The 52,693-nt window shown below is 62.4% G+C and carries 51 protein-coding genes and 1 tRNA gene (1 of these 52 running past the window's edge); 18 read left to right on the plus strand and 34 right to left on the minus strand.

Annotated features, from left to right (window positions below; translation table 11 throughout):
* The 5 genes in view from BJQ17_RS11670 to BJQ17_RS11690 are tightly spaced (at most 1 nt apart) and all read left to right on the plus strand, a layout consistent with a single transcriptional unit that may run on beyond the window.
* Positions 1-1,137, plus strand: the 3' portion of a protein-coding gene (locus BJQ17_RS11670; protein WP_060538820.1) for an SfnB family sulfur acquisition oxidoreductase. 45 nt of this gene lie to the left of the window's left edge; only the last 1,137 of its 1,182 coding nucleotides appear in the window; its start codon lies beyond the left edge, outside the window; its stop codon occupies positions 1,135-1,137.
* Entirely contained in the window at positions 1,137-2,522 is a 1,386-nt protein-coding gene (locus BJQ17_RS11675; RefSeq protein ID WP_070096096.1) for an LLM class flavin-dependent oxidoreductase, read from the plus strand. Before BJQ17_RS11670 ends, BJQ17_RS11675 begins: the two co-directional genes overlap by 1 nt.
* Positions 2,515-3,315 carry a MetQ/NlpA family ABC transporter substrate-binding protein gene (locus BJQ17_RS11680; RefSeq protein WP_070096097.1) on the plus strand — a complete coding sequence of 267 codons (801 nt, stop codon included), beginning with the start codon at positions 2,515-2,517 and terminating at the stop codon, positions 3,313-3,315. The genes BJQ17_RS11675 and BJQ17_RS11680 overlap by 8 nt, the downstream gene beginning before the upstream one ends.
* 1 nt (position 3,316) lies before the next feature.
* Entirely contained in the window at positions 3,317-4,426 is a 1,110-nt protein-coding gene (locus BJQ17_RS11685) for a methionine ABC transporter ATP-binding protein (protein ID WP_070096098.1), read from the plus strand.
* On the plus strand, positions 4,416-5,060 hold the full coding sequence (locus tag BJQ17_RS11690; RefSeq protein ID WP_003255861.1) for a methionine ABC transporter permease: 645 nt from the start codon (positions 4,416-4,418) through the stop codon (positions 5,058-5,060). The genes BJQ17_RS11685 and BJQ17_RS11690 overlap by 11 nt, the downstream gene beginning before the upstream one ends.
* A 28-nt stretch (positions 5,061-5,088) precedes the next feature.
* On the opposite strand, the gene dibA is transcribed toward BJQ17_RS11690, so the two are convergent.
* On the minus strand, positions 5,089-6,984 hold the full coding sequence (gene dibA, locus BJQ17_RS11695; RefSeq protein WP_033726065.1) for a phosphodiesterase DibA: 1,896 nt from the start codon (positions 6,982-6,984) through the stop codon (positions 5,089-5,091).
* A 146-nt stretch (positions 6,985-7,130) separates the two neighbouring features.
* Here dibA and desA point away from each other — a divergent pair, with 146 nt between their 5' ends.
* Positions 7,131-8,315: a delta-9 fatty acid desaturase DesA gene (gene desA / locus BJQ17_RS11700; protein ID WP_004576383.1), complete on the plus strand. Its 1,185-nt coding sequence runs from the start codon at positions 7,131-7,133 to the stop codon at positions 8,313-8,315.
* Between the two features lie 99 nt (positions 8,316-8,414).
* Positions 8,415-9,443 (plus strand): sensor domain-containing diguanylate cyclase, encoded by a 1,029-nt coding sequence (locus BJQ17_RS11705; RefSeq protein ID WP_003255864.1) that lies wholly within the window; start codon positions 8,415-8,417, stop codon positions 9,441-9,443.
* A 102-nt stretch (positions 9,444-9,545) separates the two neighbouring features.
* Here BJQ17_RS11705 and BJQ17_RS11710 read toward each other — a convergent pair whose 3' ends face one another.
* The 4 genes from BJQ17_RS11710 to BJQ17_RS29950 form a co-directional block, all read right to left on the minus strand.
* Positions 9,546-10,805 carry a response regulator gene (locus BJQ17_RS11710; RefSeq protein ID WP_070096099.1) on the minus strand — a complete coding sequence of 420 codons (1,260 nt, stop codon included), beginning with the start codon at positions 10,803-10,805 and terminating at the stop codon, positions 9,546-9,548.
* 137 nt (positions 10,806-10,942) lie between these two features.
* Entirely contained in the window at positions 10,943-12,220 is a 1,278-nt protein-coding gene (gene gabT, locus BJQ17_RS11715) for a 4-aminobutyrate--2-oxoglutarate transaminase (protein ID WP_003255866.1), read from the minus strand.
* Between the two features lie 182 nt (positions 12,221-12,402).
* A complete protein-coding gene (gene gabD, locus BJQ17_RS11720; RefSeq protein WP_003255867.1) occupies positions 12,403-13,845 on the minus strand; it encodes an NADP-dependent succinate-semialdehyde dehydrogenase in 1,443 nt (480 codons plus the stop codon).
* A 219-nt stretch (positions 13,846-14,064) separates the two neighbouring features.
* Entirely contained in the window at positions 14,065-14,283 is a 219-nt protein-coding gene (locus BJQ17_RS29950; protein WP_083285055.1) for an aryl-sulfate sulfotransferase, read from the minus strand.
* A 30-nt stretch (positions 14,284-14,313) separates the two neighbouring features.
* Here BJQ17_RS29950 and BJQ17_RS11725 point away from each other — a divergent pair.
* The 3 genes from BJQ17_RS11725 (at position 14,314) to BJQ17_RS11735 (ending at position 16,891) form a co-directional block, all read left to right on the plus strand.
* Positions 14,314-14,390 (plus strand) — tRNA-Arg (locus BJQ17_RS11725).
* 162 nt (positions 14,391-14,552) lie between these two features.
* Entirely contained in the window at positions 14,553-16,283 is a 1,731-nt protein-coding gene (locus BJQ17_RS11730; protein ID WP_070096100.1) for a dipeptidase, read from the plus strand.
* A 170-nt stretch (positions 16,284-16,453) separates the two neighbouring features.
* Positions 16,454-16,891: a CBS domain-containing protein gene (locus BJQ17_RS11735; RefSeq protein ID WP_010951586.1), complete on the plus strand. Its 438-nt coding sequence runs from the start codon at positions 16,454-16,456 to the stop codon at positions 16,889-16,891.
* Between the two features lie 6 nt (positions 16,892-16,897).
* Here BJQ17_RS11735 and BJQ17_RS11740 read toward each other — a convergent pair whose 3' ends face one another.
* The 3 genes from BJQ17_RS11740 to BJQ17_RS11750 all read right to left on the minus strand — a co-directional run bounded on the left by BJQ17_RS11740 (position 16,898) and on the right by BJQ17_RS11750 (position 18,368).
* Complete coding sequence (locus tag BJQ17_RS11740) at positions 16,898-17,536, minus strand: hypothetical protein (protein ID WP_019750176.1); 639 nt, start codon at positions 17,534-17,536, stop codon at positions 16,898-16,900.
* A gap of 69 nt (positions 17,537-17,605) precedes the next feature.
* Positions 17,606-17,848: a DUF2789 domain-containing protein gene (locus tag BJQ17_RS11745; protein WP_003255873.1), complete on the minus strand. Its 243-nt coding sequence runs from the start codon at positions 17,846-17,848 to the stop codon at positions 17,606-17,608.
* A 61-nt stretch (positions 17,849-17,909) separates the two neighbouring features.
* The gene (locus BJQ17_RS11750) at positions 17,910-18,368 is read right to left on the minus strand and encodes an aminoacyl-tRNA deacylase (RefSeq protein WP_003255874.1); all 459 of its coding nucleotides are present in this window, start codon (positions 18,366-18,368) and stop codon (positions 17,910-17,912) included.
* 98 nt (positions 18,369-18,466) lie between these two features.
* Here BJQ17_RS11750 and BJQ17_RS11755 point away from each other — a divergent pair, with 98 nt between their 5' ends.
* Complete coding sequence (locus BJQ17_RS11755; protein ID WP_003255875.1) at positions 18,467-19,813, plus strand: nodulation protein NfeD; 1,347 nt, start codon at positions 18,467-18,469, stop codon at positions 19,811-19,813.
* Between the two features lie 2 nt (positions 19,814-19,815).
* The gene (locus BJQ17_RS11760; protein ID WP_070096101.1) at positions 19,816-20,571 is read left to right on the plus strand and encodes a slipin family protein; all 756 of its coding nucleotides are present in this window, start codon (positions 19,816-19,818) and stop codon (positions 20,569-20,571) included.
* 45 nt (positions 20,572-20,616) lie between these two features.
* Here the strand turns inward: BJQ17_RS11760 and BJQ17_RS11765 are convergent, their stop codons facing one another.
* From BJQ17_RS11765 to BJQ17_RS11775, 3 genes are all read right to left on the minus strand, one after another.
* Entirely contained in the window at positions 20,617-21,249 is a 633-nt protein-coding gene (locus tag BJQ17_RS11765; protein ID WP_003255879.1) for a LysE family transporter, read from the minus strand.
* A gap of 198 nt (positions 21,250-21,447) precedes the next feature.
* Positions 21,448-22,035: a mechanosensitive ion channel family protein gene (locus tag BJQ17_RS11770; protein WP_003255880.1), complete on the minus strand. Its 588-nt coding sequence runs from the start codon at positions 22,033-22,035 to the stop codon at positions 21,448-21,450.
* Positions 22,035-23,945, minus strand: a complete 1,911-nt coding sequence (locus BJQ17_RS11775) for an ATP-binding cassette domain-containing protein (RefSeq protein WP_003255882.1) — start codon at positions 23,943-23,945, stop codon at positions 22,035-22,037. The genes BJQ17_RS11770 and BJQ17_RS11775 overlap by 1 nt, the downstream gene beginning before the upstream one ends.
* Positions 23,946-23,995: 50 nt before the next feature.
* On the opposite strand from BJQ17_RS11775, the gene BJQ17_RS11780 reads away from it, so the two are divergent.
* Complete coding sequence (locus BJQ17_RS11780) at positions 23,996-24,475, plus strand: TIGR02444 family protein (protein ID WP_070096102.1); 480 nt, start codon at positions 23,996-23,998, stop codon at positions 24,473-24,475.
* Here the strand turns inward: BJQ17_RS11780 and BJQ17_RS11785 are convergent.
* Complete coding sequence (locus BJQ17_RS11785) at positions 24,454-25,482, minus strand: AlgP family protein (RefSeq protein ID WP_070096103.1); 1,029 nt, start codon at positions 25,480-25,482, stop codon at positions 24,454-24,456. The two genes, BJQ17_RS11780 and BJQ17_RS11785, sit on opposite strands and share 22 nt — an antisense overlap.
* Positions 25,483-25,660: 178 nt before the next feature.
* Between BJQ17_RS11785 and BJQ17_RS11790 the strand changes: the two genes are divergently transcribed.
* Positions 25,661-26,299, plus strand: coding sequence for an FKBP-type peptidyl-prolyl cis-trans isomerase (locus tag BJQ17_RS11790; RefSeq protein ID WP_054889029.1), 639 nt, complete (start codon positions 25,661-25,663; stop codon positions 26,297-26,299).
* A gap of 8 nt (positions 26,300-26,307) precedes the next feature.
* Here the strand turns inward: BJQ17_RS11790 and BJQ17_RS11795 are convergent, their stop codons facing one another.
* The 8 genes from BJQ17_RS11795 to BJQ17_RS31645 form a co-directional block, all read right to left on the minus strand.
* Entirely contained in the window at positions 26,308-26,778 is a 471-nt protein-coding gene (locus BJQ17_RS11795) for an Rsd/AlgQ family anti-sigma factor (protein WP_003255887.1), read from the minus strand.
* A gap of 231 nt (positions 26,779-27,009) precedes the next feature.
* The gene (locus BJQ17_RS11800) at positions 27,010-27,516 is read right to left on the minus strand and encodes a disulfide bond formation protein B (protein WP_004576400.1); all 507 of its coding nucleotides are present in this window, start codon (positions 27,514-27,516) and stop codon (positions 27,010-27,012) included.
* 222 nt (positions 27,517-27,738) lie between these two features.
* The gene (locus tag BJQ17_RS11805) at positions 27,739-28,977 is read right to left on the minus strand and encodes a heme biosynthesis protein HemY (RefSeq protein ID WP_003255891.1); all 1,239 of its coding nucleotides are present in this window, start codon (positions 28,975-28,977) and stop codon (positions 27,739-27,741) included.
* Positions 28,974-30,074 (minus strand): uroporphyrinogen-III C-methyltransferase, encoded by a 1,101-nt coding sequence (locus tag BJQ17_RS32095; RefSeq protein ID WP_004576401.1) that lies wholly within the window; start codon positions 30,072-30,074, stop codon positions 28,974-28,976. The genes BJQ17_RS11805 and BJQ17_RS32095 overlap by 4 nt, the downstream gene beginning before the upstream one ends.
* A gap of 45 nt (positions 30,075-30,119) precedes the next feature.
* Positions 30,120-30,887, minus strand: coding sequence for a uroporphyrinogen-III synthase (locus BJQ17_RS32100; RefSeq protein WP_070096104.1), 768 nt, complete (start codon positions 30,885-30,887; stop codon positions 30,120-30,122).
* The gene (hemC, locus tag BJQ17_RS11820; RefSeq protein WP_003255895.1) at positions 30,884-31,825 is read right to left on the minus strand and encodes a hydroxymethylbilane synthase; all 942 of its coding nucleotides are present in this window, start codon (positions 31,823-31,825) and stop codon (positions 30,884-30,886) included. The genes BJQ17_RS32100 and hemC overlap by 4 nt, the downstream gene beginning before the upstream one ends.
* Before the next feature lie 118 nt (positions 31,826-31,943).
* On the minus strand, positions 31,944-32,687 hold the full coding sequence (locus BJQ17_RS11825) for a LytTR family DNA-binding domain-containing protein (RefSeq protein ID WP_003255896.1): 744 nt from the start codon (positions 32,685-32,687) through the stop codon (positions 31,944-31,946).
* A gap of 122 nt (positions 32,688-32,809) precedes the next feature.
* The gene (locus BJQ17_RS31645) at positions 32,810-32,986 is read right to left on the minus strand and encodes a hypothetical protein (RefSeq protein WP_156336278.1); all 177 of its coding nucleotides are present in this window, start codon (positions 32,984-32,986) and stop codon (positions 32,810-32,812) included.
* Between BJQ17_RS31645 and argH the strand changes: the two genes are divergently transcribed.
* Entirely contained in the window at positions 32,985-34,379 is a 1,395-nt protein-coding gene (gene argH, locus BJQ17_RS11830) for an argininosuccinate lyase (RefSeq protein ID WP_014861057.1), read from the plus strand. The genes BJQ17_RS31645 and argH overlap by 2 nt on opposite strands.
* A gap of 106 nt (positions 34,380-34,485) precedes the next feature.
* Here argH and BJQ17_RS11835 read toward each other — a convergent pair whose 3' ends face one another.
* Entirely contained in the window at positions 34,486-35,148 is a 663-nt protein-coding gene (locus BJQ17_RS11835) for a glutathione S-transferase (protein WP_003255898.1), read from the minus strand.
* A 148-nt stretch (positions 35,149-35,296) separates the two neighbouring features.
* On the opposite strand from BJQ17_RS11835, the gene BJQ17_RS11840 reads away from it, so the two are divergent.
* Both BJQ17_RS11840 and BJQ17_RS11845 read left to right on the plus strand, forming a co-directional pair.
* Complete coding sequence (locus BJQ17_RS11840) at positions 35,297-35,599, plus strand: hypothetical protein (protein ID WP_003255899.1); 303 nt, start codon at positions 35,297-35,299, stop codon at positions 35,597-35,599.
* A 69-nt stretch (positions 35,600-35,668) separates the two neighbouring features.
* Entirely contained in the window at positions 35,669-35,914 is a 246-nt protein-coding gene (locus BJQ17_RS11845) for a TIGR02647 family protein (protein ID WP_003255900.1), read from the plus strand.
* Positions 35,915-35,976: 62 nt separating this feature from the next.
* On the opposite strand, the gene BJQ17_RS11850 is transcribed toward BJQ17_RS11845, so the two are convergent.
* The 7 genes from BJQ17_RS11850 to BJQ17_RS11880 all read right to left on the minus strand — a co-directional run bounded on the left by BJQ17_RS11850 (position 35,977) and on the right by BJQ17_RS11880 (position 44,065).
* Complete coding sequence (locus BJQ17_RS11850) at positions 35,977-37,920, minus strand: FTR1 family protein (protein ID WP_070096105.1); 1,944 nt, start codon at positions 37,918-37,920, stop codon at positions 35,977-35,979.
* 110 nt (positions 37,921-38,030) lie between these two features.
* The gene (locus BJQ17_RS11855; RefSeq protein WP_047603250.1) at positions 38,031-39,449 is read right to left on the minus strand and encodes an efflux transporter outer membrane subunit; all 1,419 of its coding nucleotides are present in this window, start codon (positions 39,447-39,449) and stop codon (positions 38,031-38,033) included.
* Positions 39,446-40,321: an HlyD family secretion protein gene (locus BJQ17_RS11860; RefSeq protein ID WP_003255903.1), complete on the minus strand. Its 876-nt coding sequence runs from the start codon at positions 40,319-40,321 to the stop codon at positions 39,446-39,448. The genes BJQ17_RS11855 and BJQ17_RS11860 overlap by 4 nt, the downstream gene beginning before the upstream one ends.
* Entirely contained in the window at positions 40,318-40,530 is a 213-nt protein-coding gene (locus tag BJQ17_RS11865) for a DUF1656 domain-containing protein (RefSeq protein WP_003255905.1), read from the minus strand. The genes BJQ17_RS11860 and BJQ17_RS11865 overlap by 4 nt, the downstream gene beginning before the upstream one ends.
* Positions 40,527-42,614, minus strand: coding sequence for an FUSC family protein (locus BJQ17_RS11870; protein ID WP_004576404.1), 2,088 nt, complete (start codon positions 42,612-42,614; stop codon positions 40,527-40,529). Before BJQ17_RS11870 ends, BJQ17_RS11865 begins: the two co-directional genes overlap by 4 nt.
* Positions 42,611-43,063: a MarR family winged helix-turn-helix transcriptional regulator gene (locus BJQ17_RS11875; RefSeq protein WP_003255908.1), complete on the minus strand. Its 453-nt coding sequence runs from the start codon at positions 43,061-43,063 to the stop codon at positions 42,611-42,613. The genes BJQ17_RS11870 and BJQ17_RS11875 overlap by 4 nt, the downstream gene beginning before the upstream one ends.
* Before the next feature lie 207 nt (positions 43,064-43,270).
* Complete coding sequence (locus BJQ17_RS11880; protein WP_003255910.1) at positions 43,271-44,065, minus strand: tetratricopeptide repeat protein; 795 nt, start codon at positions 44,063-44,065, stop codon at positions 43,271-43,273.
* 207 nt (positions 44,066-44,272) lie between these two features.
* Between BJQ17_RS11880 and BJQ17_RS11885 the strand changes: the two genes are divergently transcribed.
* Positions 44,273-44,833, plus strand: a complete 561-nt coding sequence (locus BJQ17_RS11885) for a WYL domain-containing protein (protein WP_070096106.1) — start codon at positions 44,273-44,275, stop codon at positions 44,831-44,833.
* Positions 44,834-44,950: 117 nt separating this feature from the next.
* On the opposite strand, the gene BJQ17_RS11890 is transcribed toward BJQ17_RS11885, so the two are convergent.
* From BJQ17_RS11890 to BJQ17_RS11915, 6 genes are all read right to left on the minus strand, one after another.
* A complete protein-coding gene (locus BJQ17_RS11890) occupies positions 44,951-45,814 on the minus strand; it encodes an ABC transporter permease (protein WP_003255914.1) in 864 nt (287 codons plus the stop codon).
* Positions 45,815-45,828: 14 nt separating this feature from the next.
* Positions 45,829-46,692, minus strand: a complete 864-nt coding sequence (locus BJQ17_RS11895; protein WP_003255915.1) for an ABC transporter ATP-binding protein — start codon at positions 46,690-46,692, stop codon at positions 45,829-45,831.
* A 6-nt stretch (positions 46,693-46,698) separates the two neighbouring features.
* On the minus strand, positions 46,699-47,718 hold the full coding sequence (locus BJQ17_RS11900) for an ABC transporter substrate-binding protein (RefSeq protein WP_004576406.1): 1,020 nt from the start codon (positions 47,716-47,718) through the stop codon (positions 46,699-46,701).
* Positions 47,719-47,735: 17 nt separating this feature from the next.
* Positions 47,736-48,635, minus strand: coding sequence for a TauD/TfdA family dioxygenase (locus BJQ17_RS11905; RefSeq protein ID WP_003255919.1), 900 nt, complete (start codon positions 48,633-48,635; stop codon positions 47,736-47,738).
* Positions 48,636-48,833: 198 nt separating this feature from the next.
* The gene (locus tag BJQ17_RS11910) at positions 48,834-49,175 is read right to left on the minus strand and encodes a hypothetical protein (protein WP_003255921.1); all 342 of its coding nucleotides are present in this window, start codon (positions 49,173-49,175) and stop codon (positions 48,834-48,836) included.
* A gap of 145 nt (positions 49,176-49,320) precedes the next feature.
* On the minus strand, positions 49,321-52,693 hold a 3,373-nt coding region (locus tag BJQ17_RS11915; protein WP_139139774.1), incomplete at its 5' end, for a type I secretion C-terminal target domain-containing protein.

Here is a 52,693-nt window from a genome sequence, read left to right on the forward strand (position 1 = left end):
GCCGAAGACATCGCCCAGCAACTGCGCCGCGACAGCGCCTTGCGCGACCGCGAGCGCCGCCTGCCGCTGGCCGAACTCGAGCTGTTCACCCGCTCCGGCCTGTGGGCCATCAGCGTGCCCAAAGCCTTCGGCGGTGCCGGCGTATCCAACGTCACCCTGGCCAAGGTCATCGCCCGTATCGCGCAGGCCGACGGTTCGCTGGGGCAGATTCCGCAGAATCATTTCTACGGTCTGGAAGTGCTGCGGGTAAACGGCAGCCCCGAACAGCAACAGCGCCTGTACACCGAGGTACTGGCCGGCCGCCGTTTCGGCAATGCCCTGGCCGAGCTGGGCACCAAGACCGCCCACGAGCGCACCACCCGCCTGAGCCGTGACGGCGACGGTTTCCGCATCAACGGGCGCAAGTTCTATTCCACAGGCGCCATCTATGCCCAACGCATTCCAACCTCGGTCGTGGATGAACAAGGCATACAACAGTTGGCCTTCGTCCCGGCCGACAGCCAAGGGCTGCAGGTGATCGACGACTGGAGCGGCTTCGGCCAGCGCACCACCGGCAGCGGTTCGGTGGTGTTCGATAACGTGTACGTCAGCGCAGCCGACGTGGTGCCGTTCCAAAGCGCCTTCGAGCGCCCTACCCCGGTCGGCCCGCTGGCGCAGATCCTCCATGCCGCCATCGACACCGGCATTGCCCGCGCCGCCTATGAAGACGCCCTGCACTTCGTGCGCACCCGCAGCCGTCCGTGGGTCGACTCCGGCCTGGACAAGGCCACGGATGACCCGCTGACGCTGAAAAGCTTCGGCCATCTGGCGATCCGCTTGCATGCGGCCGAAGCCCTGCTGGAGCGCGCAGGCGAATACCTCGACCGCGCCCGCGACGACAGCACTGCCGACAACGTGGCCGCCGCCTCCATTGCCGTGGCCGAAGCACGCGCCATCAGCACCGAAATTTCCCTCACCGCCGGTACCACCCTGTTCGAACTGGGCGGCAGCCAGGCAACATTGGCCGAACACAACCTCGACCGCCACTGGCGCAACGCTCGCGTGCACACCCTGCACGACCCGGTGCGCTGGAAGTACCACGCCATCGGCAACTACTACCTCAACGATGCCAACCCGCCACGCCGGGGGACCATCTGATGGCCAAGCAGATTCTGCTCAATGCCTTCAACATGAACTGCATCGGGCACATCAACCACGGTCTGTGGACCCACCCACGGGACACTTCAACCCAGTACAAGACCCTGGACTACTGGACCAACCTGGCACGCCTGCTGGAGCGGGGTCTGTTCGACGGGCTTTTCATTGCCGACATCGTCGGCACCTACGACATCTACGGCAAGTCTCTGGACGTCACCCTCAAGGAGTCGATCCAGCTGCCTGTCAACGACCCGCTGCTGCTGGTCTCCGCCATGGCTGCAGTCACTCGTCACCTGGGTTTTGGCCTTACCGCCAACCTCACCTACGAGGCGCCGTACCTGTTCGCCCGGCGACTTTCCACACTCGACCACCTGAGCAATGGCCGGGTGGGCTGGAACATTGTCACCGGCTACCTCGACAGCGCTGCCCGGGCCATGGGCCTGGCGCAGCAACCGGCGCATGATCGCCGCTACGACCAGGCCGATGAATACCTGCAGGTGTTGTACAAGCTGCTGGAAGGCAGTTGGGCCGATGACGCAGTGGTCGCCGACCGCGAGCATCGCGTCTATGCCACGCCCGACAAGGTGCGCAAGGTTCAGCACCAGGGCGAGTTCTACAAGGTCGAAGGCTACCACCTGTGCGAGCCCTCACCCCAGCGCACCCCGGTGCTGTTCCAGGCTGGCAGCTCTGCGCGTGGCTTGGCCTTCGCCGGCAACCATGCCGAATGCGTGTTCATCAGTGGCCAAGACAAGGCAGCCACCCGTGCCCAGGTCGACAAGGTTCGCGCGGCCACCCAGGTCGCCGGCCGCGACCCGCAGGCAGTCAAAGTGTTCATGGGCATCACGGTGATCGTCGCGGCCACCGAGCAACTGGCCCAGGCCAAACACGCCGAGTACCTGCGCCACGCCAGCGCCGAAGCGGGCGTCGCGCACTTCGCCGCGTCCACTGGCATCGACTTCGCCGCCTATGAACTGGACCAACCCATTGCCTTCAGCCAGGGCAACGCCATCCAGTCAGCCACGCGCCAGTTGCAAGACAACGCCTGGACCCGCCGGCGCCTGTTGCAGCAACACGCCCTGGGCGGCCGCTACGTAACCCTGGTCGGCGCGCCTGAACAGGTGGCCGAGCAGTTGATCGCGTGGATCGATGAAACCGGCCTGGACGGTTTCAACCTGACCCGCACCGTCACCCCGGAGAGCTTCGAGGACTTCGTCGAGCTGGTCATCCCGCAACTTCAGCTGCGTGGCCGCTACAAGACGGCCTACACCGAAGGCACCCTGCGCGAAAAACTGTTCCAGGCCGACCACCCGCACTTACCCGCCGACCATCCTGGCTCGGCTTACCGCTTTACCCCTGCCCCGACTGGAGCCCTGCACCATGCTTGAGAAACTGTTCCGGCCCGTCGCGGCCATTGCCATCACCCTCGGCCTGTGCGCCGGTGCCCTTGCTGCCGAGCCGTTGAAGATCGGTACCACCTCGGCCTTTGCCATTCCGCTGGAAGCCGCGGTGGAAGAAGCCCACAAGCAAGGCCTGGAAGTGAAGCTGATCGAGTTCAGCGACTGGATTGCGCCCAATGTCAGCCTCAACAGCGGCGACATCGACGCGAACTACTTCCAGCACATCCCTTTCCTGGAAAACGCCAAGGCTGCTGCAGGCTTCAACCTCGTGCCTTACGCCCCGGGCATCATCAACAACGTTGGCCTGTACTCGAAAAAGTACAAAAGCTTTGCCGAGCTGCCTGAAGGCGCCAGCGTGGCCATCGCCAACGACCCGATCAACAGCGGCCGTGGCCTGCTGCTGCTGGCCAAGGCCGGGTTGATCACCCTGAAGCCCGGCGTGGGCTACAAGGCCACCGAGGATGACATCGTCGCCCACCCGAAAAAGCTGAAGATCCTTCAGGTGGAGGCGGTGCAACTGGTACGTGCCTACGACGACGCCGACCTGGTGCAGGGTTACCCGGCCTACATCCGCCTGGCCAACACCTTCGATGCCACCTCGGCGTTGCTGTTCGACGGGCTGGAAAACAAGGAATACGTGATCCAGTTCGTCATTCGCCCGCAAAGCAAGGACGATCCACGCCTGGCCAAGTTCGTCGACATCTACCAGCATTCGCCAGCGGTGCGCGCTGCGTTGAACAAAGCTCACGGCAAGCTCTACCAAGCCGGCTGGGAAGGCTGACATGAGCCAGGCCAGCGCGCTCAGGGCGCCTACACCCCAAGCACTGCCGCCAGCGGCCAGGGAACAGGCCCTGCGCCCCGAGGTCAATGAAGCCCACGTGCGCTTCATCGGCCTGGGCAAGACCTACCCGGGCCAGGCGCAACCGGCCTTGCAAGGCATTGACTTGAACATCCGCCATGGCGAGATCTTCGGCATCATCGGCCGCAGCGGCGCCGGTAAGTCATCACTGCTGCGCACCATCAACCGCCTGGAGCAACCCAGCCAGGGCCGCGTATTGATCGACCAGGTGGATATCGCGCCTTTCAATGAGGACCAGCTTGTGGCCCTGCGCCGGCGCATCGGCATGATCTTCCAGCACTTCAACCTGATGTCGGCCAAGACCGTGTGGCAGAACGTCGAGTTGCCGTTGAAAGTCGCCGGCGTGGCAAAAGCCGAACGCCAGCGCAAGGTGCGCGAATTGCTGGAACTGGTCGGCCTGCAGGAAAAACATCACGTGTACCCGGCGCAACTGTCCGGCGGGCAGAAACAGCGCGTGGGCATTGCCCGGGCACTGGTGCACACCCCCGAGATCCTGCTGTGCGACGAGGCCACCTCGGCGCTGGACCCGGAAACCACCGCCTCGATCCTGGAGCTGCTGCGCGATATCAACCAGCGCCTGGGGCTGACCATCGTGCTGATCACCCACGAAATGGCGGTGATTCGCGACATCTGCCACCGGGTTGTGGTGCTGGAACGCGGCGCAGTGGTCGAGCAGGGCGAGGTCTGGCGGGTGTTTGGTTCACCTCGTCACGAGGTTACCCGCACCCTGCTCGCCCCTTTGCAGGCCAAGCTACCCGCCGCACTGCAAGCCAGCCTCCAGGCCCACCCGGCGAGCGGCAACAGCGCCGTAGTGCTGAAACTGACGGTGCTTGGCGAGCCAGAGCTGTCTGCCCTGTTCAACGACCTGGGCGGGCGTGTGCGTCTGCTGCAGGGCGGCGTGGAAACCATCGGCGAACATGCCTTGGGGCAACTCATCCTCTCGGTGCAACACTCGCCGCACGACACCCATCAATTGCTGGAACGTGCCCGCCGTTGGGCCGAGGACGTGGAGGTATTGGGCCATGTGGTTTGATCGCCTGCTGGAAGGCTTGCTTGATACGCTGCTGATGGTTGGGGTTTCGTCACTGATCGCCCTGCTGGTGGGTGTACCCATGGCGGTGCTGCTGGTCACCAGCGACAAGGGTGGGATCTTCGAGGCGCGGCTGCTGAACCGGGTGCTGGGCGCCTTCGTCAACCTGTTCCGCTCGATTCCGTTTCTGATCCTGATGGTTGCACTGATTCCTTTCACCCGCCTGGTGGTGGGTACCACTTATGGTGTGTGGGCGGCAGTGGTACCGCTGACCATTGCCGCCACACCGTTCTTTGCGCGGATTGCCGAGGTCAGCCTGCGTGAGGTCGACCATGGTCTGGTGGAAGCCGCACAGGCCATGGGCTGCCGGCGCTGGCACATCGTCTGGCATGTACTGTTGCCCGAGGCGCTGCCGGGGATCGTCGGGGGCTTCACCATTACCTTGGTGACCTTGATCAACTCGTCGGCGATGGCCGGGGCGATTGGTGCCGGCGGGCTGGGGGATATCGCCTATCGGTATGGCTACCAGCGTTTCGACAGCCAGATCATGCTGACCGTGATCGCCATGCTGGTAGCGTTAGTGGCGTTGATCCAGCTGGGCGGGGACCGCCTGGCGAAGGGTTTGAACAAGCGTTGAAATCTGAGGGCTGCTTTGCAGCCCGGTCTCAATCCCAGCGAAGATCCGCAGCCGGCACTGGCCGCCCGAACCAGTACCCTTGCCCCAACTGGCACTCCTCCTGCAACAGGAAGCTGGCCTGTTCCGCCTGCTCGATGCCCTCGGCATGCACCTGCATACCCATGCTACGGGCCAAGGCGATGATCACCCGCACAATGGCGATGTCGTCTTCATCCACTGGCAACCCAGCCACAAACCCTTGGTCGATTTTCAGCTTCTGCACCGGCAAACGCTTGAGCCGCAGCAGTGACGAATACCCCGTGCCAAAGTCGTCGATGGCCAGGGTCACCCCCAGTTCGCGCAAGCGGTGCAGTTGCTCCAGCGCCACCTCAGGGTCTTCCATCACCGCGCTTTCGGTCACTTCCAGCTCCAGCAAGGCCGGGGCCAGGCCGGTGTCGTGCAGCACTTCGGCTACCTGCCGATACAGCTCATGCTGGCCAAACAGGCGACTGGAGATGTTCACCCCAACAAATGCCAGCTGCCGGCCTTCAGCCTGCCACTGCACCATTTGCCGACAGGCCTGTTGCAGCACCCAGGTATCGATCTCGGCAATCAGGCCGGTGCGTTCGGCAATCGGGATGAACTCACTCGGCGGTACCAGTCCGCGCCCGGGGTGCTGCCAGCGCACCAACGCCTCGACCCCGACCTGCCGGCCCGTCGCCAAGTCGTGTACCGGCTGAAAGTACACCCGCAGTTCATCCTGCTCCAGGGCCCGACGCAATTCGGCGGCGGTCTCGACCCGATGCTGGGCGTGGGCGGTCAGCTCTTCGGTGTACAGCGCATAACAGGCCCGACCGTTGCTTTTGGCCTTGTACAACGCCGAGTCGGCATTGCGCAGCAACTGCTCGGCACTCAAGGCATCGCTGGGGAACAGGCTGATTCCGACGCTGGCGCTGATGAACAGACGATTGCCCTCGAACTGAAACGGCTCACGCATGCGCTCGATGATGCACTGCGCCAGCTTGCCCGCCTGGCCAACCTGCTGGCAGTTCTCGGCCAGCACGCCGAACTCGTCGCCGCCCAGTCGCGCCAGGGTCATGCCGTTACCCAACACCTCTCCCAGACGCTCGCCTACCAGCTTCAGCAACTGGTCGCCAATGGTATGGCCCAGGCCGTCGTTTATGCTCTGGAAATGATCCAGGTCCAGCAGCAACAGGGCGCAACCGCGCTTGTTGGCCTGCGCCGCCGCCAATGCCTGCTCCACCCGGTCGGTAAACAGCAGGCGGTTGGGCAGGCCGGTCAGCGGGTCGTGGTGGGCGAGGTAGGCAAGCTCTTGTTCCGAATGCTTGATGGCGCTGATGTCACTGAACACCGCCACGTAATGGCTGAGCTCACCTTCGTCATCACGAATGGCGCAAATGGTCTGCCACTGCGGGTAGATTTCCCCGCTTTTGCGCCGGTTCCAGATTTCACCACTCCACTCGCCCTTCTCGGCCAGGGTGGCAAAAATTTCCTGGTAGAAGGCCAGGCCATGGCGGCCCGACTTGAACTTGCTCGGGCGATGGCCGATGACCTCGTCCTGCTGGTAGCCGGTGATGCGCATGAAGGCACGATTGACGTGCACGATCAGGCCTTGGCGGTCGGTCACCAGCACACCCTCGAGGGTACTGTCGAACACCGCGGCAGCCATGCGCAGCCGTTCACGGTCTTCGCAACGCAAACGCGCGCCATGGCCGATGAAATTGAGCAGGCGCACACGCGACACGTAGATCAGCACGGCACTGAGCAGCACCCAGACCACCACGTTGATCTGCCGCCCCACAGTCAATGCCAAGGGGTCGTCAGTCATGCTGTGCAGCATCACCTCTGCCAGCGCAAGCCAGAGGATCGAGAGCACCACATACAGCGCAGCCATGCGCAAGGCGTCGCGAACGGAAACAGACATGTCGGGTGGGAAAGGCCATCAAAAAGGAGCGGGCATTATAAAGGCTGAAACATGTCGTGACCTCCTATCTCAACGGTTGACTGGTTTTATTTCCCCGCCAAGGGATAATCAGCCCTTCCCCCTGCATTTCGAGGGTATTTGCACCTATGTGGTATAACGGCCTGCTCGACCTGTCGGCCTGGCAACTGGTCGGCATCACTCTGTTGATGACCCACGTGACCATTGTCAGCGTCACGGTCTACCTGCATCGCTACTCCGCGCACCGGGCCCTGGAGCTCAACGGCGCGCTCAAGCACTTCTTCCGCTTCTGGCTGTGGCTGACCACGGCGCAGAACACCCGTGAGTGGACCGCCGTCCACCGCAAGCACCACGCCAAGTGCGAAACCCCCGACGACCCGCACAGCCCGGTGTACAAGGGCCTGGGCACGGTGCTGCGCAAAGGTGCCGAGCTGTACCGTGAAGAGGCACGCAACCCCGAAACCCTGCGCATCTATGGCAAGAACTGCCCGGATGACTGGATTGAGCGCAACCTGTACTCGCGTTACAAACTGGGCGGCATCGCACTGATGGCGGTGATCGATCTGCTGCTGTTCGGCACCCTGGGCATCACCATCTGGGCGGTGCAGATGATGTGGATTCCGTTCTGGGCCGCCGGTGTGGTCAACGGCCTGGGCCATGCCCTGGGCTATCGCAACTTCGAATGCCGCGACGCCGCCACCAACCTGGTGCCCTGGGGCATCATCATCGGCGGTGAAGAACTGCACAATAACCACCACACCTACCCCAACTCGGCCAAGCTCTCGGTCAAACGCTGGGAGTTCGACATGGGCTGGGCGTGGATCCGCTTGTTCTGCCTGCTGCGTCTGGCCAAGGTGCAGCGCGTGGCGCCCATCGCCCACCGGGTGGCCGGCAAGGCCAGCCTGGACATGGACACCGCCATGGCCATCCTCAACAACCGCTTCCAGATCATGGCCCAGTACCGCAAGCTGGTGATCGGCCCGCTGGTGAAACAGGAACTGGCCCGTGTCGACGCCTCGGTGCGTTACCGCTTCCGCCGTGCCAAACGGCTGCTCTCGCGCGAAACCAGCCTGCTGGAAGACCGCCACCACGTGCGCATCGAGTCCATGCTCGCGCACAGCCAGGCACTGAAAACCATCTACGAAAAACGCCTGGCCCTGCAGCAGATCTGGGCGCGCACCAGTGCCAACGGCCACGACATGCTGGCTGCCATGAAAGACTGGGTACACGAGGCCGAAACCAGCGGCATCCAGGCACTGCGCGACTTCGCAGCACAACTCAAGACTTACTCGCTGCGCCCGACCGGCGCCTGACCGCCGTTGATCGGCACGCCCCGCAACGGGGCGTGCCGTTCGGAACTTCGCCCCCGCCTCTCCACTCGAATCCGGAATATCGCCTGCGTGGCGGGCCGGATGTTGGCCGCACGCTTTCACGTTGAGACCTGCTCCGTGCACATGGCCAAGAACATTCCAACGATTTTCCCCGGCACCCCTCCTCCCGAAGCTGCCCAGACTTTACTGGCGTTGCTCCACGCCCAAGGTGAGGTTGCCCGCCTGAGTGAGCGTGATCAGCTGTTCAGCTCGTTGCTCGACAGCGTCAACGCAGTGCTTTGGGCCTTCGACTGGGAAACCCGCCAGGTGCTGTACGTGAGCCCAGCCTACGAGCGCATCTTCGGCCGCCCGGTCAGCCTGGTGCTGGCTGACTACAACGAATGGCGTGACAGCATCTACCCCGACGACCTCGAGTTCGCCGAACGTAGCCTGGCCCAGGTACTGCTCAAGGGGGCGGTGGAAGACCGCGAGTACCGCATCCTCAATGCCGATGGGCAACTGCGCTGGCTGAGCGACAAGTGCTACATCAACCAGCAGCACGATGGCGACCGGGTAATCATTGTCGGTATCGCCGAAGACATCACCGAGAAGAAGCAGCTTGAAGGCGAACTGCAGCGCCTGGCCACCACCGACGTGCTGACCCAGAGCAGTAACCGCAGGCACTTTTTCGAATGTGCTCAGCAAGCCTTCGACAGTGCACGCGAGGACGGTACACCGCTGGCTTTCCTGCTGTTGGATATCGACGACTTCAAACGCATCAATGACAGCTATGGCCACCAGGAAGGCGACCAGGTGCTGCAACACATCGCCGACAGCGGCAAGGCCGTGCTACGCCGGGGCGACCTGTTCGGACGCATTGGCGGCGAAGAATTTGCGGCGGTGTTTCCGGGCTGCAACGCCCAGGTCGCGGAGCAGATTGCCGAGCGCTTGCAACGGCAGATTCAGCACTTGAGCTTCAGCCATGGCCAGCAGACGTACGGGGTGACGGTGAGCCAGGGGCTGACCGAGCTGACCGATGAGGATGTGGCGCTGGACAGCCTGTATGCGCGGGCCGATGCGGCAATGTACCAGGCCAAGCGGCAGGGCAAGAACCAGATAGTCCGCGGCTGATCAGGCGGCAAGGGCACCGGCTTTGGCCGGTATTCGCGGGCCCGGCGCCACACCTGTGGCAGCGGGCAAGCCCGCGAAGGGCCGCAATGCGGCCCCCGAATCTCAGCTGGAAACCTCGGCCCCAGCCACCGGCGGTTCTTCCTGCGGTTTTACTTCCGGGTTCTCCTCTTTGCGCAACCGCCTCAGCTCCGGCAGGCCAAGCTTGAGCAGGCGCGCCGTCTTGCCGCTGGCCACCTTCTCCAGCCCCTGCCCAGCCGGCAGCCGCGACAACTGCCCAGCCAGGTTCATGGCCAGGATCTCCCGCGAGTAAACGCCACCGCCCAACTGGTAGATCGCAGCGATCAACTCGCGCAGTGCCAGCGGCAAACGCCAGCGGGTACGCAGCGCCGAGCCGAACGCCGCACCAAACGCTTCCAGCGATTGCTGCACATTGCGCTCGTCCAGGTCTCCCCCGGCCAACCGCCACTCTTGCAGGCAGCGCAACACCGCCAGGTCGCCCAGGCAATGCAGCAAGCCCGCGCAATAACAACGGCCCTCGTCCAGTTCGAGCATGCGCGCCAAGGTGCGGCCATATTCGGCAGTGTGCAGTGACAGGTCCCAGTAACGGGCGGCGTGCTCTGCCAACAGTGGGTCGCTGAGGCGTGCGCTGCGCTTGAGGGTCATGCCCAGGATCAGGTTCATGCTTTGGGTACTGCCAAGCTTGTTCAGGGCCTGCAGCAACGTCTGCACCGGGGCTTCACGGTGCAATGCCGCACTATTGGCGGCAGCGATCAGCACCGCCGTCACCTGCGGGTCGTTACGCACCTCCTCTTCGAGCACCCTGAGGTTCAGGCCCTGAGGGTTTAGCGCTCGATTGATCGCTACCTGCACATCGGCCAGCAGCGGCCCGCCATCGGCGGTAGCGCGGCGCTGCTCAAGGTAGGCTGGCAGGCTGGCTCCCGCCTGCAACGCCGGTACCGGGCAGGCAATCTCCTCGCCAACGGCCAGCAGCAACTCTTGCAGGCGCTTGCGCAGGTTATCCAGGTTCAGTGGCTTGCTCAGGTAAGCCGTGGGGTGCAGGGGCAGCGCTTCGCGCACACTGGCGCTGTCATTGCGGTTACTCATGAGAATGAACGGCACCCCTGGCCCTTTGGCGCGCACCTTGCGCAGCAGGTCGAGGCCGTCGACACCGGCCAGCTCGCGGGCAGCGATGATCAGGTCCGGCTTGCTGGACAGGGCACTGAGCGCCTGCGCGCCGTCAGCGCATACCTGCAGGCGGGCGTCACAGCGCACGCTGAGCAGCATCTCGCTGAGCATGTCCCGTACCCAAGGATCGCCTTCTACAATCAGTACGCTTGGTGGGGTGGGGGCTGCAGCGCTCATCACCAACTACTCCTGAATACCCTGACACACAGTCCGTCGCAGCTTCCAAAGCCAATCCTCCGATAACCATAGCGCCACATGGCTTATCTGGGCATAAAAAAACCCGCCGAGGCGGGTTTTTTCTGAAGCGCGTCACATCAGGCGATTTCAGCGAAGCACTCTTCGATGATGGCCAGGCCTTTGTCCAGCAGCGCGTCTTCGGCGGTCAGCGGAACCAGGATACGCAGGACGTTGCCGTAGGTGCCGCAAGACAGCAGGATCAGACCCTTTTCACGAGCCTTGGCGACAACCTGGCCAACAGCAGCAGCGTTCGGGGTGTGAGTGCCTTTCTCGAAGACTTCGACGGCAATCATCGAGCCCAGACCACGGACGTCGCCGATGATCGGGTACTTCTTCTGGATTTCGCGCAGGCCGGCGGTCAGGCGCTCACCCACAGCCTTGCTGCGGTCCAGCAGTTTTTCTTCTTCGAACACTTCGATCACGGCCAGGGCCGCGGCGCAAGCGATCGGCGAACCGGCGTAGGTACCGCCCAGGCCGCCAGGCGCGATGGCGTCCATGTATTCGGCCTTGCCGCACACACCGGCCAGCGGGAAGCCGCCAGCGATGGATTTGGCGAAGGTGGTCAGGTCAGGCGCAACGCCCATCTGTTCCATGGCGAAGAAGGTGCCGGTACGGCCAGCGCCAGTTTGTACTTCGTCGGCGATCAGCAGGATGCCGTGCTGGTCGCACAGGGCGCGCAGGCGTTTCATCAGCTCTTTCGGCGCTGGCAGGAAGCCGCCTTCGCCTTGTACTGGCTCGAGGATGATCGCGGCGATGTCGCGCGGCTCGGCGTCGTTCTTGAAGATGCGCTCGACCGAGGCGATGGCGTCGTCAACGCTGATACCGTGCAGTTCGCTCGGGAACAGGGCGCGGAAGATGCCGCCTGGCATCAGGCCCATGCCAGCGGAGTACGGCACGACCTTGCCGGTCAGGCCCAGGGTCATCATGGTACGGCCGTGATAACCGCCGGTGAAGGCGATGACGCCAGCGCGGCCAGTGGCAGCACGGGCGATCTTGACGGCGTTTTCAACGGCTTCGGAGCCGGTGGTGACCAGCAGGGTCTTCTTGTCGAAGTCGCCTGGGACCAGCTTGTTGATCTTTTCGCACAGCTCTACGTAGGGCTCGTAAGCCAGCACCTGGAAGCAGGTGTGGCTGACCTTGGTCAGCTGCTCTTGCACGGCTGCAACCACTTTCGGGTGCAGGTGGCCGGTGTTCAGTACTGCGATGCCGCCGGCGAAGTCGATCAGTTCGCGGCCTTCAACGTCGATCACGGTCGAGTTCTTCGCGGTGTCGACGAAGATCGGGTGGATCTGGCCGACGCCACGTGGGACGGCAGCTACACGACGTTGCATCAAGGATTCGTTGGTTTTGCTCATAATGCCCTCATTGCGCCGACAGGAATGGCGCTTTTATTCGGGGGCGGCTGGGAGTGCTCGCGAACAGTATTCGTTGATCGACTGTCGTGAACGCCCTGGCCACCAGGTACTGCAATGTAAAAAAGGCCAGCGAGACGTCGCTCTCGCGCCCCGCTGGCAGAGGTAAAGCCTTTACCGTGCTATCAGACGCTGATGCACAGGTATTTGATTTCGAGGTAGTCCTCGATACCGTACTTGGAACCTTCGCGGCCCAGGCCCGAAGCCTTGATACCACCGAACGGCGCCACTTCGTTGGAGATCAGGCCGGTGTTGATACCCACCATGCCGTACTCCAGGGCTTCGGCGACACGGAACACACGGCTCATGTCACGGGCGTAGAAGTACGAGGCCAGGCCGAACTCGGTGTCGTTGGACATGGCGATGACTTCGGCTTCGTCTTTGAAGCGGAACAGCGGCGCCAGTGGGCCGAACGTCTCTTCCTTGGCGACAGCAGCGGTCTTCGGTACGTCAACCAGGATGGTCGGCTCGAAGAAGTTGCCTTCGATCAGCTTGCCACCGGACAGCACTTTGGCGCCTTTGCTGACGGCGTCCTCGATGTGCTCCTGGACCTTGGCGACAGCCTTGCCGTCGATCAGCGGGCCAGTGGTGGTGCCTTCTTCCAGGCCGTTACCGATCTTCAGCTTGGCAACTGCAGCGGCCAGCTTCTGGGCGAACGCGTCGTAGACGCCGTCCTGCACGTAGATACGGTTGGCGCAGACGCAGGTCTGGCCGTTGTTACGGTACTTGGAGATGATCGCGCCCTCGACCGCCTTGTCCAGGTCGGCGTCGTCGAACACGATGAACGGGGCGTTGCCACCCAGCTCCAGGGAAACCTTCTTGATGTCCTTGGCGCATTCTTCCATCAGCTGGCGACCGATTTCGGTCGAGCCGGTGAAGGACAGCTTGCGTACCAGGGAGTTGCCGGTCAGTTCGCCGCCAACTTCACCGGCGCTGCCGGTAACCACACTCAGCACGCCAGCCGGGATGCCGGCACGGTGGGCCAGCTCGACCAGCGCCAGAGCGGAGTATGGGGTTTGCGAAGCCGGCTTGAGGACCATGGTGCAGCCAGCGGCCAGGGCCGGGCCGGCTTTACGGGTGATCATGGCGGCCGGGAAGTTCCACGGGGTGATGGCCGCGGTAACGCCGATTGGCTGCTTGATGACAATCAGGCGCTTGTCTGGCTGGTGGCCTGGGATGGTGTCACCGTAGATGCGCTTGGCTTCTTCGGCGAACCACTCGATGAACGAGGCCGCGTAGGCGATTTCGCCCTTGGCTTCGGCCAGCGGCTTGCCCTGTTCGGTGGTCATCAGGCGAGCCAGGTCGTCCTGGTTCTCGATCATCAGTTCGAACCAGCGACGCAGCTTGGCCGAGCGCTCTTTCGCAGTCAGGGCACGCCAGGCCGGCAGGGCCTTGTCGGCGGCTTCGATGGCACGGCGAGTTTCCGCGGTGCCCATCTTCGGCACGGTACCGATGACTTCGCCGGTGGCCGGGTTGGTCACCTTGATGGTCTGGCCGTTGTCCGCATCCAGCCACTCACCATTGATATAGGCTTGCTGGCGGAACAACTGAGCGTCTTTGAGCTGCATGTCGGCTTCCCGAATTGTTGATTGTTGAAAAGCGCCCAAGGCAGGGCATCGAGCGTTTGAAATCTCAAACGAATGCTAAGCGGCTGCTGGGGTGTTGGACAATAGGCTGTTCGAAAAAAAGAACGAATGGTTGAACAGCCCATCTGAAATCGCCCGCAGAATGGCCGCTGAAGGGTAGACGATGCGGCGGCCGTACTCGGGGCGACGCCAAAAATCGTTTCACTGCTTGTCAGGGCCAATGTTCAACACACCCTGATGGTGGGCTGAAACGATGATGCTGTCGCCATCGGCAGCGTAGTCGACGGCATTGACGCGGGTCCAGTTACGGCCGGTTCCACCCTGGCCGACAGTTTGATCGGTATTGTCGTGTATCCGGCCCCGGGGATCTGCACAGCCAACACGGTAAAAACAGCTACAGATCAAGGCGATGGACGTCAACGATACAGATGGGTATCATGCGTGCGCGTTGCACTCGTAGCTCAGCTGGATAGAGTACTGCCCTCCGAAGGCAGGGGTCGTGGGTTCGAATCCCGCCGAGTGCGCCATATCAAGAAAGCCCTGGGCCTGAGCCCGGGGCTTTTTCGTTTGTGCGCCATGTCACCTTTCTGGTACTCCCGTGCCACGGGTCATTGATGTTAGCGTGGGCGTCTTCCCGTTCTCCGAACGGGTAACCCATAACAATGATTGGCGAAGGAATGCGCACAACCATGCAGTTGAAAAAACTCACCGCCACCACCCTGTTGCTGGCCAGCATCGGCCTGTTCACCCAGCCTGCCCAGGCCAACCTCACCCAGCAGCAGTCCGCAGCTATCGTCAAAGCCTTCGACGGCAGCGACCCAAGCGACTTCAGGCATTTTCTCGGCAAGCTCAAAGGCAGCGACCAGGGCAAGGCCGACAACCTCGAGGCAACCGTCGACGCCTACCTGGCCAACAAGCCATTGGCCGCCGAGCAACAAGACGAGATCAACCGCCTGCTCGGCCTGTATACCCGCATCAAGTATGGCAAAGCCGCTACCGAAACCCTGCGTGAACTGGTAGCCATCCCCACCTTCAATGTCGAGGGTACACCGCAGTACGAAAACCCTGAATTCCTCAAGATCGCCGACAAGATCAAGGCCTTGGCCGAGCGCTTCGGCCTGGCCTTCCGCAACATCGACAACCGGGTGTACGAGATCTCGCTGGGCAGCGGGAAGGAAGTGATCGGTATCCATGCCCACGCTGACGTCGTGCCGGTCAACCCGGACAACTGGAAGCTGGCCGACGGTACGCGCCTGGACCCGTTCAAGGTCACCCTGGTGGGTGACCGCATGTACGGCCGCGGCACCGAAGACGACAAGAACGGCATCGTGGTGGCGATGTACGCGCTGAAAGTGGCCAAGGACGAAAACCTGCCGCTCGCCCGGCAGTTCAAGCTGCTGATCGACACCACCGAAGAAACCAGCGGTGATGCCATCCCCTACTACTTTGAGCGCAACCCTACGCCCGATTACAACCTGGCCCTCGACGGCGGCTACCCCGTAGTGATTGCCGAGAAAGGCTACGGCACGGTCATGGCCAGCTTCACCAAGCGCCCGGCCAGCGGCAAGGGTGCCGAGATCGTCAACCTGACCGGCGGCCTGGCCACCAACCAGATCCCGACAACTTCGGTTGCGACCCTGATTTCTGACAACCCGGCACAGCTGGCCAAGCACCTGCAGCAAGCCGGCGCCAGATATGTGAAGCAGCATGGAAGCGACTTCAGCATCGACGCCAAGGCCGACGGCAAGCAAGTCTTGCTCACCGTGACCGGTGTTTCCGCACACTCTTCGGAGCCGGAATCCGGCATCAACCCGGTGGCGCGTATGCTCGACTTCATTAATGGCCTCGGCCAGCAGGTGTCGCTCAAGCACAACCACTTTACCGACGCGGCCCGCTACGCCGCCGAAAACTGGGGCCTGGACTACCTGGGCAACACGCTAGGCGTGGCCTTCAAGGACCCGTTCATGGGCCCGCTGACCACCTCGCTGACTTTTGTCGGGGTGGATGACAAAGGCTTGAAACTGGCGGTGAATCTGCGCATTCCCAAGGGGAAGCCGATCGCCACGATCAAGGACGAACTGGCCGACAAACTGGGCAAATGGACCCGGCAAAGCAACACCTCGGTGGCGTTCGACTTCAGCCTGGACGAGCCGATGTACCGCAACCCTGAAGGCGAATGGGTAAAGGCCCTGCTCGCTGTGGCCACCGAGAACCTGGGGATGAAGCATGAGTTCGGCACGTCCGCCGGTGCGACTTCGGTCCACGACCTGCCCAACGGCGTCCAGTTCGGCCTGGCTATGCCGGACGTGAAGTACACCGGGCACAACGACAACGAGTTCAAGACCGTGGAGCAGTTCATGCTGGACTTGCAGGTGGTGAGCGAAATGGTGGCGCGGATCGGCCAGATGCCGAAGCTTTGATCGGCAGTACCGGCCTTTTCGCGGCTTTAGCCGCGAAAAGGCCGCTACTACCGAACAGCCATGACGTTTTTCAATCGCCTCCATGCCGTTTCCTGCATTGCCGTGCAGAGCGCCGTACCGGATGCTTTAGTTACACCGAGACAGTGCTTTTTTCACCCGCAGAGGCCCGTATGAAGACCGTCGAACAAATCCTCAAGACCAAGTCCCAGCACCAGACCGTGTACACCATCGGCCCGGATGACTCGGTGCTCGACGCCCTGAAACTGCTGGCGGAGAAAAACATCGGTGCGCTGCCCGTGGTCGAGGGTGGCCAGGTAGTGGGCATCGTCAGTGAGCGGGACTACGCGCGCAAACTGGTCCTCAAGGGCCGCTCTTCCGCCGCTACGCCGGTACGCGAAATCATGAGCGCACCGGTAGTCACTGTGGAGCCCAAGCAAAAGCTCGATTTCTGCATGAACCTGATGACCGACCGGCACCTGCGTCACCTGCCGGTGGTCGACAACGGCAGGTTGCTCGGCCTTCTGTCGATCGGCGACCTGGTCAAGGAAACCATTGACGAACAGGCGAGCCTGATCAAGCAAATGGAGCAGTACATCCGCGGCGAATGAAGCGCCTCAATGGTAGGTGCGCTCCAGTTCGTCCAGCTGATGGTCGAAGCTACGCAAGCGCGCCGACCAGGTGTACACCAGCACTTCCAGGTCACGGTTGAGCACTGCCGTATTGCCGTGGCCGCTGTGCGTGGGCTCGCCGAGGTCCAGCTGGTAGCGTTCACGGGCCATCGCCTGTGCCACGCTGGACAGGTCGCGAGCATTGGCCAGCCAGTGGTGATGGCGGTCATGGATTTCGCGGTCGAGCACCCGGCACTGGCGCTTCAGCGCATCCAGGCTCTGCTCCAGCGGAGTGCCCCTGAGCTCGCCCATGACCTCTTCGAAGGTACGCCCCGAATGCCAGTAGCTGCCCCAGAAATAACGGTCGAAAACCGTCTCGACGCGGCGTAGCGCAACCTTGGTGTTCCAGATGGTCAGCAACGTTCGCCCCTGCACCACTTCGCGCTTGTTCAGGCGCAACTGCTGCCAGGCGATCCATGTCAGCGCCACCAGTGCAACCGCTACAGTGACTGCGGCAGCGGCATACAGGAAATGCACGGCCTGGTTCATCTGTTGCGTCTGCCTGATGCCATAGAAGTAACTGGCCGTCAGGGTGCCCAGGATCGTCACGGAACACCAGAAACCTGGTGCGTAGGGATCTTTCATCGCGCTATCCCCTTATTGTTTTCCTGAGCATAGCAACGGCCGATCACTCGTCAGGTGCCGCTCGGCGCTTTATTTTCGGGGGCGGCGCAAGGCTTCGTTGAGTTGATCGAAGGGCACGGCCCAATCGGAATCTTCAATGATGATGTCCTGGAGAAATGCACGCTGTGAGTCGGTCCAGAACGGCGCATCCACCAGCTTTATTTCGTTCTTCAGCGGGGAATGGCTGGTGATGAACTGATCGATACTCTTGGGATCATCGGGCAAGCCCAACTGCTTGAACAGTTCGGCAAAGGGATGGATCGGCGCTTCCATGGTTCCTCCTTAGCGCCAGGCAAGCCGTCCACGACGCCCGCCTGGCATTGGTTTGAAAACATCAGCACAGCTCGCGCACTTCGGCGTGCGGCACCAGTTTCATGTACTGCTCCATGCTCATGTGAATCAGGTGATCGTGGTCACCCGCCTCCAGGTAGACATCGCCTTGGCGGGTAAGACTCGGGTCGAGCAGCATTTTTATCTGGTAAGCATCGCCAAGGGCCGGCACGGCACCGCGTTCGCAGTCATTGAACAGGCTCGGCAGACCACTTTCACGGGTCAGATGCCAGGCCCCGGACATACGCACCTTGGTCATGTCCAGGTGCCGGTTGGCCGGTAGCACGGCCATGATGTAGTTGCCATGACGGTCATCGAGCATCACCGACTTGGCGACCCGCTCGGCGGGCACGCCGGCCGTTCGGGCCGACTCCAGGCTGGTGGCCGAATGTGGGTGGGGAATGATGTCGTAGTCGCAGTTGGCCTTGTCCAGGCGGGCCTGCAGGGTCTTTGCCATACGCATGATGCACCTCCGGTTTCGCCCCCCAATCTTCAATTTTAGGCCGGGTACGGGTGGGCGGGGCTAAACTTGTGTAATACGCGCAAATGAGGTGACGACAAGTGATCGCCCGCTGCTGGCGTTGGCTGTTGCTGCTGTTGTTGCTTGGCATCACGCCAGGTGGCCAGGCAGCGCCCGGCGCGGTGTGGGTGCTGGGCATTGACGACGCCATCGGCCCGGCCAGCGCCGACTACCTGGTGCGCAGCCTCGGCCAGGCCCAGGCGCAAGGCGCGCAACTGGTGGTTATCCGCATGGATACCCCGGGCGGGCTGGACAGTGCCATGCGCCAGATGATCAAGGCGATTCTCGCCAGCTCCGTACCCGTCGCCAGCTACGTTGCCCCCAGCGGCGCCCGCGCCGCCAGCGCCGGCACCTATATTCTCTACGCCAGCCATATTGCAGCGATGGCGCCCGGGACCAACCTGGGCGCCGCCACGCCGGTGCGGATCGGCGGCGCGCCTGGCACGCCCAGTGACGACAAAGCCAAAGGCGGCGACGATGAAACCCTCGCACGCAAACAGGTCAACGACGCCGCCGCCTACATCCGTGGCCTGGCGCAGATGCGCGGCCGCAACGCCGACTGGGCGGAGAAGGCCGTGCGCGAGGCGGTCAGCCTGTCCGCCAACGAGGCCTTGCGGCTGAACGTGATCGATCAGGTGGCCGATGACCTGCCTGACCTGCTGCGCGAGCTCGACGGCAAAACGCTTCAGGTGGCCGGCCAGCCACGCCAGTTGCAGACCGCAGGCGCCAGCGTGGTCGAGCACCTGCCGGACTGGCGCACACGGGTTCTGGCGGTAATCACCAACCCCAGCGTAGCGCTGATCCTGATCATGATCGGCGTTTACGGCCTGTTGTTCGAATTCATGAACCCCGGCTCTGCGGTGGGCGGTGTGGTCGGTGGTATCTGCCTGCTGCTGGCGCTGTATGCGCTGCAGCTATTGCCGGTGAGTTTTGCCGGGGTGGCGCTGATCCTGCTTGGCATCACCTTCATGATCGCCGAAGCCTTCTTGCCCAGTTTCGGCGTGGTCGGCTTCGGCGGCATCGTTGCCTTTGTGGTCGGCGCGTTGATCCTGATCGACACCGACGCCCCCGGTTTCGGCATCCCGCTGGCCTTGATCGGCACCTTGGCGCTGCTCTCGGCACTCCTGATCGGTGGCGTGCTGGGCATGGCCCTCAAGGCCCGCCGACGGGCACTGGTCAGCGGCGACGCCGGCCTGGTCGGCAGCCTGGTCACCGTCACCCAGGTGATGGCAAGCGACCCCTTCTGTGGTGTTGTGCTGGCTCAGGGCGAGCAATGGCAAGTGCAGTGCGCAACGCCGCTGCAAACTGGCCAGAACGTACGGGTGACCGCGCGCCATGGCGTGATGCTGGAAGTGAGCGCCGCCGCCCCAGCGACGCAAGGAGAATGACCATGTTCATGCAAGTCGGTTTCGGCGCCGTTCTGATTGTGCTGGCCCTGCTGGTGCTGTCGGCGTTTCGCATCCTGCGCGAATACGAGCGCGGCGTGGTGTTCCAGCTGGGGCGCTTCTGGCAGGTCAAAGGGCCGGGGCTGATCCTGTTGATCCCGGTGATCCAGCAAATGGTGCGGGTCGACCTGCGCACAGTGGTACTGGATGTGCCGCCGCAGGATGTGATCACCCGCGACAACGTTTCGGTCAAGGTCAACGCAGTGTTGTACTTTCGCGTGCTCGACCCGCAGAAAGCGATCATTCAGGTTGAGGATTTTCTGGTGGCAACCAGCCAGCTGGCCCAGACGACCCTGCGTGCGGTGCTGGGCAAACACGAGCTGGATGAGCTGCTGGCAGAACGCGAGCAACTGAACCTGGACATCCGCCAGGTGCTGGATGCGCAGACGGATGCCTGGGGCATCAAGGTGGCCAACGTCGAGATCAAGCACGTTGACCTGAACGAGTCGATGGTACGCGCCATCGCCCGCCAGGCCGAGGCCGAGCGCGAACGTCGGGCCAAGGTGATTCATGCCGAGGGTGAACTGCAGGCGTCGGAGAAACTGATGCAAGCCGCACAAATGCTGAGCAAGGAGCCGGGGGCGATGCAGTTGCGCTATATGCAGACGCTGGGGACGATTGCCGGGGACAAGAGCTCGACCATCGTCTTTCCGCTGCCGATAGATCTGCTGAAGGGTTTGGTGGGCAAGGAGAAAGAGTGATGGGCCAATCGCGGGCTTGCCCGCGAATGGCCTGTATGCGGCCTGTCAGACCGGCGCGCGGCGCAAGGTCGCAAGGAAGGTGGCTGCACCAATGAACAACCCGGCAAAGGTGCGGTTCAAACGCTTCTGCTGTTTGGGTGTGCGCAACATGCGCAACACATGCGAAGCCAACCCGGTGTACCCCGCCATCACCAGCAGGTCGACCGTGACCATGGTCACGGTGATCGCCACATATTGCGGCAGCAGCGGCGCATGGGGATTGAGAAACTGCGGCAGCACCGCCAGCATGAACACCAGCGCCTTGGGGTTGCTGATGTTGACCAGGAAACCACGGAACACCAGGCTCAACGGCTTGCCGATCGGGCGCACGCCTGATTCATCGCTCATGTCCATCGGCAGGGCACGCCACTGCTTGTAGGCCAGGTACACAAGGTAGGCGACGCCAAACCACTTGATGACCTGGAACGCCGTGGCCGAGGCGGCCAGGACGGCACCGACGCCGGCGGCGATGATGGCGATCTGCATGATCAGGCCCAGCTGCAGGCCCAGGGCGTTCCAGTAACCACGCCAGAAGCCGTATTGCAGGCCGCTGGACATTGAGGCAATCGCCCCGGCACCGGGTGAAAGGCTGATCACCCAGCAAGCGGCAAAGAAGCCTAACCAAACTTCCATCGACATCACACACCTCGCTCGAACATTTGTTGCAAAACGTTAAGCTAAGGTTTTGGCGAAAAAATAACCAGTGCTTTCTGATGGATTTGTGGTGCCTGACCTGGCCTCTTCGCGGGCACGCCCGCCCCCACACCTACAGTGCATTTTCAGACGCTTTGGAATACCTGTGAGAACGGGCGGTCCCGCGAAGGGGACAGTACAGGTTCAGTCCGCTTCGGCAGCGGTTTCTTTGTGCAGGGCCTGTACCTCGGCACCGCGCCAGCGCCGCACCGACTTCTGGAAGAACTGACTATTGGGCACCTGCACCAGCGCCCCGCCCGCTTCGGGCACTTCCAGCAGGGTGGTAAACAGCAGGTTGATAGCAATCACCCGGCCTTTCACGCCTGGCTTGTCGAGGGTGTCGACCAGCTCGACCACATCGCCGATGCGAAACGGCCCGACCGTGAAAATCAACACCGCGCACAACAGGTTGGACAGCACGCTCCACATGGCGAAGAAGGCCACCGCCGCTACCGCTACGAAGCCGGAAAGTGCTGTCCACAACACGGTTGCCGAAACGCCCATGCGCTCCAGCACGAACAGCAGCGCGCTGCCCATGATCAGCCAGCGCAGGCCACCGCGCACGGGCACCAGCAGCTCCGGCGGCAACGGGTAACGCTGGCCCAGGCGGCTCAGCCCGCGAGCAATGATGCGCTGCAGGACGAACGCCGCGGCCAGGATCAAGAGGATCTGCAAACCCAGCCAGAAGGTGTCCATCCATTGCCCTGGCAGCAGCGAACGCAGTTCCTCCATCAGGACAACGCCTCGAGTTCGGCCTGCATGCTTTCAAGGGTTTCCAGCGCTTCCATCCAGGCCTCTTCCAGCTCGCCTTCGCGTTGCTTGAGCTTGGTCTGGCGCGCCAGCAGGTCGCGCAACTCGTCCTTGCGCGCCGCCTCGTAAAGGCCACCATCACCCAGCGCGGTCTCGATCTCGGCCAATTGCGTGTGCACCTGGTTGAGCTCGGTTTCCAGCTTGTCGGCAGCCTTCTTGTGCGGTGCCAACTGCTGACGCAAGGCTGCGGCAGCCTGGCGCTGGGCTTTCTTGTCGGTCTTGTCCGGGTTGGCCGGTGCAGTACTGGCCGGCGCACTGCGCTGGCGGTACTCGACCAGCCAGCGGCTGTAGTCCTCCAGGTCACCGTCGAAGGTGTCGACCTTGCCGTCGGCCACCAGCAGGAAGTCGTCCGTGGTGCTCTTGAGCAAATGACGGTCGTGGGACACCACCACCACTGCACCGGCAAACTCCTGCAAGGCCATGGTCAGTGCCAGACGCATTTCCAGGTCCAGGTGGTTGGTCGGTTCGTCAAGCAGCAGCAGGTTTGGCCGCTCCCAGGCAATCAGCGCGAGTGCCAGGCGGGCCTTTTCGCCACCGGAGAAGTTAACCACCGGCTCGTCGCAGCGGGCACCATGGAAATCGAAGCCGCCGAGGAAGTCGCGCAGCGTCTGCTCACGCTCGGCAGGGGCGATGCGCTGCAGGTGCAGCAGCGGGCTGGCCTTGTCGTCCAGCGAGTCCAACTGGTGCTGGGCAAAGTAGCCTACAGCCAGGTTCTCGCCACGAACCAGACGGCCCGACAACGGCTCCAGTTCACCTGCAAGGTTCTTGATCAGGGTCGACTTGCCGGCGCCGTTGGGCCCGAGCAGACCAATACGAGCGCCTGGGGTGAGCTGCAGTTTGACCTTGTCGAGGATGGCCTTGTCGCCATAACCCAGGCGACCTTCGGAAAGGCTCAGCAACGGGCTGGAAATTTTCTGCGATTCACGGAAGACAAAGTCGAACGGTGAATCGACATGCGCCGCCGACAGCTCTTCCATGCGCTCCAGGGCCTTGATTCGGCTTTGCGCCTGGCGGGCCTTGGTGGCTTGCGCCTTGAAGCGGGCAATGTACTTCTCCATGTGCGCGCGCTGCGCCTGCTGCTTCTCGTAGGCCTGCTGCTGCTGCGCCAGGCGCTCGGCACGGGTGCGCTCAAAGGCGGTGTAGCCGCCTTTGTACAAGTTGAGCTTGCGTTGCTCGACGTGCAGCACATGGTCGACCACGGCATCGAGGAAGTCACGGTCGTGGGAGATCAGCAACAACGTGCCGGGGTAGCCCTTGAGCCAGTCTTCCAGCCACAGGATCGCGTCGAGGTCGAGGTGGTTGGTGGGCTCGTCGAGCAGCAACAGGTCGGACGGGCACATCAGTGCCTGGGCCAGGTTCAGGCGCATCCGCCAGCCACCAGAGAAATCGCCGACACGGCGGTCCATCTGTTCGTTGGTGAAGCCCAGCCCAGCCAGCAACTTGCGCGCACGGGCGTCGGCGGTATAGCCGTCGGCGCTTTCCAGCTCACTGTGCAGGCGCGCCAGGGCGGTGCCGTCGTGGGCGTGCTCGGCCGCGGCCAGTTCGGCCTGGACCTTGCGCAGGCGCACGTCGCCGTCAAGCACATAGTCCACAGCCAGGCGGTCGAGGGTGTCGACCTCTTGGCGCATGTGGGCGATGCGCCAGTCGCCGGGCAGTTGGCAGTCACCGGCATCGGGCGACAGCTCACCACGCAGCAAGGCGAACAGGCTGGATTTTCCGGCGCCGTTGGCGCCGATCAGGCCGGCCTTGTGACCGGCGTGCAGGGTCATCTCGGCGCCTTCTAGCAAGCGCTGCGGACCACGCTGTAAAGTGAGGTTGGATAGTCTGATCATGATGGTCGCGGAGTCTACCAGCTTCCTCGGCCCATAGCGCGAGTGGAACCATGCACACCGACCTGTGGAATTACGCACTGACCCTGTATGCCAGGCCCGGCGTGGAAGCCGCCTGCCTTGAATTGCAGGCACTGGGTGGCGATGTCTGCCTGCTGCTGTGCGCGACCTGGCTGCAAGCACGTGGTGTGGCCGTACTGAGCGAACGTGCGCAAGCACTGCAGGAACTTGCCGAGCCCTGGCAGCGTGACGTGGTCGCCCCGCTGCGCAGCCTGCGCCAGCAATGGCGAGCCACAGCATCGGGTGATACACAACTGGCGGCATTACGTGAGCAGGTGAAGGGGTTGGAGTTGCGGGCTGAAAAAGCCTTGCTGGAGCGCTTGCAGGAACGCTCGCAACAGTGGCCCGTGGGCTCCCATGAGCCCTCGGACGACTGGCTGGCCCGGCTGGCACCGGACCAGGCTCTGCATCATGACGCGCTAGTTCAGTTGCGCGTCGCAGCGGCTGCGCTTCAGGACGCCGAAGGTGCCTGAGCCGGAGTACTCACAGGTGCCGACGGTGCAGCAGCAGGCGGGTTCACCGAGTTGGTTGTGGCCGCCGGTGGTGTAGCGGGCTTGGCTTCAGCAGGCTTGGCGGCGGGTTTGGCGGCCGTGCGTGCTGGTGCCTTGGCGGCAGCTGGTTTTGCGGCCGGCTTGGCAGCAGGGGCTTTGGCAGCTGGCTTGGCCGCAGGTTTGGCGGCAGCGGTCGCCTTGGTAGCCGGTTTGGCTGCAGGCTTAGCAGCAGCGGTCGCCTTGGTAGCCGGTTTGGCTGCAGGCTTGGCAGCAGCGGTCGCCTTGGCCGCCGGTTTGGCCGCAGGCTTGGCGGCAGCGGTCGCCTTGGCAGCCGGTTTGGCCGCAGGTTTGGCAGCAGCGGTGGCCTTGGCAGCCGGTTTGGCCGCAGGTTTGGCGGCAGCGGTCGCCTTGGCAGCCGGTTTGGCCGCAGGCTTGGCGGCAGCGGTCGCCTTGGCAGCTGGTTTGGCCGCAGGCTTGGCGGCAGCGGTCGCCCTGGCGGCTGGTTTGGCCGCAGGCTTGGCGGCAGTGGTCGCCTTGGCAGCTGGTTTGGCCGCAGGCTTGGCAGTAGCGGGCTTGGTGGGTTTAGCCGCACGCAGATCAAGGGCCTTGGCTGCAGCTTCGCGTACCTTGCCTACACCCTGAGCCAGCTTGAGGCTGTCCTGAGCATCGCGTTTGAGTTGCTGAATGTAAGAGCGCGTCTGGGTTTGACGTTCCTTGAGAGACTCGAGCAGTTCTTCAAGTTCACCGATGGCTTTTTGCGCCTTGCTTTGCGCCTTGGCTTTACCTGCCTTGGCCGCGTCTTGCAGTTTCAGGCGACCGTTGTGCAGTTTTTCCTGCGCCTTGCCACGCTGCTTTTCCAACTTCGCCAGCAGTTTTTCCGCATCAGCCAGCGCTTGCGAGCAGGCCTCTTCCAAGTGTTCGAGCAAGCTGCCCGAAAGTTGCTGGAGCAGGTGTAACGGCGTACTTACTGGCTTCTTTTTGGCCGACATGGTTTACCTCCTGGCTGACGAGATTGCGGCTCATACTATGCTTCTGCTGCTACCGCCGCTAGGGCATGTTGACCGTAATGTTTACGCCGCGTTGCATGCCTGGGCAAAGTTGTTATCTTGCAGCTGCGTGAAAGTGTAGTTGCTGAATTAATCATTGCTGGTATTTGGGAGTCAGGCGTTGCCTCGATATCTTGTTTTGGGTTTATGCCTGATGGCACCCCTCGCCTTGGCCGACAACGACGAACACGATTTGGCCTACAGCCTGGGTGCCAGCCTGGGTGAGCGCCTGCGCCAGGAGATGCCGGGCTTGCAGCTGGATGCACTGGTCGAAGGCCTGAAGCAGTCCTATCAGGGGCAACCCCTGAAACTCGACAAGGCACGCATGCAGGCGGTGCTGCAGCAGCATGAGGCCCAGGAAGGCGACGCCGCTGTGCAAAAGCTGCAGGCCGCCGAAACGCGTTTCATGGCTAATGAACGTGGGCGTTATGGGGTGCACGAACTAACGGAAGGTGTGCTGTACAGCGAATTGCAACCAGGCACAGGTGTGCAGCCGAAAGCGGGCGGCAAAGTGCAGGTGCGCTATGTGGGCAGATTGCCGGATGGCTCAGTCTTCGACCAGAACCAGACCCCCCAATGGTTCAACCTGGATTCGGTTATCGAAGGCTGGCAGGTCGCCTTGCCGAACATGCACACTGGCGCCAAGTGGCGCTTGGTAATTCCTTCAGCGCAAGCCTATGGCGCCGAGGGGGCGGGAGACCTGATTGCACCCTACACCCCCTTGGTATTCGAGATCGAACTGCTGGCGGTTGGCGACTGACGCCAACCTCAGGCCTGCACTGCACCCTCTTCTTTGTGTGCGTTGTGCAGCACTTCGATCAGGCAGTCTTCAAGCTCGAAGCGCTCATGCAACAACCCGCCCAATTTGGCCAGCTTCTCGGCAAAGCGTTCGGTGTCCTTGCACTCCCCCTTGGTGCAATGGTCATTGAAGGCCAGTGCGATCTGAGTACTGTCGTTGATCCGTGGGTTGATCTCTTCGGCCAGCTTCAGCGCCTTCTTGTCTCCGAACGCCTTGGCCTCGCTGACCAGTTGCTCGCAGACTTCGAAGTGCCACGCCGAAACGTAGTCGACCAGAAGGGCGCAAAAGTCCCCGTTGGTGTCCTTGTCGGCGAAGGCTGGCCTCACATCGCGCAGGGCGCGAAAAGCCTGCACCAGTTCCTGGCGCTCCTCCAGCCAACGGTCGATCAGCTTGTGAACCCCACCCCAGCGTTCCTGGGCGTTCTGACAACTATCGAGCATGGCGATCTCTTCCCTTCTGGGTAGATGCCGCTGCACCTCGCACCACGACCGCGCAGCACAAAGGTGACATCAGCAGGACGGCATCGAGCAGTTGTTTTTCCGGTATGCGTGCTGGGAGATTATTCCCGCGCGTGCTGCCCTTCAAGGTACGCAGCACACAAAGTTCATACAAGTGTTTAATACCCTGTTACATCACCATTGGTCGCGCTAATGGCACAACCTTGCGCCAGGTCATGTTCTTGCCAGGGTGCGGAAACGATACGCCAGCAGGCAACTCAAGGGCACCACCGCCAGCAGCAGGAAGGCTAACAGGCTCCATTCCGGCAGTGTCAGATCGAGAAAGCTCCAGGCAAGCGAACGACAATCCGGGCCACCCAGCAACAGTTGCCGTGCCGCCTCACCCCAGGATTGCTCGAACACTCGCCCGATCGGCACCGGGCATACCTCATTGACCCCCTCAGCCCCCTGCAACCAGACATGCCGTGCTGCCAGCAATGCGCCGGCCAACGAGCAGCCCAGCACCAGGCGAGCATAACGAAGGATGCCCCGCGTGCCCGGCGCCTGCAGCACGGCTGCGAAGCACAGCAGCGCGTACACGCCAAGCAGCAACCGTTGGCTGAGGCACAACGGGCACGGCATCAGCCCCACTGTGTTTTCCAGACGGAAAGACGCAACCAGTACCGCCAGTGCAACCAGGCAGGCAGGAAGAAAAAAGGTGCGCAAACGGGCCGGCAGCATGGGCGGTGAAGGTCCCGGGGAAAAAGTAGTGGCTTGAAACGGTAGAGGAAAGACACGCTTTGTTTCAAGGCACGACAGCAACGACAAGTCACTGAATCGCGTAGGAAATTTCCAGATATGCCGTAGGAGGCGACTGAAGAAATAGACTTCAGATCAAACTGACAGCGAAAGATAAATTACCTGCCCCCAAAGCCCGCACCTTTGCGCGGGCCTTGGGGTAGGTCAGGCGCGCACGCCTTCTGGCAAAGGCAGCGCCAGCAGGCGCTCGTCCAGCAGGCCAAGGCCCTCCTGGAACAGCTGGTTGCTGCGCTCCGTCTCGCCCAGCCCCGCGAGCAGGCGAGCCAGCTCTGCACAGGCCTCGGGGTTGCGCTCCATGCGCAGGCTGCTTTCAAGGTAGTCACGCGCCTTGCCCCACAAGCGGTTCTGCAGGCTAAGACGGCCCAGGGTCAGCAGCAGGCTGGCGTCTTGCGGGTGAGCCTTGAGCCAACCTTCAGCGGTCTGCAACTGACGTACCGGGTCATCACCACGCACCAGCCCGTAAAGGCGGGCCAGATGGCTTTCGTAGTCGCGCTTGAGGGCCGTGCGCAGCACCTGTTCGGCCTCGTTCTGGGCACCTACCTGGCGCAATTGCTCGGCGTACGCCAGCACCAGTTGCGGCTCCTGGCGCTGGGCTGCGGTCAACTGCTGCCAGGCACGCTCCAAGGATTGGCGTGCACTGTGCGCATCTTCGCCACGGGTGGTCGCCAGGCTCAGGTTCTGGCCCCAGGCGCGTTGTTCCAGAGCAGCCAGCTCTGCGGCCGGCAGCACCTTGCCCTTGCGCAGGTCGGGCATCAGGCGGATCAGTGCAGACCAGTCGCCGCGCTCCACGTAAAGGCGTTGCAGCAAGCGCAGCACCTGGCCGTTGTGCGGGTGGCGTTCCTGCATGGCCAGCAGGGTTTCCAGGGCTCCATCGTTTTCGCCACGGTCCATTTGCAACTGGGCATGGGTCAGGGCAATGGCCAGCTCGGCTTGCGGCTGGCGCTCCAGGGCACGCTCCAGCAGGTTGTCGCTGTCTTCGGTGCGACCTTGCTCGTTGGCGGCACGCGCGGCACCGAGGTAGTACAGCAACGGCTGGCGCTCAGCCTCGGCGGCACGGTGCAAGTGCCGTTGGGCACTGGCCCAGCGGCCCTCGGCAAGATCGAGCTGGCCCTGTTCGATCGCCAGGCGGATACGTCGGCTGCGGTTACGCCGTGACCACGGGTTGACCACACCACTGGAAGTCAGCACCAGGCCGACCAGATAGCGCAGCAACCACAGCAGCAGGACGACCGCCAAAATACCCGCCAAGGCAGCCCACAGCCCCGACTGATAACGGAAGCCACCATAGGAAATCAGTACATAGCCGCTGTGCTTGGCGACCGCGATGCCCAGTGCCGCAGCAACCACGATCGCAAGCACGGCCAACAGGTAGACACGCTTCATGGCTTGCCCCCTTCAGCCTCGGCCGGCAGGTGACGGCGCTGAATATAGGCCTGCACTGCCGCCAGGCTTTCACTAAGGTCAGGGGTAACCACCGACACCGGCTGATCGGCCAACGCATTGAGGCTGTCGAGCATGGCCTTGCTTTGCGGGTTGTCTGCATTGAAGTTGGCCAGCAGTACGCTGCGGGCGTCGTCCAGCGCCTGCGTGTAAACCTTGGCCTCACCATTGAGCGCCGCCCACTGGGCCTGCTCGATAGTCAGGCTCAGGGCCAGGCGCAGCTGGTTCAGTTGCTGCCCGGCCAGCAACGGACGCACGTTTTCATCAGCGTTGAAGTCGATCTGGAAGTACTTGGATATTTCTGCCCACCACTGCGACAGCCTGCTGGCACCATCACCGTCGGCGGTCAGGGCGCCAAGCGCATCGGCGTTACTGTCAAACTCGGGGGACTGGGCGCTCAACTGCTGTACCAGCTCACGCTGCGCAGCCAGCTTCAAGAACAGGCCTGTGCGGTCCGGTTGCTGAGTGCTGTTGAGCGTGGCCAGGCTGCGTGCCAGTTGCTCGCGGGCGGCGAAGGCACCCGGGTCGCTCTGCTCGCGCAGGATCTCGTCGGCGCCTTCGACCAGGGCTTTGGCACTGGTGATGTCCTGCAACGCGGAAAGGCGCAGGGTAGCCAAGCGCAGGAGGTGCTCGGCTTCGGCCAGGCGCCACTCTTTGCGGCTTTCTCCCAGCACGGTTTCCAGGCGCTGACTGAGCCGCTGCTGGTCGCCCTGCAGTTGGGCTACCAAACGCCGGCGGTCTTCCAGCTCGCTGGCGGCTGGCAGACTGGCCAGTTGCGCACTGATCTGCTGTTCACGTTGCTGCAACGCCTCGGCGCGCTGGGTCAGCGCCTCGATGTGCTGGCCCTGGTTGAACTCACTGCCCTGCAGTTGACGCACCTGCCAGACACCCCAGCCACCTACCGCCACCCCGGCCGCACCCAGCAGCAAGGCCAACGCTGCCAGGCCACTGCCGGAGCGCTTGGCAGGTGGGGTGGTAACGGGTTCCGCAGGCGCCTGTGCCGACGGTTGATCGTTATTGGACAAGACAGTCTCGCTCACGTATCCATCCTTTGCATGGGGGCGCACCGCATTCAGCTTAGCGCCTTAAGAGGCAGGTGCAGCGCTACGCTGCACGGCTGCCAGCAAGGCCGTGGCACTGGCGCCACGGCAATCCACAACCTGTTGGGCCCCGGCGGCCTTGGCCTGCTCGGCGACCCGCGGGCTGGGCACGAACAGCGGCAACTGGGCCAGCCGCAGCCAATCGGCACCGGCCATCTGCTGCAAATGTTCAAAACCCTGCCCACTGCTGACCACCAGGCCATTGAGGCGTTCCGCTTCAATGCGGCGCATCAGCGTACCCGCCGGGTAGGCCGGCAGGCAGCGACGATACAGTTCCAGATATTCGACACTAGCACCTTGCTCTGCAAGACGCTCTGCCAGCAGTTCGCGACCTCCGACGCCGCGAACGATCAAGACACGCGGTGCCGGCTCGGTAAGTGCCTGGCGCAGGGCCGGCAATGCCAGCAAGGCTTCGCTGTCATCGCCACGCGGCGGAAAGCTTACCTCCAGCCCTGCACCCTGCAGCACCCCAGCGGTTGCCTCACCTACGGTGAACCAGCCTCGCTGCAGAGGCTGGATGCTGGTCTCGGCCAGATGCTCAAGCAACAGCCGGGCGGCCGGCTTGCTGACCACAATGATCGCCTGGAAGTCATGCAAGCCCTCCAGCGACAGTCGCTGTGGGGCTTGCACGGTAATAGGTTCAATTTCCAGCAGTGGCAGGCAACTGCTACCCACGCCCGCTGCCGCCAGGCTTTGCGCCAGCGCCGCGCAGTCCTCGGCAGGCCGGGTCAGCAACAGGCGCCATTGGCTCACGGGTGACCGGCCTCGCCGTAGACTTCCTTCAGAATGGCCTCGGCGCCCTGCCCCAGCAGGTCTTCGGCCACCTGTACGCCCAGGGCCTCGGCAGCGGCACGGGGTGCACGGGCATCGGCCACCAGCAAGGTCCCGCCGCTAGGCTGGCCGACCAGGCCACGCAGCCACAGCTGGTCACCTTCAAGGACCGCGTAGCAGGCGATCGGGACTTGGCAGCCACCATTCAGGCGTTTGTTCAGGGCGCGCTCGGCGATCACCCGGTCAGCGGTGTCGACATGGTGCAGTGGCGCCAGCAGTGCATGGATCTCAACGTCGGCACTGCGGCACTCGATGCCCACCGCGCCCTGACCACCTGCCGGCAGGCTGTCATCGACGCTGATGGTGGAGGTGATGCGGTCCTCGAAGCCCAGACGGATCAGGCCCGCCGCGGCGAGGATGATGGCGTCGTACTCGCCGGCATCCAGCTTCGCCAGGCGGGTGTTGACGTTGCCGCGCAGAAAGCGGATTTGCAGGTCTGGGCGGCGCGCCAGTAACTGGGCCTGACGGCGCAGGCTTGAGGTACCGACGATACTGCCGGCGGGCAGTGCTTCGAGGCTGTCAAAGGTATTGGAAACGAAGGCATCACGCGGGTCTTCACGCTCGCAGATGCAGTACAGGCCCAGGCCCTCGGGGAAGTCCATGGGCACGTCTTTCATCGAGTGCACGGCGATGTCGGCTTCGTTGTCCAACAGCGCGGTTTCCAGTTCCTTGACGAACAGCCCCTTGCCGCCGATTTTTGCCAGCGGCGCGTCGAGCAACTTGTCACCGCGGCTGACCATGGGCACCAAGGTCACCTGCAGACCGGTGTGGGCCTGCTCGAGGCGGGCCTTGACGTATTCGGCCTGCCACAGGGCCAAAGCACTTTTACGGGTGGCAATGCGGATTTCGCGAGTGGACATGAAACGCCCCGATCCAGAGAAATACCGCCGATCATAACAGCATCGCCGGTATCGCTTGCAGATACGGATCAACAGGCCACACGCAGTCAGGTGCAGGAGCGGCCCGAGTCCAAGGGCCTCAGAGGGTCTGCATCATCTTGCGCACACCGGCCACATGGCGACGGCTGACGGTCAAGGCATCGCCGTCCAGGCCTTTCAGATACAGCTGAAAGTGCCCCAGCGGGGTGCGCTGCAAGCGTTCGATGCGCTCGCGGGCGACCAACGCATTGCGATGGATGCGCACGAAGCGTTCGCCGAATTCGTCTTCCAGGGCTTTGAGTGGCTCGTCAAGCAGCACCTCCCCGGTTTCGTGACGCAAGGTCACATACTTGTGGTCGGCAATGAAATAGATCACCTGGGATAAAGGGATCAGTTCGATGCCTTTACGCGTGCGGGCACTTATATGGCTGCGAGGGCCGCCGCCTTCATTGGCCGGCCGGGTAAGCGCCGCCAATTGGGCGCGGTTGGGTTTTTCGGCCTTGCGCAAGGCATCGCGCAAGGCCTGGGCCTGGAAGGGCTTGGTCACATGGCTGAGGGTACTGTCCTTGAATGCCTCTGCACCGTATTCATCATCCCCGGAGCAAAACACCACCGCCGGCGGCGCCTCGCGTTCGCACAGGCGAGCGGCAACCTGCAGGCCATCCAGGCCTGGCATGCCGATGTCCAGCAGGACCACATCGGGCTTGAGGCTTTCAATCAGCGCCAAGGCCTCATCGCCGTTGGTGGCGCTGGGCTCCAGCACAGTGTAACCCTCCAGTTCGCCGAGCAGCCGGCTGAGGCGTTCACGGCCTTGGGGTTCGTCATCAACGATCAGGACATTCATAATTGCGCTGGATTCCTGAATGAGTCTCGCACAGGTATAGCGTAGACAGGTGTGGTTCGAGCGACACTGCGGTCACGCTCTAGACCGGTGCGATGGCCAAAGATTCACTCGGCCCGGCAGATTCACTGCCAGTCCTTTGTCCAACTGTAGACGGTCCGTGGAACACTGCCGTTCATTCCTTGAAATCCTTCTATGCGATTTTCCGGGCATTTCTCTCGACCGGCGCCCTGCGGCAGCCAGCCCAACCCTGCTATCATCGACGCCACTTTTTCGTTCACGCCTGCAATGAGTGAATCCATGAGCACCGACAAGACCAATCAGTCCTGGGGCGGCCGCTTCAGTGAGCCCGTCGACGCCTTCGTCGCCCGTTTCACCGCCTCGGTAGATTTCGACAAGCGCCTGTACCGTCACGACATCATGGGTTCGATTGCCCATGCCACCATGCTGGCGCAGGTCGGCGTGCTCAGTGATGCCGAGCGCGACACCATCATCGATGGCCTGAAAACCATCCAGGGCGAGATTGAAGCCGGCAACTTCGACTGGCGTGTCGACCTTGAAGACGTGCACATGAACATCGAAGCACGCCTGACCGACCGCATCGGCATCACCGGCAAGAAGCTGCACACCGGCCGTAGCCGCAACGACCAGGTGGCCACCGACATCCGCCTTTGGCTGCGCGACGAAATCGACCTGATCCTGGCCGAAATCACCCGCCTGCAGCAGGGCCTGCTGGAGCAGGCAGAGCGTGAAGCCGAAACCATCATGCCTGGTTTCACCCACCTGCAGACGGCGCAGCCGGTCACCTTTGGCCACCACCTGCTGGCGTGGTTCGAAATGCTCAGCCGCGACTATGAGCGCCTGGTCGACTGCCGCAAGCGCACCAACCGCATGCCACTGGGCAGCGCCGCGCTGGCCGGCACCACCTACCCGATCGACCGTGAACTGACCTGCAAGCTGCTGGGCTTTGAAGCCGTAGCCGGCAACTCGCTGGATGGCGTGTCGGACCGTGATTTCGCCATCGAATTCTGCGCCGCTGCCAGCGTGGCGATGATGCACCTTTCGCGCTTCTCCGAAGAGCTGGTGCTGTGGACCAGCGCGCAGTTCCAGTTCATCGACCTTCCGGACCGCTTCTGCACCGGCAGCTCGATCATGCCGCAGAAAAAGAACCCGGACGTGCCAGAGCTGGTACGTGGCAAGAGCGGCCGCGTGTTCGGCGCCCTGACCGGCCTGCTGACCCTGATGAAAGGCCAACCACTGGCCTACAACAAGGACAACCAGGAAGACAAGGAACCGCTGTTCGACGCCGCCGATACCCTGCGCGACTCGCTGCGGGCCTTTGCTGACATGATCCCGGCGATCAAGCCCAAGCACGCCATCATGCGTGAAGCGGCCCTGCGTGGCTTCTCCACCGCGACCGACCTGGCCGACTACCTGGTTCGCCGTGGCCTGCCATTCCGTGACTGTCACGAGATCGTTGGCCACGCGGTGAAGTATGGTGTGGACACTGGCAAGGACCTGGCCGAGATGAGCCTGGACGAACTGCGCCAGTTCAGCGATCAGATCGAGCAGGACGTGTTTGCCGTGCTGACGCTGGAAGGCTCGGTGAATGCGCGTGACCACATTGGTGGTACGGCGCCGGCGCAGGTGCGTGCTGCCGTGGTTCGTGGCAAGGCCCTGTTGGCGTCTCGCTAACTCCCGGGGCGAGGGCTTCGCCCTCGTTCGCGGGTAAACCCGCTCCTACAACGGTTGTGCTTTACCTGTAGGGGCGGGTTTACCCGCGAATGACCCAACACAAATCTCAGCGCTTGCCGCTGCGGATCATCTCCATGAAGGCTGGCATCGACGCTTCCTTGTCCGCCAAGATCCGCGCCATGTGCGGGTTTTCCCCCATCAGTTGCAGCAACGCCTTGGCCTGCGGGAAGTCCGCCAGGAAGTCGATGCTCAGCACCTTCTTGCCCACCGCGTTGGCCAGGTCGACCGAGAAGCAGAACATCAGGTCTGCCAGCGTCAACTGCTCGCCCGCAACATAGGGGGCAAAGCGCCCGTTGCGCTTGAGCGTGGCAAACCCGGCCAGCAGGTCCGCACGCGCTTTCTCTTTGATCAGCGAGTCGACCGACATGCCAAAGAACGACTCGGCATAACAGGTACGCGCAGGCAGCTCGATGTACAACTCGATTTCCTTGAGCAGCTCCCGCACCTTGGCTTGGCCGAACGGGTCGGCTGGCAGCAGCGCCTTGCCGCCCTGGGTCTGCTCGATATAGTCGAGGATCACACTGGTTTCGCTGAGGAAGCCATGTTCGGTTTCAAGCACCGGCACCTTGCCCCGCGGGCTCACTTCCAGCGCCTGTGGCGCCTGGCCGCCATAGAAGGTGACTTCCTCGAAAGGCAGGCCTTTTTCGAGCAGGGCCAGCTTTACCATGTTGTAGTAGTTGCTGACCGAGAATCCATGAAGCTTGAGCATGAGGTAACAGCCTCCAGGCCGTAAGGGGTTGGCCTGGCTTTTATAGACTGAACGCCTGCCGCTGACCAGCGTCATGCACCGCGTCAATGCCCGGGCATTGCCGCCATAGGCATGGCACACTGTTGCACCCCATCCTAGGAGTACCGCCATGAGCGAGCCCACCGACATCGGCAATGACGACGACGAAGCCTTCGCCGAGGAAACGCTGACCCAAGCCATCGAAAACCAGATCGAGAGCGGCGAGCCGCCTGCAGCAAAGGCCACTTTCAACAAGCTGACGCTGGTCGGCTATGAGCGTGAAGACATTCTGAACCTGATGGCCCATGTGCTGGCCTTCGAAATCGACAACATGCTGGTAGAGGACCGTGCGTTCAACGGCGAGTGGTATGAGAACGCTCTGCGGGCACTGCCGGAGCTGCCGCCTGAGATGGATCAAGGCGACGACGAATAACCCGGCTACACTCGAAGATCAGGCACCGTAGAAAGTGCCGCAATCCTTGTCTGGAAGTCAGGAGTCGCCATGCCTTTTACCCCCGATTTGATCGACGAAATGGAAGTACTCGCGCTGTTCAAACACGACAGCAGCCAGGAAGGCATCAAGATAACCAGCACCGCATCCCCTGCCCTGATCGCGGCTGCGCAACGCCTGCATGAGAAGGGGCTGACCGATCAACCGGATGGCGGCTACCTGACCAGCCTGGGTCATGACGCCGTTGAAAGTGTCCAACTGCTACAGAACATTCTCAAGGCGCCACAGCCGGCCTGAGCATCAGGCTTGCGCAAGATCTGAGACCTTGCGCGGTCCCTGCAGGACCGCGCAGACTCCAGTCAGTTGGCCGCAGTACTGCGCTTTTCCGCCAGCCACGAGCGGCCGTAAAGGAACACGATGGCCAGCAAGGCCACCGCTTGCGCCGACAGCGAGTAGGCATCGGCATGAATCCCCAGCCAGTCGAACTCAAAGAACGCCACTGGCCGTGTGCCCAGCACACCGGCCTCTTGCAGCGCCTTCACGCCATGCCCGGCGAATACTACCGACAGCGCGCACAGCAGTGCGGCGTTGATGCTGAAGAACAGCGATAGCGGCAACTTGGCCGAACCCCGCAGAATCACCCAGGCCAGGCCCACCAGCAGCAACAATGCCGTCGCGCCACCCGCCAGCACCGCCTGATGCCCGGCAGGGCCTGCCTGCAGCCACAGGGTCTCGTAGAACAGGATCACTTCGAACAATTCGCGGTATACCGAGAAGAATGCCAGCACAGCAAAGCCGAAGCGCCCGCCACCGCTGACCAGGCTGCTCTTGATGTAGTCCTTCCAGGCGGCGGCGTGGCGGCGGTCATGCATCCACACACCCAGCCATAGCACCATCACAGCAGCGAACAGTGCTGTGCAGCCTTCCAGGAGCTCGCGCTGAGCGCCCCCCACATCGATCACATAGGCCGCCAGCGCCCAGGTGGCGAAGCCGGCAACCAGCGCCAGGCCCCAACCAGTGTTGACGCTACGCACTGCCGACTGCTGCCCGGTATTGCGCAGGAAGGCCAGGATCGCCGCCAGCACCAGAATCGCCTCGAGGCCTTCACGCAGCAGGATCAGCAAACCGGAGATATAGCTCAGCGTCCAGCTCAGGCCATCGCTGCCCAGCAGCTTGGCCGCCTGCTCGAGCTTGGTTTTGGCGTCGGCCAGACGCTGTTCGGCCTGGGCCACGGGCAAGCCGTCCTGCAAGGACTGGCGGTAGGCCATCAACGTTTTTTCGGTGTCCTTGCGCGCCTGGGTGTCGATGTTGTCCAGCGAGCTTTCCACCAGCTCGAAACCCTCCAGGTAGGCCGCCACCGACAGGTCATAAGCCTGATCGTGGTCGCCTGCGCGGTAGGCCGCCAGGCTCTTGTCCAGTGTGCTGGCCGTGTATTCGAGCAATTGCGCCGGGCCGCGCTTTACCTGCGGCGGTTGGGCACGCTGGGCACGGAATGCCTCGACGGCCGCAGTGCCTTCGTTGGCGGCGACTTCGGCCGGCGTCTGGCGAGCCAGGTCGGCGAGGTTCCAGGTCTTGTCACCCTTGCCCGCTTCCGGCTTGGCGGTGAAGCTGGCGATGTACGCGGCCACGTCCCAGCGCTGGCGGTCGTCCAGCTGGTCGGCAAACGACGGCATTTCGGTGCCGTCGATACCCAGGGCCAGCGTGTTGTAGAGGTCGAACAGGCTCAACTGGTCCAGGCGTGAGGCATCACGCAGGTTGGCGGGTGCAGGCTCCAGGCCCATGCCAGCCGGGCCATCGCCGGCGCCGGTGTCGCCGTGGCAGATCGAGCAGTTCTGTGCGTACAGCGCAGCGCCGCGGGCGGGGTCCGGGGTAATCACCGGAGCCTGGCTGACCTCGTAAGCCACCGCCAGTCGCGCACCCAGCTGCCGGGCCTGTTTAGCGACCGCGGTACCTTCCTGACGCTGGTCGATGGCCTGGCGCAGCGCCTGGACGCCCTGTTCCAAAGCCGCTTGTTCAGTATTTGCGGGCAGGCCTTTGACCAGGTCAGCCAATACCGCGCTGAACTCCTGTTGCTCGCGGTATTCGCCCTCGTCGATCACCTTGCCGTCCTGCACGGTCGGCGGGTAGTCGGCACCAATGTAGTCCAGCAAGTGATGGGCTTTGGCAGCTTCGGCGGGGGACTCGGCCAGCGCCAAGGAGCTGCACAGCGCCAGCACCGGGCCGAGCAATGCAGCCGGCAGCCAGGCAAGCAGGCGGGAACGGGTTTTCATGGCCAGTCTCGAAGGAAATGCGAAAGAGAACATTGTTCACTTCCACTTTGCTTCACTCAAGGGTGCTGGGCGGATTTCATGAAAAATCTTGCTACAAATCCGATGAAGTGGAGGGCATAGAGGAACAGCCCTCAAGGATCGCATCAGGGCTTGGCGGTACCCTTCCAACCCCCACCCAACGCCAGGAACACGCCAATTTGCCCTAGCGCCACTTGGCTATTGGCCGCAGCCAACTGCGCACGCATATCGGTATAGGTCCGCGTCGCCTGCAAATCCGCCAGGAACGACTCACGCCCCGCCTGGTAATACCGGTGCGTCTGGTCCGCCGCTTCCTTGGCCGATTTCTCCGCCTCGGCCAGCGCATCGCGCCGATCGAGCAAGGCGCTGTATTGCGCCAGGCGGGTCTGGGTCTCGCGGATGGCGTTCAGCACAACCCCATCGAAGTTCGCCAGTGCCGCCTGGGTCGAGGCCTCGGCCATGCGAATGCGGGCACGGGTGCCGTTGGTGGGGATGCTCCAGCTGATCTGCGGGCCAAAACCCCAGCGGTTGGTCGAAGGCTCACCAAGGTTCTCCAGGATACCGATGGTGCCAACCTGGGCGCCAATGCTGATGTCCGGGTACAAGGCGCCAGTGGCCACGCCAATATAGGCGGTGGCGGCAGCCAGCTGGCGTTCGGCCTGGCGCACGTCGGGGCGGCGCTTGAGCAAGGCCGCGCCATCGCCCACCGGGACCAGCTGGTTCAGGTGCGGCAGCTCGGCGCAATCGGCGGTACCGGCAGGCAACTGGTCGACCGGCTTGGCCAGCAGCGCAGCCAGGGTGTACATGCCCGTCTCGCGTTCGGCCTTGAAGCGTGGCAGTTCGGCACGCAACGATTTGAACTGGGTCTGCGAGCGGGTGACCTGGGTTTCATCACCACGCCCAGCATCGCGCAGGCGCTGGTTGAGTTTCACGCTTTGCTCCTGCAAATCGAGGGACTCACGGGCAATGTGGTATTCCTCGTTGGCCGAGCACACCTGGGTATAAGCCTTGACCACGTCCGCCACAAGCGTGATGCGGGCAGTGTCGGCAGCCGCCTGCACCGCGTCGGCATTTGCCTTGGCAGCCTCGGTACCACGCTTGAAGGTGCCCCACAGGTCGAACTGGTACGAGGCACTGATGATGGCCTCACCGATGTTGGCTACCGGCACCTTCTCAGGCTGCAGGAAGGCTTCGCCCGACTCCTGCAACCGCTGAGCGCCGAGTTTGACGCCACCGTTGAAGCCGCCTTGCGATTCAGCCACCTCCACCTGGGCGCGAGCTTTGGCGATGTTGGCCGCCGCCACGCGCAGTTCGGTGTTGGCACTCAGCGCCTGACGCACCAGCTCGTTCAGCCGTTGATCCTGATACAGCTGCCACCAGTCCTCGGGGACCGGCGCCGACACGACGCTGTCGGCATCCTGGCGCAGCGGGCCGTTCAAGTCATTGCGTTGCACGGCCGCATCCCCAGGCACCTCATAGTCGGGGCCCACCATCATGCAGGCCCCCAGCGACAGGCACAGGCCAGCCAGGATCAGCTGTTTCATGGGCGCTGGCCCTCGATGATCGACACCGTGGCAGTACGCCCGGCGATCATGCGGAAGTCTTGCGGCACTTCGTCAAAGGCGATGCGCACCGGAATGCGCTGGGCCAGGCGTACCCAACTGAACGCCGGGTTAACGTTAGGCAACAGGTTGGCGCCACTGCTGCGGTCGCGGTCTTCGATGCCAGCGGCAAAGCTCTGCACATGGCCACGCAGGCGGGTGTTGTCGCCCATCACGCGGATATCCACGGCGTCACCAATATGGATACCCCCCAGCTTGGTTTCCTCGAAGTAGCCATCGACATGGTACGAGGCGCTATCGACCACCGACAGCACCGGGCGGCCGGCGGTGACGAACTCGTGGTTACGCGGCGCGCGGTCGTTGAGGTAGCCGTCTACCGGGCTGCGCACCACTGAGCGGTCAAGGTTGAGCTGGGCAGTGTCGACAGCCACTTGCGCCTCGCTGACGGCTGAACGGGCACGGGCCTCGCGGGACTGGCTTTCTTCCAGTTGCTCGGCGGCCACCAGGTTGCCCAGCTTGCGGTTGCGCTGCGCTTCGCGGGAAGCCTGGGCGAGGGTCTCCTGGCGCTCGCCCAGGGTTGCCTTGGCTTGACGCAGGGCCAGCGTGAAGCGGTCCTGGTCGATGGTGAACAGCACATCGCCGCGTTTGACGGTCTGGTTGTCGCGCACCTCGACCTTCTGGATCAATCCCGACACATCGGGGGCGATCTGGATCACGTCGGCGCGAATGTGGCCGTCACGGGTCCAGGGGGCAAACATGTAGTAGACCACCATCTGCCACACGAGCACGGCGGCGAAGGTCACTACCAGCAAGGTCAGGACCACACGGCCCAAGGTCAGCATAGGTTTTTTCATGGCAGCATCAGGTTTCGGCAAAAGTGGTCCACCGCACCAAGCAGCACGGCATACAGAGCAACGTTGAACAACGCCCGGTGCCAGACCAGGCGGTAGAAATGCAGGCGCACCAGCACCGCGTGCACCCCAAGGAACAGCAGGTAGGTGCCAAACATCATCACCAGCAGCGTGGGCAGGAACACCCCGCTGATATCCAGTTCACCAATCACAGGGGTGCTCCGTCGAGGCCGGGGGGCAGTTGCGGTTGTTCAGCTGGCTCGAGCATCACCTCCACCCCCGGCAACAGCGCCAGGCGCAGGCCGCTCAGGGCATGCAGCAGGTGGGTGCGGGCATCGCCGCGCTCGTACAGCTCGTCCAGGTTCAGCGCCAGGCGAGCGCGTTCCATGTTGCGTAACAGTGCGGCCGGGGCATGCAGCCGTTCGCCAGCACGCAGGCAGGCGGCGTAGTGCGCACCGACTTCCTCGACCACAGTGTTCAGGCGCTCGCGAGCCTGCTGGCCGGCGCGCGGCATGTACGCCAGCAGGTCGAGCAGGTTCAACCCTACGCGCAGGTCGCGCAGTGCCACACCACTGTCCTGGCCGGTTTGCGACAGACGTGGCAGGTGCTGCATCAGGCGGTCGAGCATCTGTACGCCAACCTGGCGGTGCTCGGCCAAGGTCGCAGGCTCGGTCATTTCGACGATGTCGCGCCAGGCGAAGCGGGTCATGCGCTTGGCCGCCAGCTCCACGCCGAACGGGCGCATCACCAGGGTCCAGATAAAGGCGAACAGAAGGCCCGCGGGGCCGGCAAGGTTGGAGTTGAGGAAGGTGAAGAAGTCGGCGTCGTAGGCGCCCTGGATGCTGATGAAGGTCGACGTGTTGACGATGGTCAGCAAGGTGCCCAGGTAGAAGCGCGGCTGTACGGTCAGGGTGCCTATGCAGATGAACGGCACGGCAAAGGCCAGCACCAGCATCGGGAAGTCGTGCAAGTTGGGCAGTACCAAAAACAGGTACAGACTGGAGAAGATGACCGACATCAGCGTCCAGAAAAAGAACCGGTAGATCTGCGGTGCCGGGTCGTCCATGGCGGCGAAGAAGCTGCACGCAACTGCCGCGAGGATTACCGCACTGGCGCCGTCGTTCCAGCCCAGGCCGATCCACAGGCCGCAGGCGACCACGATCGCCAGGACCGTGGAGGCTACCGAGTACAGCATCAGGCCACGATCAAAAAACGCTGTCAGACGGCCCAGCCGCCAGTGGCGATACACCGCACGCCAAGGCTTGGCATCATCGGTACGCAGGGCGTGCTGCAGGGTGCAGCAGTCCTGCCACAGGTCGGCCCATTCGGTCAGGCGGTACAGGGCGTTGGACAACAGCAGCTCGGCGCGCTGATCGAGGGCGGCTGTAGCGGGCTGCAAGCGGCCGATCTGCTCGTGCAACGTGGCCCAGTGCGCTACCGAAGCGCTGTCGGCAGTGCCTTTGAGCCATTCACGAGCCGCTTCAAGCACGGGTTGAAGCTGGGCGAACTGGGCCGGGGCGCGGCCTTCCAGGGCTACCAGTGCGTCGTCGAGGGCGTCGATCACCGGCAGCAGATGGATCATCCGCCCGCGCAATTCGCGGGCGTTCTTCAGGGTATGCGGGCCGGCACCTTCGTGGGCGAGCTGACCGATCATCAGCTCCAGCGAGTTGAAGGTGGTGACCATTGCCCCGCGCATACCGCCGACCTTGTCGGCACTGGCATCGCGGGCCAGGTAGGTGTCGCTGTAGCGAATCGCCTCGGTGAACCAGTTTCCGGTGGCACCGACTACCACCGGCGCCAGCCGTCGTGGCCAGAAGATAGCCCCGACGACTGCCGCGCAGACAATTCCCAAACAGATTTCCTGCGCGCGAGAAGAGGCCACATCGAACACTGCCAGCGGATTATCCACCACGGCCAAGGCAATCATCGGCAGGGTATAACCGGCCAGCATCAGCACGTAGTTGTTGGCCGTGCGCAGGTTCAGCGAAAGGAACAGCAAGGTGCCGGTCCACAGGGCAATGGCGATGCTCAGCAGCAACGGTGACTGCACCAGCGGTGGCACCAGGAAGATTGCCCCGCCAGCGCCGAGCAACGTGCCGACGGCACGGTACAACGCCTTGGAGCTGGTCGGGCCGACGAAGGGGCTGGAGACGATGTACACCGTCGCCATGGCCCAGTAGGGACGCGGCAGTTGCATGAGCAGAGCAATGTACAGGGCAATCATGGACGCGCCGAAGGTGCGCACGCCGTAGAACCAGTCACGGGCCGGAGGGACAGAGCTGAAGAAACCGTTCATGCCACCCCGCCTGCGCTGCCCAGGCCGGCAGCCTCGAAGGCACGAAGCACACGCAAGGCAGCTTCCAGGTCGGCCTGATCGATACCGCCGAGCACATCGCGGCGCAAGCGCACCAGTTCGGCTTCAATGGCTTCGGCCAGGGCACGGCCTTCGGCAGTCAGGCTCAGTGCCTTGGCGCGGCGATCCAGTGGGTCCTCGCTGCGGCACACCAGGCCAGCTTTGCACAGTTGGTCAAGCAGGCGTACCAGCGACGGGCTTTCCAGGCCGGCGGCCTGGGCCACAGCCACCTGGTGCACGCCGTCGCCCAGGCGCACGATCATCAGCAACGGCGCAGCGCAGGCCTCGGAAATGCCGTAGCCGGTCAAGGCGGTATGACAGATGCGCCGCCAGTGGCGGGCAGCAACTACCAGACCACTGCTGACTTGCAGGCGCAGGAAATCAAGGGACATGAAGAGAACCAAGTATATTCATAGTTTGCTAACTATCAATATACGCCCCGACATCCCCCTGTCGTCAACAGGGGGCGACGGATAGCCGGGGTGAAATGTTGTTCATTTTTCAGCCAGTGCTGGCGCGCTTCGCGGGTAAACCCGCACACAGGGGCTGCACCGGGTTCGGGATCTACGCAATCCCTGTGCAGCACTGGAGAGAAATACTCAGGGCTGGATCTGGTCTTCCAGCTTCATGGTCAAGGCCAATGTGCTGCCCATTTGCACCGCCCGGTCCCGCCACTCCTGATACCGCACCGCATCACGGCTGCTGAAATGCACTGCCAGCTCCTCTGCCGCTTGCACCACCCCCGCCGCTGCTGCCAGCTCAAGCCAGTACAGCGCTGCCTTGAGGTTGGCCTCTACGTGCAGCCCATGCATCAACCGGTAGCCCACTTCAAAACGACAACGCGCCTCGCCCTGTTCGGCGCCACGCATGAACCACTGGTAGGCCTGCACCAGGTCAACCTGCCACTCCAGGTCACCGTCGCACACCTCCTCCTCGTACAGGTCACCCAGTGCGGCGGCGGCATGCAGCATGCCGCGGTCGAAGGCCTGCCGGTAACACTCCGCCGCCTGCACATAGGAAGGGTCGATGCCTTTGCCGAAGTAGTGCTGCTGGCCAAGGTTGAACCAGGCAGCAGCATTGCCCTGCAGGGCCGCCATGCGCAACAGGTGCCCGGCCAGCACGGTATCGGCCCGCCAGTACTTGCCGTTGAGCCAGATCCAGCCGAGGTCGTTCAATGCTGGCACACTGCCTTGCAATGCCTGGCGGCGCAGGTCGACATACACCGCCTGCAGGTCGTTGGCCTCATCCAGGCGGTTGACCAGCAGCGACCGCTGGCTGGGCAAGCCCACACCGGAGAACAGCCGCTGTCGCTTTCCTACAGGAGCCGGAGGGGCGATGACCCGCTCGGGCAGAAGGCGGGCAAGTAGCGAATGGATATTGCTGGCAACAGACATGTTCATCCTCATTGAACGACGCACAACCCCAACCTTCGGCTGTGATGAGGCGTGATTCTGCGTGATGTCACGTCAAAACCTGTCGCGAACGAACCGGCACGAGGCAACCAAATGCGACTTCCTTGATCTGAGCAGGCTGTGGCCAATTGCCATGCCCCTCGCATGCCGCCATCCTATTGCGGCAAGCCTAGACAAGGACGTTATCTTTTGCCGTTCGCCACCACTCGCGCCACCCTTAGCCGACAGTGGGCGCTGCTGCGCCAGTTGCCCAGCCGTTCCCCAGGCATAACCAGCGCCGAGCTGGTCTGGCGCCTGCGTGACGTGGGGTTCACGGTCAGCAAACGCACTGTCGAGCGTGACCTCAACGAGCTTTCGCTGATATTCCCGCTGGAGCGCAATGACAAGAGCATTCCGTTCGGTTGGCACTGGTCGGCCAGTGCCGTGGGCGAATTGCGCGGTAATTTCGACTTGCTGACACATCTGCGAGGGGATGCGTTGCAGCCATCGCAGGGTGAGGGCGTGGAGCTGGTGGCGCGAATCAGCGATGCACTGGCGCGGCAGTTGCGGGATGCGCCGTTGAGCAGCGACATGCAGCTGACGGCACTGGAGCATGGGCATCGGTTACGCGGCACGGTAAGTGACGGCTGGCCATTACGCTGGTGGCTGTTGAGCCATGGGGACGGGGTGGTAGTTGAGCAGCCTGCCGGCTTGCGGGAAGAGATTGGCAAAATTCTGAGCAATGCGGCAGCTCAGTACCAGAATTTGTAGCCAGTACAGGGTCTTTCGCGGCGGTTCGGCGCCTCGCCCCTTTTTCAAGGACGAAGATCCCGCAGACGCGGATTGTAGCGTCAATCTGCCGCGAAAAGGCCGGTACTGGCTTACCGGCTAGCGCTGCATCCCCCATCGCCGAACAGTCAACCGCTCCAGCGTATTGAACACCAGCCCTTCCACCAGCAGACCGATCAGGATCACCACCGCCAACCCGGCAAAGACCTTGTCGGTATACAGTTCGTTGCGGTTCTGGAAGATGTACCAACCCAACCCGCCTTTGCCACTGCTGGCACCAAACACCAATTCAGCGGCGATCAGGGTACGCCAGGCAAACGCCCAGCCGATCTTCAACCCCGACAAGATCGACGGCAGGGCTGCTGGCACGAGGATGTGCAATACCAGCCGCAGGCCCTTCAGACCATAGTTGCGGCCCGCCATGCGAAGCGTCTCCGACACACCGAGGAAGCCGGCATAAGTATTCAGCGCCAACGCCCATAGCACCGAATGCACCAGCACGAAGATCAGGCTGTTGTCACCCAGCCCGAACCACAGCAAGGCCAGCGGCAGCAGGGCAATGGCCGGCAACGGGTTGAACATCGAGGTCAGCGTGCCCAGTAAGTCTCGGCCCAATTGGGTCGACACCGCCAGGCTGGTCAGGCCAAAGGCCAAGACGATACCCAGCACATAGCCTTTGAGCAGTATTACCAGCGAAACACCGACCTTGGCGGGCAGTTCGCCACTGATCATGCCGTCCCATAGCGCCGCGGCGGTTTGCAGAAAACCTGGCAGTAGCAGGTCATTGTCCTGGTAGCGGGCAACGGCTTCCCATAGCACAGCAATCACCAGCAATATGACCGCCTTTCTCAACCAGCCTTGTTGCCACAGGCGTTGGGCCAAGGGGAGTTGTCGTTCTACAGGCACACTGAGCAGGGGCTCCAGCTGCACCTCGTATTCCTGGCGTACAGGTGTAGTGGTCATGGCTGAGGCTCCTGTCAGTAGGCGATACGAATATCGTTGAACCCAAGGTTGTCAGGCTGTTCCGGGATATCGGCTTCATCGAACAGCAAACGGTGGATACGCCGGGCACTGGCCTGGAAGTCGCTGCCACCCAGGCTGCCCAAGCCGTATTGATGGCTGTGCACTTCGGCGCGCACCCGCCCCGGGTGGGGCGACAACAACAGGATGCGGTTGCCGACTACCAGCGCTTCTTCGATGGAGTGGGTGACGAACAACAGGGTGAACCGCACTTCCTCCCACAGCAGCAACAGCTCTTCCTGCATCTTGCGCCGGGTCAGCGCATCCAGGGCGGCGAACGGCTCATCCATCAACAGGATCTTGGGCTGGGTGGCCAAGGCCCGGGCAATTGCCACACGTGCCTTCATACCACCGGACAACGTGTGTGGATAAGCATCGGCAAAGGCGGCCAGACCGACCTTCTCCAGATAATGCAGCGCCCGCTCCTCCGCCTCCGCACGCTTGAGTTGGCCAGACACCAGCAGCGGAAAGATGACGTTCTGCTTCACCGTTTTCCAGGGCGGCAACTGGTCAAACTCCTGGAACACCACGATGCGGTCGGGGCCTGGGCCACGAACTGTCTGGCCCTGCAGCAGAATCTGGCCTTCTTGCGGCTGGATAAAACCGGCCACGGCTTTGAGCAGGGTGGACTTGCCACAGCCGGAGGGGCCGAGCAGTACAAAACGATCAGTGCGGTCGACTTCGAAGCTGACCTGATGGGTGGCCCGCACCACGCGTTGCGCGGTACGGTATTCGAGGCTGAGGTTATCCACCTTGAGCAAAGGCGGCGCTGCAACACGGCTCAGGTTGCTGGCCGTGTGGCCTGGCAATGGGGCGGTCATGATCGGTCAGCTCCCCTGCAGCGGGCGTTCATCCTGGAAGAAGTAATCCTTCCACGATTGCGGCTTGTGCTTGATGGCGCCTACCCGATAGAGAAAATCGGCCAGCTTGTAGGTGTTCTTGGGCGTAACGGTAAATTCGTACTGCGGGTTGTCGATCAGCTTGATCAGCGCGTCGCGGTCGATCTTGGCCTTGGTTACGCGGATATAGGTGTCGGCGGCAGCGGCCTTGTCTTTCTGGGCGAAGTCTGCGGCTTCGGCCAGGGCATCGACGAAGGCCTTGTAGGTCTTGGGGTTGTCCTTGCGGAACTTCTCAGTAGCAAACAGCAAGGTCGGCGAGTTGGGGCCGAGCAGGTCGTAGCTGTTGAGCACCACGTGCACGTCCTTGTTGGCCAGCACCTGGTCCTGGAACGGCGGGTTGGAGAAGTGCCCGTTCAGCTCGGTGCCGCCCGCCAACAGCGCGGCGGTGGCGTCCGGGTGCGGCACGGCCAAGGTGTATTTGTCGAGGCGGTTGTATTCCTTGTCGCCCCACTGCTGGGCAGCGGCGTACTGCAGGAAGCGCGACTGCACCGAAACACCCACCGCCGGAACCGCGATACGGTCTTTGTCGGAGATGTCGGCGATGGTCTTCACGCTGGGGTTGCTGCTGACCAGGTAGTACGGGAAGTTGCCGAGCGATGCCACGGCCTTCACGTTCTGCCGGCCCTTGGTGCGGTCCCAGACGGTCAACAGCGGCCCGACACCGGCGCCGGCGATGTCCACCGAACCGGACAACAATGCGTCGTTGATGGCCGAGCCACCCGACAGCTGCGCCCAATCGACTTCGATGTCGATGCCCTGCTCCTTGCCGTGCTTCTCAATCAGGTGCTGGTCACGCACCACGTTCAGCAGCAGGTAGACGATGCCGAATTGTTCGGCAATACGGATCTTGCCTTCGGCCTGGGCCACGGCGGGGGCGGCTAGGCTGCCGACGACCAGGCTTGCGCCCAGGCCGATGCTTGCCGCCAGGCGGCTGATGGATTTGCGCATGATGGTTTCCTCAGTCGTCAGAACGGGGCATCGCCCTGGATGGTGGTGCGGTACAGCTTGCGCCGCAGGTGCGCGGGGCAGCCGGTGGCCAAGTGGATCAGCGAGCGGTTGTCCCAGAACACCAGGTCATGGGGCTGCCACTGGTGGCGGTAAATGTTCTGCTCCAGCACGCTAAGGGCATACAGCTGCTGCAGCACGTCGCGGCTTTCATCATCAGGCAGGCCGACAATGCGGGTGGTGAAGCCTTCACTGACGAACAGGGCCTTGCGGCCGTTTTCCGGGTGGGTGCGGACTACCGGGTGAATGACCTCCTTTACCTGCGCCAGTTGCTCGGCAGTCAGGGTCGGGCGCCAGTTGCCTTCGAATTTGGTTTCAGCGTAACGGGCGGTATAGGAGTGAGCGGCACTGCGGCCCTCGACCACTTTGCGCAGGGTGTCAGGTACAGCGTCCCAGGCTTTATGCATGTCGGCGAACAAGGTGTCACCGCCTTCACTGGGCAGTTCCTGGGCATGCAGCATGGAACCGAGGCTTGGCAGCTCTTTGTACGACAGGTCCGAATGCCAGAACTTGCCGGCATCACCCAGGCCGATGTTCTGGCCATTTTCGATGATGTTGGAAACGATCAGGATCTCGGGGTGGCCAGTCAGCAAGAACTGCTTGAGCACATGGATCTGTAACTCACCGAAGCGGCGGCTAAAGGCGATCTGCTGTTCCGGGCTGATACGCTGGTCGCGGAACACCAGCACATGGTGGTCGAGGTGGGCGCGATGGATACGGGTGAAATCCTCGGCGCTGACCGGTTTGGCCAGGTCCAGACCTATGATCTCGGCGCCGACGGCACCCGAGAAGGGGCGAACTTCAAAAACTTGCGGCTGGGCGCTGTCGATGGACGACAAGGCGTTCAAGGCGGCTGACATTTTTCACTCCCACGCAATGCGCGACCTCAATGGCGCGCAACGATCAGAAACGCACGGGGATTTCCCGTGTGGGTTCAAGTCGTGCGGCGCATCGATTGGTCGACGGGTACGCAGTGAAAGCGACTATAAAGTCATAAAGCCAATATTTTAAATACCATTAAGGAATAACAATATCACTCTCGCGGGAGCGTCCTGCAGTCAGATCAGCCCGCCCTGCTCTTCTTCGTCAATCAGGTTATTGAGGCTGCTGAGCGCCTTGCGCGCCGTGGAACGGTTGAGCAGCTTGGCCTGCGCGCCGGCGGGCAGGTCGGTGATCTTGAACACGCCCTTGGCGGTCAACACGTCGATCAGGTCCTCAAGCACGCGGATCATGTCCAGGTCGCTTTGTTTGAGCTGGTTGAGGCTGTTTTCCACGACATCATCGGCAAACCATTCCTGGATATCGGCATGGTCTGAAGGGAGCATTTCGGTGAACTGATCAAACGCGGCTGCTTCCACCCGCAGCAACTGGCCGGCGGCGTTGCGTTGCACGTAGAACATGGCGATGTCCCTCGTCACGTTGGTTCCTTGTTGGTAGACAGCAGCATAGGCAAAGATCGCCGGGCGCGCAGGCCCGGCGCCAGAGTATGCGCTGTTGGCGGGTAGCAGGAAAGAGCCGGGGCCGCTGTGCGGCCCCGGTGGTCTGTCAGCTGTCCTTGTTGTGGATGATGATGGTCGGATCGGCACCGCTGATCAACGAGTTGATCGTCTGGTTGGACCAGTTCACCCCTTCCAGTTTGATGGTCACGTCGGCGTTGGCGATACCACCTTCGGCGTTGAGCTTGCCTTCGCTGCTGACTTGCAACGTGGTCGTACCCTCCACCGTGGTGAGCTTCAGGTAGTTGTCGATGGTGCTGCCCTTCTCGCCCTGCAGCAGGTCCTTCAGGTCGATACGGTCACCCTCGGCCTTGTTGAAGTCCTTGATCACGTCGTTACCGATGTCGCCAGCCTTCCATACGAAGGTGTCGGCACCGCTGCCACCGATCAGGATATCGTCGCCCTGGCCACCGATCAGGGAGTCATTGCCGGTACCGCCCAGCAGGATGTCGTTACCTTTGCCACCATCGAGCGTGTCGCTGCCACCTTGGCCGAAGAGGATGTCATTGCCATTGCCGCCCGACAGGATGTCATTGCCGTCTTTGGCACCGGAGATATCGAACTCGGTGTAGTGCTCGGTGATGTACTGGTGAACATTGCTGGTAGTGACAGCACTGACTTCAACACCGCTCTTCTGTGCAACGTACGTCTGCAGGGCCTGGTAACCCTCGCTGACGACACCGTTGAGGGTGATCAGGTCACCGAAGATGATGTCGTTGCCGTTACCACTATCAATGGTGTCGGCACCTGGCACCGTTGCTTCGGAGTGACCGAGAATCGCCTTGGCCAAATCGGACGGGTCGATATTGGTCTGTGGCTTGCCGGCACTGTCGTAAGGTTTCAGATCGTTCAGCGTGACATCGCTGTTCAGGCCGATAGCCTGGACTTTGCTCAAGCCATTGGTGCCGCCCAATACTGCGAAACTTTCAGTAGAACCTGCGGCCGAGTAGACGTAGTTCCAGTAATCCGCGTAGCCGGTACCGTCCAGGCTGGAGAGTTCATAGGTACCATCACCTTGTGCGTGAAGGGTGCCGACCGTCTTGGTGGAGTCAAGCACCAACTCACCGCGGCGGTTCTCGGTATAGGTCAGCACTTTGACCACACCATTGCTGCTGATCTCGACCTTGTGAGTCGCATCGGCCCAGGCGCTGAACGTGTCACCCATCTTGTAATTGTTGACGTTGACTACATCATCCAGGCTTTTGCCATTCTTCCACAGGCTAGGGTTGGTGGACTCACCGCTCTGATAATAGGTTGGCTTACCGTCGGTAATGAAGTAAGTCAGGTTCTCCGCACCTTTGTTGCCGGTGGCCATGGTGCTGTTGAAGAAGTTGGACGTGGTCTTGAACGCGTCTTCATAGTTGGTACCGCCACCGTAGTAGCCGCCCACCATCGAGTTCAATACCGCCTGCAACTTGCTCAAAGCATCCGGGTCGGCAAGGTTCACTGCCACGTTCTTGTTTACCTGGGTATCGAAGTCGACCAGGAAGATGTTTACGGTACCCGAGGTGTCCGAGCCCAGGCTGGCCTTGAGCGTGTTGAACACCGAGGCCAACTGCGTCTTGGCGTCGGCAATCGACTTGTCGCTCATACTGCCCGAGCTGTCGACCATGAAGGCGATGTTGTAGTTCTTGCCCTGAACCACGTTCAGCCCGGATACGTCAGCGACGATGATGTCGTTGCCTTCACTACCGGTCATCGTGTCATTGCCCGAGGTACCTACACTGGCCTTGTAGGTCGCAGCGTACACCGTCACCGGGATATTGCCGGTGGTGATGGCCGAGCCGCCCAGGCTTTCGGTGGCAGTCGAGGTAACCGTGATGTCGAACGAGCCTTTGTAATAGGCCGGCGGGGTCAGCGTCAGGCTGCTGAGTTTCCAGCCTGTCACATCGACCGGGGCAGTACCAACCGTGACCGTGTGGCCTGCACCATCGCTCAATACGGTACCTTTCGGGATACCGCTGAGTGTCACGTTCAGGCTTTCGGAGCCATCAGTGTCGGTCAGGGCGGTGGAAATACCGACCAGTTTCACCGAGCCACCCTCAGGCCCTTCGTTGAGCTTGTAGCCGTCGTAGTAGCTCTGACCATTCACGGTGTGCAGGTCGGACACGCCCAGGCCTGCGTTCGCCATCTCGGTAACGTTCTGGTACATCTTGACGTTCGAGCTGCTCAGGTCGGTAACGGCACCGGAGCCTACCTGGATGTTCAGGTCATAGCTGCCTGGACCCGACTGGTTGGCATGGTAGACCTCGATCGGGTAGTAGCCGCTGGTATTTGGGGTAAAGGTACCCGACACCCCGCCACCGGCTCCCCAGGTGGCCGTGACTACAGTCTTGCCACCGATGGTGACCACGAAGCTGTCGTCGGCCAAACCACTGAAGGTATAGACCTTGCCGGCTTCCAGGTAGATCAGGCCCGACGTTTTCGAACCGGTGCCAGCGGTGACGCTGCCATCGGACTGCACGTTGGTTGTGGTGCTGCTGGAGTTCGCGCTACCGGAGTTGGCAAAGACCGTCTTCAGATCCTCGCCGGTAATGCCGTTGCCGCCAGTACCCAGGCCTTTGAGGCTGGTCCAGACTTCCTTGGTCAGCCCTTTGGACTCGATATCGGCGCTGCCGAAGCTCAGGGTCGGTTTGTCGGCAACCGGGCTGATATCGACCTTCATGGTCACTTCGCTGCCCAAGTTGGTGCCATCGTTCGGCTTGAACTTGAACTGGGCGTAGTCAGCCTTCTGGTTACCCACGCCATTACCACCGTAGTTGTCCGCACCCGACTGGTTGAGGGCCGGAACGAACTTCAGGTTCTTGGCAGTGATATCAGCCTGGCTGACCACCTGGCCAACGGCCACATTTACCCATGCAGTACCGTTGAAGAACTGCAAGTTGCCAGCGGCCGGGAGCGAGGTAATGGTCACAGACAGGTTAGTGTTGCCATCGGCATCAGTGACTTTGAAATCACTCCAGGCAAACACGTAATCGGTGTCCTCCACGCCAAATACTGCGCCGCCAGGCGAAACCGGCAGGTGGTCATTGTCGAGAATGGTGGTCGTCACGCTCGATTTGCTGCTATCAACCTGCAGGTTCTCGAAGTTACCACCCGTGGCGGCTTCGATCTTCACGACGAAGTTCTCGGTACCTTCGACCAGTTTGTCATCGAGGGTAGCGATGTTGAACGTCGTGCCTGTGCTGTTGGCCGGAATCTTCACGGTCGCAACACCGGTGAAGTCATCACCGTTTTTGGCGGTACCGCTGTAGCTAAGGGTGATAGTGACTTCGGACTTGGACGCGTTGCTCAGGATCAGCGTGTACTGGCCGGTTTCACCTTCGGTCAGAGAAGACGTGCCGGTAATACCAACGGTGGTGACGTCACCCTGGTTGCCGGTGCCCGGCGTTCCCGTACCTGGTTCGTCGGTCACAGCGGTG

This window comes from Pseudomonas sp. NBRC 111139, from assembly GCF_001753955.1.
GTDB lineage: Bacteria > Pseudomonadota > Gammaproteobacteria > Pseudomonadales > Pseudomonadaceae > Aquipseudomonas > Aquipseudomonas alloputida.

Bases quoted from the DNA above. Each gene is read 5' to 3' on its own strand.
- BJQ17_RS11705 (WP_003255864.1), top strand. From the start codon at position 8,415: ATGTTGGCCGCACGCTTTCACGTTGAGACCTGCTCCGTGCACATGGCC.
- BJQ17_RS11900 (WP_004576406.1), bottom strand. From the start codon at position 47,718: ATGCGCAAATCCATCAGCCGCCTGGCGGCAAGCATCGGCCTGGGCGCA.
- BJQ17_RS11680 (WP_070096097.1), top strand. From the start codon at position 2,515: ATGCTTGAGAAACTGTTCCGGCCCGTCGCGGCCATTGCCATCACCCTC.
- BJQ17_RS11745 (WP_003255873.1), bottom strand. From the start codon at position 17,848: ATGGAAGCGCCGATCCATCCCTTTGCCGAACTGTTCAAGCAGTTGGGC.
- BJQ17_RS11690 (WP_003255861.1), top strand. From the start codon at position 4,416: ATGTGGTTTGATCGCCTGCTGGAAGGCTTGCTTGATACGCTGCTGATG.
- BJQ17_RS11750 (WP_003255874.1), bottom strand. From the start codon at position 18,368: ATGCGTATGGCAAAGACCCTGCAGGCCCGCCTGGACAAGGCCAACTGC.
- BJQ17_RS11785 (WP_070096103.1), bottom strand. From the start codon at position 25,482: ATGTCGGCCAAAAAGAAGCCAGTAAGTACGCCGTTACACCTGCTCCAG.
- argH (WP_014861057.1), top strand. From the start codon at position 32,985: ATGAGCACCGACAAGACCAATCAGTCCTGGGGCGGCCGCTTCAGTGAG.
- gabT (WP_003255866.1), bottom strand. From the start codon at position 12,220: ATGAGCAAAACCAACGAATCCTTGATGCAACGTCGTGTAGCTGCCGTC.
- BJQ17_RS11795 (WP_003255887.1), bottom strand. From the start codon at position 26,778: ATGCTCGATAGTTGTCAGAACGCCCAGGAACGCTGGGGTGGGGTTCAC.
- BJQ17_RS11870 (WP_004576404.1), bottom strand. From the start codon at position 42,614: ATGAACGGTTTCTTCAGCTCTGTCCCTCCGGCCCGTGACTGGTTCTAC.
- BJQ17_RS11760 (WP_070096101.1), top strand. From the start codon at position 19,816: ATGTTCATGCAAGTCGGTTTCGGCGCCGTTCTGATTGTGCTGGCCCTG.
- BJQ17_RS11850 (WP_070096105.1), bottom strand. From the start codon at position 37,920: ATGTTCTCTTTCGCATTTCCTTCGAGACTGGCCATGAAAACCCGTTCC.
- BJQ17_RS11735 (WP_010951586.1), top strand. From the start codon at position 16,454: ATGAAGACCGTCGAACAAATCCTCAAGACCAAGTCCCAGCACCAGACC.
- BJQ17_RS11765 (WP_003255879.1), bottom strand. From the start codon at position 21,249: ATGTCGATGGAAGTTTGGTTAGGCTTCTTTGCCGCTTGCTGGGTGATC.
- BJQ17_RS11840 (WP_003255899.1), top strand. From the start codon at position 35,297: ATGAGCGAGCCCACCGACATCGGCAATGACGACGACGAAGCCTTCGCC.
- BJQ17_RS11675 (WP_070096096.1), top strand. From the start codon at position 1,137: ATGGCCAAGCAGATTCTGCTCAATGCCTTCAACATGAACTGCATCGGG.
- BJQ17_RS11910 (WP_003255921.1), bottom strand. From the start codon at position 49,175: ATGTTCTACGTGCAACGCAACGCCGCCGGCCAGTTGCTGCGGGTGGAA.
- hemC (WP_003255895.1), bottom strand. From the start codon at position 31,825: ATGTCCACTCGCGAAATCCGCATTGCCACCCGTAAAAGTGCTTTGGCC.
- BJQ17_RS11860 (WP_003255903.1), bottom strand. From the start codon at position 40,321: ATGAAAAAACCTATGCTGACCTTGGGCCGTGTGGTCCTGACCTTGCTG.
- BJQ17_RS11890 (WP_003255914.1), bottom strand. From the start codon at position 45,814: ATGACCACTACACCTGTACGCCAGGAATACGAGGTGCAGCTGGAGCCC.
- BJQ17_RS11710 (WP_070096099.1), bottom strand. From the start codon at position 10,805: ATGAGCGCTGCAGCCCCCACCCCACCAAGCGTACTGATTGTAGAAGGC.
- BJQ17_RS11905 (WP_003255919.1), bottom strand. From the start codon at position 48,635: ATGTCAGCCGCCTTGAACGCCTTGTCGTCCATCGACAGCGCCCAGCCG.
- desA (WP_004576383.1), top strand. From the start codon at position 7,131: ATGTGGTATAACGGCCTGCTCGACCTGTCGGCCTGGCAACTGGTCGGC.
- BJQ17_RS11825 (WP_003255896.1), bottom strand. From the start codon at position 32,687: ATGAATGTCCTGATCGTTGATGACGAACCCCAAGGCCGTGAACGCCTC.
- BJQ17_RS11780 (WP_070096102.1), top strand. From the start codon at position 23,996: ATGCACACCGACCTGTGGAATTACGCACTGACCCTGTATGCCAGGCCC.
- BJQ17_RS31645 (WP_156336278.1), bottom strand. From the start codon at position 32,986: ATGGATTCACTCATTGCAGGCGTGAACGAAAAAGTGGCGTCGATGATA.
- BJQ17_RS11730 (WP_070096100.1), top strand. From the start codon at position 14,553: ATGCAGTTGAAAAAACTCACCGCCACCACCCTGTTGCTGGCCAGCATC.
- BJQ17_RS11880 (WP_003255910.1), bottom strand. From the start codon at position 44,065: ATGTCTGTTGCCAGCAATATCCATTCGCTACTTGCCCGCCTTCTGCCC.
- BJQ17_RS11855 (WP_047603250.1), bottom strand. From the start codon at position 39,449: ATGAAACAGCTGATCCTGGCTGGCCTGTGCCTGTCGCTGGGGGCCTGC.
- BJQ17_RS11800 (WP_004576400.1), bottom strand. From the start codon at position 27,516: ATGCTGCCGGCCCGTTTGCGCACCTTTTTTCTTCCTGCCTGCCTGGTT.
- BJQ17_RS11775 (WP_003255882.1), bottom strand. From the start codon at position 23,945: ATGATCAGACTATCCAACCTCACTTTACAGCGTGGTCCGCAGCGCTTG.
- dibA (WP_033726065.1), bottom strand. From the start codon at position 6,984: ATGTCTGTTTCCGTTCGCGACGCCTTGCGCATGGCTGCGCTGTATGTG.
- BJQ17_RS11895 (WP_003255915.1), bottom strand. From the start codon at position 46,692: ATGACCGCCCCATTGCCAGGCCACACGGCCAGCAACCTGAGCCGTGTT.
- BJQ17_RS11845 (WP_003255900.1), top strand. From the start codon at position 35,669: ATGCCTTTTACCCCCGATTTGATCGACGAAATGGAAGTACTCGCGCTG.
- BJQ17_RS11875 (WP_003255908.1), bottom strand. From the start codon at position 43,063: ATGTCCCTTGATTTCCTGCGCCTGCAAGTCAGCAGTGGTCTGGTAGTT.
- BJQ17_RS11835 (WP_003255898.1), bottom strand. From the start codon at position 35,148: ATGCTCAAGCTTCATGGATTCTCGGTCAGCAACTACTACAACATGGTA.
- BJQ17_RS11770 (WP_003255880.1), bottom strand. From the start codon at position 22,035: ATGGAGGAACTGCGTTCGCTGCTGCCAGGGCAATGGATGGACACCTTC.
- BJQ17_RS11685 (WP_070096098.1), top strand. From the start codon at position 3,317: ATGAGCCAGGCCAGCGCGCTCAGGGCGCCTACACCCCAAGCACTGCCG.
- gabD (WP_003255867.1), bottom strand. From the start codon at position 13,845: ATGCAGCTCAAAGACGCTCAGTTGTTCCGCCAGCAAGCCTATATCAAT.
- BJQ17_RS11740 (WP_019750176.1), bottom strand. From the start codon at position 17,536: ATGAAAGATCCCTACGCACCAGGTTTCTGGTGTTCCGTGACGATCCTG.
- BJQ17_RS11805 (WP_003255891.1), bottom strand. From the start codon at position 28,977: ATGAAGCGTGTCTACCTGTTGGCCGTGCTTGCGATCGTGGTTGCTGCG.